The following is a 57671-nucleotide window of genomic DNA, read 5'->3' on the forward strand; positions in this document are numbered from 1 at the left end:
GGCTTTGAGGGGGGGGGGGGCGGCAGAGCGGGAGGGTTTGACGGTGGAGTGTCTGCTCCTGTCAATCGAGCGTCGCCCGCGCGACGCATCGCGAGCTGCGCTCGCTCCTACGTTTGTTTCGGGCCAGTCGCGCGGGCAGCGCTCGATCTGCCAGACGCCACATAACCCACGACGAACAACACAAATCTGAATCCACGCCAAAAAAAAGGGCGACCCGAGGGTCGCCCTTTTTACCGATCAAACAGAACTCAGTTCTGCTTGGCCATTGCTTCGCGCAGCAGCGCAGCCATAGTGGTGTCGGCAGCCGCTTCCGGAGCGTTTTTCAGGCTCTGGATGGCTTCGCGCTCTTCAGCGTCGTCTTTCGATTTGATCGACAGGCTGATAACGCGGGACTTGCGGTCAACGCTGATGATCTTGGCTTCGATCTCTTCGCCTTCCTTCAGGACGTTACGCGCGTCTTCAACGCGGTCACGGCTGATTTCGGAAGCTTTCAGAGTAGCTTCGATGTCGTCGGCCAGGGTGACGATGGCGCCTTTGGCGTCAACTTCTTTCACGATGCCCTTGACGATAGCGCCCTTGTCATTGACAGCAACGAAGTTGGAGAACGGATCGTCTTCCAGCTGCTTGATGCCCAGGGAGATGCGCTCGCGCTCTGGGTCGACCGACAGGATGACGGTTTCCAGCTCGTCGCCCTTCTTGAAACGACGTACGGCTTCTTCGCCGGTTTCGTTCCAGGAGATGTCGGACAGGTGAACCAGGCCGTCGATGCCGCCGTCCAGACCAATGAAGATACCGAAGTCGGTGATCGACTTGATGGTACCGGTGATCTTGTCACCCTTGTTGAACTGGCCGGAGAAGTCTTCCCATGGGTTGGACTTGCACTGCTTGATGCCCAGGGAGATACGACGACGCTCTTCGTCGATGTCCAGAACCATGACTTCCACTTCGTCGCCAACCTGAACGACTTTCGACGGGTGGATGTTCTTGTTGGTCCAGTCCATTTCGGAAACGTGTACCAGACCTTCAACGCCTTCTTCCAGCTCAGCGAAGCAGCCGTAGTCGGTCAGGTTGGTAACGCGAGCCTGTACGCGAGTACCTTCTGGGTAACGGGCAGTGATAGCTACCCACGGATCTTCGCCCATCTGCTTCAGACCCAGCGAAACGCGGTTGCGCTCGCGGTCGAACTTCAGAACGCGTACGTCGACTTCGTCGCCAACGTTAACGATTTCCGATGGGTGCTTGATGCGCTTCCAAGCCATGTCGGTGATGTGCAGCAGGCCGTCGATACCGCCCAGGTCCACGAAGGCGCCGTAGTCGGTGAGGTTCTTGACGATACCCTTGACCTGTTGGCCTTCCTGCAGGGTTTCCAGCAGGGCTTCGCGCTCGGCGCTGTTCTCGGCTTCCAGCACGCTGCGACGGGAAACGACAACGTTGTTGCGCTTCTGGTCCAGCTTGATGACCTTGAATTCCAGCTCTTTGCCTTCCAGGTGGGTGGTGTCGCGCACTGGGCGGACATCAACCAGGGAGCCCGGCAGGAACGCACGGATGCCGTTAACGTCGACAGTGAAGCCGCCCTTAACCTTACCGTTGATAACGCCCTTGACCACTTCTTCGGCGGCGAAAGCTGCTTCCAGAACAATCCAGCACTCGGCGCGCTTGGCTTTTTCACGGGACAGCTTGGTTTCGCCAAAGCCGTCTTCGACCGCGTCCAGCGCAACGTGAACTTCGTCACCGACCTTGATGGTCAGCTCGCCAGCTTCGTTGTAGAACTGCTCGAGCGGGATGACGCCCTCGGACTTCAGGCCAGCGTGTACGGTAACCCAGTCGCCGTCGATGTCGACAACGATACCGGTGATGATGGCACCCGGCTGAAGATTGAGGGTTTTCAGGCTTTCTTCAAAGAGTTCTGCAAAGCTTTCGCTCATTTTAATTCCTGTAGATTCGGGCGAAACAGACGCCCATAGCCACATTCCAGACAATGTGGGTTTGTTTTAAGTAAAGGAAAGCCTGCAGGACGTTGACTGGTGCCCCTGCCTGCTTTCCTGGCTATCAGAGAAGGTCGCGCAGTGCGATCTCGCTCCTGATACGTTGCAACACCTGCTCGATGGACAACTCGGTAGAGTCCAACTGAATGGCATCGACCGCTGGCTTCAGCGGGGCCACTGCACGTTGGGTGTCGCGCTCATCACGCGCACGAATCTCATCCAGCAGACTCGACAGACTAACATCTTCGCCCTTGCCCTTCAACTGCAGGTAGCGGCGACGCGCCCGCTCCTCCGCGCTGGCGGTGAGGAAGACTTTCAACGGCGCGTCCGGGAACACCACGGTGCCCATGTCGCGGCCGTCGGCGATCAGGCCCGGCGCCTCGCGGAATTCGCGCTGGCGCACCAGCAGTGCATCACGCACGGCCGGCAGCGAAGCAACCATCGAGGCACCGGCACCGACGGTCTCGGTGCGGATGACGTTGCTGACGTCCTCGCCCTCGAGGATGATCTGTTGCAGCTTACCGGGCTCGGCGGCGATGAACTGCACATCCAGATGGGCGGCAAGCTTGGTCAGCAGCTCTTCGTTGGTCAGGTCGACGCCGTGGTTGCTGGCGTTGAACGCCAGCAGACGGTACAGCGCGCCAGAGTCCAGCAACCTCCAGCCCAGCTCGCGGGCCAGCAGCCCGGCGACCGTGCCCTTGCCCGAACCGCTTGGCCCGTCGATGGTGATTACCGGCGCCAGGGCACTCACGACTTGCCCTCTTCGGCCACGCGGATGCCCACTTCGGCACACAGCGCCAGGAAGTTGGGGAACGAGGTGGCAACGTTGGCGCAGTCGTGGATGCGGATCGGCGCGCTGGCGCGCAGCGAGGCCACACTGAAGGCCATGGCGATACGGTGGTCACCGTGACCATGCACTTCGCCGCCGCCCAACTGGCCGCCGTCGATGATGATGCCGTCCGGGGTCGGCTCGCACTTGATGCCAAGGGTGATCAGGCCGTCGGCCATGACCTGGATACGGTCGGATTCCTTCACCCGCAACTCTTCGGCACCACGCAGCACGGTACGCCCTTCGGCGCAGGCAGCGGCGACGAACAGCACCGGGAACTCGTCGATGGCCAGTGGCACCAGCTCTTCAGGGATCTCGATACCCTTCAGCTTGGCGCCGCGCACACGCAGGTCGGCCACCGGTTCGCCGCCGACTTCACGCTGGTTTTCCAGAGTGATGTCGCCGCCCATCAGGCGCAGGATGTCGATCACGCCGGTACGGGTCGGGTTGATGCCAACGTGCTCCAGCACCAGCTCGGAGCCTTCGGCGATGGACGCCGCCACCAAGAAGAACGCCGCCGAGGAAATGTCGGCCGGTACTTCGATACGGGTAGCAGTGAGCTTGCCGCCGGACTGCAGCGAGGCCACCGGGCCGTTGCTTTCGACGCTGTAGCCAAAGCCGCGCAGCATGCGCTCGGTGTGGTCACGGGTTGGTGCAGGCTCGGTGACGGTGGTCTTGCCTTCGGCGTACAGGCCGGCCAGCAGCAGGCAGGATTTGACCTGGGCACTGGCCATCGGCAGCGTGTAGGTCAGCGCCTTGAGCTTGTGGCCACCACGGATGGTCAGCGGCGGACGGCCTTCAGGGCCAGTTTCGACCACGGCACCCATTTCGCGCAGCGGGTTGGCCACGCGGTTCATCGGGCGCTTGGACAGCGAAGCGTCGCCGGTCATGGTCACGTCGAACGGCTGGCCGGCCAGCAGGCCCGACAGCAGGCGCATCGAGGTACCCGAGTTACCCACGTAAAGCGGCCCGGGTGGCGGCTTGAGGCCGTGCAGGCCGACGCCGTGAATGGTCACGCGACCGTGGTTCGGGCCTTCGATGACCACACCCATGTCACGGAATGCCTGCAGGGTCGCCAGCGCGTCCTCACCTTCGAGGAAGCCTTCGACCTCCGTGGTGCCTTCGGCCAGCGAGCCGAGCATGATCGAGCGGTGGGAAATCGACTTGTCGCCCGGTACGCGGATTCGCCCGGACAGGCGGCCACCCGGTTGGGCCAGGAAAATCAGATCGTTGGCGTTCATAGCGTCCACATAGGCCCGGCGGGCCAGGATTTTACTGAAATGCTCGCGGGCAACGCGTGCGCGGGTGAATACACCCAGCAGCTGGTGCCCGTCCCCTTCAGCGATCGCGTCGCGCAAGGCGTCGAGATCGCTGCGATATGTATCAAGCGTGCGCAGGACAGCGTCGCGGTTGGCGAGAAAGATGTCATGCCACATGGTCGGGTCGCTGCCAGCGATTCTCGTGAAATCGCGGAAGCCTCCCGCAGCGTACCGGAAGATTTCGAGGTTTTCATTGCGCTTGGCCAGTGAATCGACCAGGCCGAAGGCCAGCAGATGCGGCAAATGACTGGTGGCGGCAAGCACTTCGTCGTGGCGTTCGACCGACATGTGCTCCACATCGGCGCCCAGCTCGCGCCACAGGCGGTCGACCAGGGCCAGGGCGGCCGGGTCGGTTTCGGTCAGCGGCGTGAGGATGACCTTGTGCCGGCGGAACAGGGTGGCGTTGGAGGCCTCTACCCCGCTCTGCTCGGAGCCGGCGATGGGGTGGCCGGGGACGAAGCGCGGCAAGCGCTCCCCAAAGACGGCCCGCGCCTCACGCACGACGTTGCCCTTGGCGCTGCCGACGTCGGTGATGACGGCAGCGCCAAGGTCGAGCTTGGCCAGGCGGGCCAGGACTTTTTCCATGGCCAGGATCGGCACGGCCAACTGGATGACATCGGCACCGACACAGGCGGCGGCAAGGTCTTCTTCGCAGCGATCGACCACGCCCAGGGCCACGGCCTGCTTGCGCGAGGGGGCGTCCAGGTCGACACCGACCACTTCGCGGCACAGGCCGCTTTCACGCAGGCCCTTGGCGAACGAGCCACCGATCAGGCCGAGGCCGACCACGACCAGGCGGTTGATGATTGGCGCGGGTTTGGTTGTTACTGCTTTTACCACTGGTGCGAACCCTGTTCAGAAATCTAGACAGCCTGTGAGGGCCATTGGGGCTGCCTTGCAGCCCATCGCGGCACAAGGCCGCTCCTACAGGGGCCAGTACAGTTTCGAGGCCTGCACAATACCTTTAGGAGCGGCCTCGTGTCGCGATGGGCCGCACAGCGGCCCCGGCAATCTTCGATCAAAGCACCGCCTTCGGATACGAGCCCAGCACCTTCAGCGCCACAGCCTCCTGGCTGATCTGCTCGAGCACCGCCTTGATCAGCGGGTCGCGGTGGTGGCCGACGAAGTCGATGAAGAACACGTAGGTCCACTTGCCGCTACGCGACGGGCGGGTCTCGATGCGAGTCAGGTCGATGCCGTTCTGGTGGAACGGTACCAGCAGTTCGTGCAAGGCACCCGGCTTGTTGCTCATCGAAACGATGATCGAGGTCTTGTCGTCGCCGGTCGGCGGCACTTCCTGGTTACCGATCATCAGGAAGCGCGTGGAGTTGTCCGGGCGGTCTTCGATCTTCTCGGCCAGGCGAGTCAACCCGTACAGGTTGGCCGCCATGTCGCCGGCGATCGCCGCCGAATTCCACTCGCCCTTGACCCGCTTGGCGGCCTCGGCATTGCTAGACACGGCCACGCGCTCCACGTTCGGGTAGTGCGCGTCCAGCCACTTGCGGCACTGGGCCAGCGACTGGGCGTGGGAGTAGATGCGAGTGATGCTGTCGGTCTTGGTGTTCTCGCCCACCAGCAGGTGGTGGTGGATGCGCAGCTCGACCTCGCCGCAAATCACCATGTCGTGTTCAAGGAAGCTGTCCAGGGTGTGGCTGACAGCACCTTCGGTGGAGTTTTCCACCGGCACCACGCCGAAGTTGACGGCACCGGCCGCCACTTCGCGGAACACTTCGTCGATGGCCGCCATCGGCCGGCTGATCACCGCGTGGCCGAAGTGCTTCATGGCCGCAGCCTGGGTGAAGGTGCCTTCAGGGCCGAGGTAGGCGATTTTCAGCGGCTCTTCCAGGGCCAGGCACGACGACATGATTTCGCGGAACAGCCGCGCCATCTCTTCGTTGTCCAGCGGCCCCTTGTTGCGCTCCATCACGCGCTTGAGCACGGCGGCTTCACGCTCGGGGCGGTAGAACACCGGTTTTTCGCCTTCCGCCAGCGAGGCGGTCTTGACCTTGGCCACTTCCTGGGCGCACCGGGCGCGCTCGCTGATCAGCTCGAGGATCTTCTCGTCGAGGCTGTCGATGCGAACGCGCAACGCCTTCAGTTCGTGCTCGGACATCAGCCGTGCTCCTTCTCGAATTCGGCCATGTAGGCCACCAGGGCTTCGACCGCTTCAAGGCCCAGGGCGTTGTAGATGGAAGCGCGCATGCCGCCTACCGAACGGTGGCCCTTGAGGTTGAGCAGGCCACGGGCATCGGCGCCGGCGAGGAAGGCCTTGTCCAGGCGCTCGTCAGCCAGGCGGAACGGCACGTTCATCCACGAACGGGCGTTGTGGCTGATCGGGTTGGTGTAGAACTCGCTGCTGTCGATGAAGCCGTACAGGCGGTCTTTCTTGGCGCGGTTGCGCTGCTCCATGGCATCGACGCCACCCTGCTCTTTCAGCCACTCGAACACCAGGCCCGAGAGGTACCAGGAATAGGTGGCCGGGGTGTTGTACATCGAGCCGTTGTCGGCCGAGACCTTGTAGTCGAGCATGGTCGGGCAGCTGCTGCGGGCGCGGCCCAGCAGGTCTTCGCGCACGATCACCACCACCAGGCCGCTCGGGCCGATGTTCTTCTGCGCGCCGGCGTAGATCAGGCCGTACTGCGACACATCGATCGGGCGCGAGAGGATGTCGGACGACATGTCGACCACCAGTGGCACGTCACCGGTTTCCGGCACCCAGTCGAACTGCAGGCCACCAATGGTCTCGTTGGACGCATAGTGCACGTAGGCAGCGTTCTTGGTCAGCTTCCACTCGTTCTGGCCCGGGATGGCCAGGTAGTCGTAAGGCTTGGCGCTGGCGGCGACGTTGACGTTGCCGAAGCGGCGCCCTTCCTCGATGGCCTTTTTCGACCAGATGCCGGTCTCGATGTAGTCGGCCGTACCGTTTTCCGGCAGCAGGTTCAGCGGGATTTCGGCGAACTGCTGGCTGGCGCCGCCCTGCAGGAACAGCACCTTGTAGTTGGAGGGGACGGACAGCAGGTCACGCAGGTCCTGCTCGGCCTTTTCGGCGATGGCCACGTAATCGTCGCTACGATGGCTCATTTCCATCACCGACAAGCCCTTGCCACGCCAATCCAGCATCTCGGCCTGGGCGCGCTGCAGAACAGCGTCAGGAAGCGCGGCAGGGCCTGCGCAGAAGTTAAAGGCTCGTTTGCTCACATCCACTCTCGCTCTGCCAAATGGTACAAATTCGTTTCTTGCAGGCCTCGCATCGCTCTTGTAGGAGCAGCCTTGTGCTGCGAATGGGACGCGTAGCGGCCCCGGCTATCCATGCGTTGACGCTGAAATTCCGGGGCCGCTTCGCGTCCCATTCGCAGCACAAGGCTGCTCCTACAAAAACAGCATGCCCCTTCAGGGCCAGCCATTGCCTGCTGTAATCAGTCAAACGGGGCGACCTTGGTCGCCCCGTTCGGGTTTTACGCTTGCTTACTCCTGCGGGGCCTCTTCGGCGCCAGCAGCTTCTTCGTTGTCTGGCACTTCAGCCTCGACGCCCTCTTCACCCGCCTCGATCACATCATCGAGTTCGTCCTCGGAAGGCTCCTGGATACGCTCCAGGCCCACCAGTGTCTCGTCGGTAGCCAGCTTGATCAAGGTCACGCCCTGAGTGTTGCGGCCCAGGCTGGACACCTCGCCAACGCGGGTACGCACCAGCGTGCCCTGGTCGGAGATCAGCATGATCTCCTCACCTTCCTGCACCTGGATGGCACCGATCAGCAGACCGTTGCGCCCCTTGGTGCCCATGGCGATCACACCCTGGCCACCACGGCCGCGACGCGGGAACTTGGACAGCGGAGTGCGCTTGCCGAAGCCACGCTCGGAGGCGGTGAGGATCTGCGCGCCGGATTCCGGGATCAGCATGGAAATGATCTGCTGGCCCTTGCCCAGCTTCATGCCGCGCACGCCACGGGCGTTACGGCCCATCTCGCGCACCACGCTTTCAGCGAAGCGGATCACCTTGCCGGCGTCGGAGAACATCATGACCTCCTTGGCGCCGTCGGTGATGGCCGCGGCGATCAGGGTGTCACCTTCCTTCAGCTTCAGGGCGATCAGGCCGTTGGAGCGCGGACGGGCGAACTGCACCAGCGGGGTCTTCTTCACGGTACCCGAAGCGGTGGCCATGAAGATGTAGGCGCCGGTCGGCTCGGCCACCCATTCAGGGGTGTCGCCGTCTTCCTCGTCCACTTCCTCGGCCTCGACCACTTCGCCTTCGAGCACGGTGTCTTCCGCGTCCTCCAGCTCTTCGTCGGCGTCAGCGTTCTGCTGCAGGGCCTCGAGGTCGATCTGCAGCATGGCGGTGATGCGCTCACCTTCCTCCAGCGGCAACAGGTTGACCAGCGGGCGGCCGCGGGCGGCGCGGGACGCTTCAGGGATGTCGTAGGTCTTCAGCCAGTACACCTTGCCCTTGCTGGAGAACAGCAGCAGGGTGGCATGGCTGTTGGCAACCAGCAGGTGCTCGACGTAGTCCTCGTCCTTCACCCCGGTAGCCGACTTGCCTTTGCCGCCACGGCGCTGGGCCTGGTAGGCGGACAGCGGCTGGGTCTTGGCGTAGCCGCCGTGGGAGATGGTCACCACACGCTCTTCTTCCGGGATCATGTCGCCGTAGTTGAGGTCGTGGCGCGCATCGAGAATTTCGGTACGACGGGCATCGCCATATTCGGCGCGGATGGCTTCCAGCTCTTCGCGGATCACTTCCATCAGGCGCTCGGCGCTGCTGAGGATGCGGATCAGCTCGCCGATCTGCTCGAGGATTTCCTGGTACTCGGCCAGCAGCTTCTCGTGCTCCAGGCCGGTCAGGCGGTGCAGGCGCAGGTCGAGAATAGCCTGGGCCTGTTCCGGCGACAGGTAGTACTTGCCTTCACGCAGGCCGTACTGCTCCGGCAGGTCCTCGGGGCGGCAGGAATCGGCGCCGGCGCGCTCGACCATGACCTGCACGGCACTGGATTCCCAGGCAGTGGAGATCAGGGCTTCCTTGGCCTCGGACGGGGTCGGCGAGGCCTTGATCAGGGCGATGACCGGGTCGATGTTGGACAGCGCGACCGCCTGGCCTTCGAGGATATGGCCGCGTTCGCGGGCCTTGCGCAGCTCGAACACGGTACGGCGGGTCACCACTTCACGGCGGTGACGGACGAACGCTTCGAGCAGGTCCTTGAGGTTGAGCAGGCGCGGACGGCCGTCGACCAGGGCCACCACGTTGATACCGAATACGCTCTGCAGCTGGGTTTGCTGGTAGAGGTTGTTGAGCACCACCTCCGGCACTTCGCCGCGACGCAGCTCGATGACGATGCGCATGCCGTCCTTGTCGGACTCGTCGCGCAGCTCGGTGATGCCTTCGATCTTCTTCTCTTTGACCAGCTCGGCGATCTTTTCGATCAGACGAGCCTTGTTCAGCTGGTACGGCAGCTCGGTAACCACGATCTGCTGGCGACCACCGACCTTGTCGATGTCTTCGATCTCGGAACGGGCGCGCATGTAGATGCGGCCACGGCCGGTGCGATAGGCCTCGATGATGCCCTGGCGACCATTGATAAGGCCGGCAGTCGGGAAGTCGGGGCCAGGGATGTGCTGCATCAGCTCATCGATGGTGACTTCGGGGTTGTCGATGAGTGCCAGGCAGCCATCGATGACCTCGCCGAGGTTGTGCGGCGGGATGTTGGTCGCCATGCCCACGGCGATACCGCTGGAACCGTTGACCAGCAGGTTGGGAATACGGGTCGGCATGACCGCCGGGATCTGCTCGGTGCCGTCGTAGTTGGGCACCCAGTCGACGGTCTCCTTGTGCAGGTCGGCCAGCAGCTCGTGGGCCAGCTTGGCCATGCGCACTTCGGTGTATCGCATGGCTGCGGCGTTGTCGCCGTCCACCGAACCGAAGTTGCCCTGGCCGTCGACCAGCAGGTAGCGCAGCGAGAACGGCTGGGCCATACGCACGATGGTGTCGTAGACCGCGGTGTCGCCGTGCGGGTGGTACTTACCGATCACGTCACCGACCACACGGGCGGATTTCTTGTACGGCTTGTTCCAGTCGTTGCCCAGTTCGCTCATCGCATAGAGAACGCGACGATGCACGGGCTTCAAGCCGTCACGCGCATCGGGCAGCGCTCGCCCGACAATCACGCTCATCGCGTAGTCGAGGTAAGACTGTCTCAGTTCGTCTTCGATATTGACCGGGAGGATTTCTTTGGCCAGTTCGCCCATGAGAAGCCTGATTCCTTTTTCTGGTGAAACTTCGCAGCTCCATCAAGGGCCGAACGAAGCTCGCCGCCGCAGCGCATAAGGGTGCGACGACTTACGACAAATCAATGAGTTGTGCCATGGATCTGCGCAATGAAGGCCGCCGTGGTGGGCGGTCTTGGAAACTGCCGGATGTTATCACAAAGGCAGGGGCGGTGGGGAGATGTGGCAGGTGGCCTCACACGAGGGTAAATCTGGATTTTTTATAGCCTGTGCCGGCCTCTTCGCGGGTAAACCCGCTCCCACAGGTACACCACCGCCCTCAGGCCTTGTGCTATCCCTGTGGGAGCGGGTTTACCCGCGAAGAGGCCGGCACAGGCACTACGAATATCAGTGCAGCCGCTTGCGGCAGATCAATTGCGCCAGCTTGGCGGCATCCGGCCGCTCGACGATGCCGCGCTCGGTCACGATCACGTCGATCAGGTCGGCAGGGGTCACGTCGAATACCGGGTTGAACACCTCGACATCCGGCGCCACGCGGGTGCCGCCAATGTCCAGCAACTCGTCGGCAGCGCGCTCTTCCAGCGGGATGTCCTCGCCCGTGGCCAGGTTCAGGTCGATGCTGGTGCTCGGCGCCACCACCATGAACCGTACGCCGTGATGCATGGCGCTGACCGCCAGCTGATAGGTGCCGATCTTGCTGGCCACATCGCCGTTGGCGGCGATGCAGTCCGCGCCCACCACCACCCAGGTGATGCCCTTGCTCTTCATCAGGTGGGCCAGCGCCGAGTCGGCGCACAGGGTCACCGGGATGCCTTCCTTGGCCAGTTCCCAGGCGGTCAGGCGCGAGCCATGCAGCCAGGGGCGGGTCTCGCCGGCGTATACACGCTCGACCATGCCCTCCAGGTAACCGGCACGGATCACCCCCAGCGCGGTACCGAAACCACCACAGGCCAGAGCACCGGCGTTGCCATAGGTGAGCAGGGTCTGGGCGTTGCCCTGGTGGCGACGAATCAGCTCGATACCGTACTGGGCCATGGTCAGGTTGGCCTCGCGATCGCTCTCGTGGATGGCCACCGCTTCGGCCTCCAGTGCCGCCAGCACATCTTCGTCCTGACGCAGGCGCTGCAGGCGCTCACGCATGCGGTTCAGCGCCCAGAACAGGTTGGCGGCGGTAGGGCGCGCTTCAGCCAGGACAAGGAAGTCTTCCTCCAGGTCCATTTCCCAGTCGCCGCCCTCGGCCAGCCGATCCTCAAGGGCCAGCACCAGGCCATAGGCCGCGGCAATGCCGATGGCCGAGGCGCCGCGCACGGCCATGTCGCGGATCGCCGCTGCAACCTGCGCGACATTGTCGCAGGCCAGCCAGCGCTCTTCCGACGGCAGCAGGCGCTGGTCGAGCAGGTGCAGGACGCCGCCCTGCCAGCGGATCCCGGTCACCTTCTCCGCCGCCAAAAGTCGCTCGCGCATCGCCTCTCCCCGTCGTTCGGATATCAAAAGCCGGCGATTATAGCGACCCTCGGGGCCGAGCGCTCGGGTATACTCCGGCGCAATTTTGCGAAGTTTCAGAGGACTGTTCTAATGAGCAACGTCGACCGCGCCGAAATCGCCAAGTTCGAAGCGCTGGCCCACCGCTGGTGGGACCGCGAAAGCGAGTTCAAGCCGCTGCACGAAATCAACCCGCTGCGCGTCAACTGGATCGACGAGCGCGTCAGCCTCGCCGGCAAGAAGGTGCTGGACGTGGGTTGCGGCGGCGGCATCCTCAGCGAGGCGATGGCCCTGCGCGGCGCCACGGTCACCGGCATCGACATGGGCGAGGCGCCACTGGCCGTGGCCCAGTTGCACCAGCTGGAGTCGGGCGTGCAGGTGGAATACCGGCAGATCACCGCCGAAGCTCTGGCCGAGGAAATGCCCGAACAGTTCGACGTGGTCACCTGCCTGGAAATGCTCGAGCACGTGCCCGACCCGTCTTCGGTCATCCGCGCCTGCTACCGCATGGTCAAGCCTGGCGGCCAGGTGTTCTTCTCCACCATCAACCGCAACCCCAAGGCCTACCTGCTGGCCATCGTCGGCGCCGAGTACATCCTGAAGATGCTGCCGCGCGGCACCCACGACTTCAAGAAGTTCATCCGCCCGTCCGAGCTGGGCGCCTGGAGCCGCGTTGCCGGCCTTCAGGTGAAGGACATCATCGGCCTGACCTACAACCCACTGACCAAGCACTACAAGCTCAGCAGCGACGTCGACGTCAACTACATGGTCCAGACCCTGCGCGAGGAATAAACATGAGTTTGCGAGCAGTACTCTTCGACATGGACGGCACCTTGCTCGACACGGCGCCGGACTTCATCGCCATCTGCCAGGCCATGCTCGCCGAGCGCGGCCTGCCGGCCGTCGATGACAAGGTGATCCGCGACGTGATCTCCGGCGGTGCCCGCGCGATGGTCGCCGCGACCTTCGCCATCAGCCCGGAGGCCGAGGGCTTCGAAGCCCTGCGCCTTGAGTTCCTCGAGCGCTACCAGCGCGACTGCGCGGTGCACAGCAAGCTGTTCGACGGCATGGCCGAGCTGCTGGCCGACATCGAGAAAGGCAACCTGCTGTGGGGTGTGGTCACCAACAAACCGGTGCGCTTTGCCGAGCCGATCATGCAGCAACTGGGCCTGGCCGAGCGTTCGGCGCTGCTGATCTGCCCGGACCACGTCAAGAACAGCAAGCCCGACCCCGAGCCGCTGATCCTCGCCTGCAAGACCCTCGGCCTGGACCCGGCCAGCGTACTGTTCGTCGGCGACGACCTGCGCGACATCGAGTCTGGCCGCGACGCCGGTACTCGCACGGCGGCAGTGCGCTACGGCTATATTCATCCAGAGGACAACCCCAACAACTGGGGCGCCGATGTGGTGGTGGACCACCCGCTGGAACTGCGCAAGGTGATCGACAGCGCGCTGTGCGGCTGCTGAACCCCGTCTAGACCGAGGCACAGCCCCTGTGGGAGCGGGTTCACCCGCTCCCACAGGGGCTGTGCCGCGCCAACGAACTCGAAGGACCTACCATGTTCGACTACACCGCCCGCCCCGACCTGCTGCAAGGCCGGGTCATCCTGGTTACCGGTGCCGGCCGCGGCATCGGCGCCGCTGCCGCCAAGGCCTACGCTGCGCTTGGCGCCACCGTGCTGCTGCTGGGCAAGACCGAGGCCAACCTCAACGAGGTCTACGACCAGATCGAAGCCGCCGGGCACCCGCAACCGGTAGTGATCCCGTTCAATCTGGAAACCGCCCTGCCCCACCAGTACGACGAACTGGCGGTAATGATCGAAGACCAGTTCGGCCGCCTCGACGGCCTGCTGAACAACGCTTCGATCATCGGCCCACGTACGCCGCTGGAGCAGCTGTCGGGTGACAACTTCATGCGCGTCATGCACATCAACGTCAATGCCACCTTCATGCTCACCAGCACCCTGCTGCCGCTGCTGAAGCTGTCGGAAGACGCTTCGGTGGTGTTCACCAGCAGCAGCGTCGGGCGCAAGGGCCGGGCCTACTGGGGCGCCTATGGCGTGTCCAAGTTCGCCACCGAGGGCCTGATGCAAACCCTGGCCGATGAACTGGAAGGCGTGGCACCAGTGCGCTCCAACAGCATCAACCCCGGTGCCACGCGCACGGCGATGCGGGCACAGGCCTACCCTAGCGAAAACCCGCAGAACAACCCGCTGCCGGAAGAGATCATGCCGGTGTACCTGTACCTGATGGGGCCGGACAGCAAAGGGGTGAATGGGCAGGCGTTCAACGCCCAGTAAGGCTTTTGCCTGTACCGGCCCTTTCGCGGGTGAACCCGCTCCCACAGGGTTATTCACCGCCCATGAGGGCAGCGCAGTACTTGTGGGAGCGGGTTTACCCGCGAAGAGGCCGGGACAGGAAAGCGATCAGCCCGCTGCCAACACCGGGCGCATGCGCCCTTGCTGGCGCCCTTCCAGCTGCATGCACCGTTCCAGGAACAGGTACATGCAGTCGTAGCTCTTGCAAATCGCCTTGCGCAGTTCATTGCGCAGCCCCAGGGTCGGGTTCTCGCCAGCCAGCGTACAGATGATCTCCAGCGCCTCCCACGGGTGCGCGTCGTCATACTGGGCATGCATCTTCAGCCACTTCATCGCCCGCTTGCGCTGATCCTCCGGGAAGCCCAGCGCATAGGTGTCGGTGGAGCACACCACCGCCGACCATTCACCGGTCGCACCTTCGATGGCGTAGTTGGTCGCCGCCATGGAAATGGCCAGGTTCTCGGTGGCGCACACGCGCCAGCACCAGTCGTTCAGGCCGTTCAGTTCAGGCGGCACTTCCTGGGCCTGCAGCTCGTGCAGGTGCACGCCATGCGCCTGGCACCAGTTCACCCAGTAGTCGGCGTGGTTGAGCTCGACACGGATGTTGCGCATCAGCCAGCGCCGCGCCATGTCTTCGCCCTGGTGACGGCCATAGCGGGTCTTGGTCAGGTTGTGAGCCATGTAGAGCGAAAACTGCTCCACCACCGGCCAGCCACCGATCAGGTACTGGCGAATGGTCGATTGCTTCAACTGGCCATCGCGCAGGCGCGCGTAGAACTCATGCTCGACTACCCGGCGCTTGCTCTCGCGGCAGTCTTCAATCAGTTGCTGGGCCCATTGGGGGTAGCTGGCGGGATCCATCAAAGGCCCGATACGAACGAATGCGTCAATCACTTTCAGCTCCTTGATCCTTGTGATTTCTAGCTAGCGAAACGTGCCAGGTGCCCGCTGCAACAGAGGCCGGGCGGCGATCCGTTGGCGCTGCAGACTGTCACAGGTGAACACCTGGGGGCGTTCGATGAGGTAGCCCTGGGCGTAATCCACGCCAATTTCCTGCAAGGCCTGCTCGATCAAGGGTGTTTCGACGAATTCGGCAATGGTGCGCTTGCCCATTACGTGACCGATGTGGTTGATGACCTCGACCATGGCCCGGTTGACCGGGTCGTCGAGCATGTCCTTGACGAAACTACCGTCGATCTTCAGGTAATCCACGGGCAAATGCTTGAGATAGGCGAACGACGACATGCCAGCGCAGAAATCATCGAGCGAGAAGCGACAACCCAGCCCCTTCAACTCGTTGATGAAGCGGATGGCGCTGCCAAGGTTGGCTATGGCGCTGGTTTCGGTGATTTCGAAACAGATCATCCGCGGCGGAATGGCGTATTCGACGAACAGGCGTTGCAGGTATTCGAGGAACTTGTCATCGCCAATGCTCGACCCCGACAGGTTGATCGCACAGATCGACAGCGGCCCCTCGCGCCCTTCGTCCAGGCACTGGCGGATGACCAGGAACACATTGCGCACCACCCAGCGGTCCAGCGCGGTCATCAGGCCGTAGCGCTCGGCCGCCGGGATGAAACTGCTGGGCAGGATGGTACGCCCGCTTTCGTCGTGCAGGCGCAGCAGGATCTCGATATGGCCGGGGCCTTCGAAGGTTTTCAGCGGGGCGATTTCCTGGGCGTACAGGCAGAAGCGGTTTTCTTCCAGGGCCACGTGCAAGCGCTGGATCCAGGCCATTTCACCAAAGCGCATGGACAGCTCGCTGTCGTCGGCATGGTACACCTGCACGCGGTTGCGGCCCTTTTCCTTGGCCATGTAGCAAGCCATGTCGGCGGCGCGCAGCGAGGTTTCGAGGGTGCCGGGGGACTGGGCCATGTGCACCAGGCCGACACTGACGGTGGTGACGAACGGCCGCCCTTTCCACACGAAATGCAGGCTCTGCACCAGCTGGCGCAGCTGCTCGGCAATGCGCTCGGCCTGGTCGGGCGGGCAGTTTTCCAGCAGCACGCCAAATTCGTCACCACCCAGCCGGGCCAGGGTATCGCCCTCGCGCAGGCCGGACTGCAGCACGGCGCAGATGTGCCGCAGCAGCTCGTCGCCGGCGGCATGCCCGCAGGTATCGTTGACCAGCTTGAACTGGTCGAGGTCCAGGAACATCAGCGAATGCCGCCCGGCCTGGCGCGCCAGGTCATTGAGCGCCTGCTCCAGGCGGTATTCGAACTCGCGGCGGTTGGCCAGGCCGGTCAGGGCGTCATGAGTCGCCTGCCAGGACAGGTTGGCGATGTACTGGCGCTCCTGTGTCATGTCGTGCAGCACCAGCACGATACCGCTGACCTGGCCGTCATTGACGATCGGCGAGCCGACCAGGTTGACCGACACAGTACTGCCGTCCAGGCGCTGGATCAGCCGGGCATGCTCGGCGCCACCCTTGAGGCTGCCGCTGAGCACCTGCTCGACCAGGCTGCGGCCGTCTTCCTCTGCCTGCTCGTCCACCAGGCTGAACAGCGCCGACAACGGCAGGCCCTGGGCTTGGCCGGCCTGCCAGTGGGTCAGTTGTTCGGCGGCCGGGTTCATGTAGCCGATACTGCCCTCCACATCGGTGGTAATCACCGCATCGCCAATGGCCTGCAGGGTAATCTGCGCCCGCTCCTTTTCTTCTTGCAGGGCGCTGGCAAAGGCCTGGCGCTGGGCCAGCAGCTTGCTGGAGCGGCGCCAGGCAATGGCAATCAGGAACATCGCGGTCAGCAGGTTGGTGATAAGCAGCACCCGCAGCAGCATGCGCGAGCCTTCGCCCAAGGCATCGCTGAACGCCTTGGCGGCCGGGGTTACCCCTTCGTTGATGGTGACGATGCGCGCCTTCCAGTCGCTTATTGTGCGGGCGTCGACCGAGCCAGCGGCGAAGCTGCTGCGCATTTCCACGGCCAGCATATCCAGCTTGCCCAGGTAGTCGTCGCCGATGTCCCAGTAGTCGATGGCCGTCTGCATGTAGCTTACGTTGCGAAAGTTACGGTAGAACCAGATGATCCGCTCGACATCGTCGGGGTGGTTACCGCCTTGCAGCACGGCCTGGCGCGCGGCATCCAGGTCGGGGCTGGGCTGGTCCATCACTTCGCGCAGTTGGTGATCGCCCTGGGGCACGGTGATGGCCTGGCGATAGCGCTGATAGGTGCTGTCGTCGCGGGTTTCGGCGTACAGGTTGAGGTAGTAGATGGCGTCTTTCTGCGCCTTGGACCACAGGCTTTCACCCGCGACGTAGGCACGCACGGCCGAGAGCGTATAAAGGCTCAGGCTGCCCAAGGCTACCTGGAAGACCACAACGGCGATGAAGGGCCAGGTGATGCCGAGCAACTTTGGCGCTTCTAGAGTGCGATGTCCCTTCATGGAGTCCCTGTCACAGAGCAGATAAGGCGCAAATCAACCCAGACAAAGCACAGCGTAGGCCATTTGCCATCCTCGCGGTTGGGTTTTTTATGACAGGAAACCCGGGGGTTTTCGCATGGCCTTCCCGGCCCTATCGCCGGCAAGCCAGCTCCCACAGGTACCCCACAACGCTCAGGCCTGTGGTAATCCTGTGGGAGCTGGCTTGCCGGCGATAGGGCCCGCACAGGCAGCCACAAATTCAGCTCTGCTGCAGGTGCCCGTAAAGCTTGGCATACAACCCACCCTCGGCAATCAGCTGCTGGTGGTCGCCATCCTCGGCCACATGCCCGCCGTCGAACACCAGCACCCGGTCGGCCTGTTTCACCGCCGACAGGCGGTGGGCGATGATCAGTGTGGTGCGGCCGCTGAGGAAGCGCGCCAGGGCTTGGTGCAGGTTGTATTCGGTGGCGGCATCCAGGGCCGAGGTGGCTTCGTCGAGGATCACCACCTTGGGTTCGGCCAGCACCATGCGGGCAATGGCCAGGCGCTGGCGCTGGCCACCGGACAAGCGCACGCCGGAGCGCCCCACCACACTGTCCAGGCCCTGCGGCAAGGCGGCGATGGTGGCATCCAGCTGGGCGATGCGCAGTGCCTGCCAGCAGGCCTCGTCGCTGCAGTCACGGCCCATGGTCAGGTTGGCGCGCACGGTGTCGTTGAACAGCGAAGGGTGCTGCAACACCACCGCGACGTTTTCACGCAGGGTTTCCAGGCCGATTTCCTGCAGGCTGGCACCGCCAAAGCGGATGGTGCCGGCCTGGGCGCTGTAAAGCCCCAGCAACAGCTGCACCAGGGTGCTCTTGCCGCCACCGCTGGCGCCGACTATCGCCACCTTCTCGCCCGGGGCGATGGACAGGTCGAGGTGCTCGAGCACCGGCTCGTCGGCATAGGCAAAGCGCAGGTCGCGCACTTCGATACCTACCGTCTCGCGGCCGGCGAACGGGTTGCTGGCCGCCGGGTACTGCGGCTCGTCGGCACGTGCCAGCAGCTCGTTGAGGCGGCTCAATGCGCCGCCGGCGGCGTAGTAGGCGTATTGCAGGTTGAGCAGTTGCTCCACCGGGCCGATCATGAACCACAGGTAGCTGAATACCGCCAGCATCTGGCCGATCGACAGGTCGGAGAACAGCACGGTGAGCATGGCCGCGGCGCGGAAGATATCGATGCCGAACTGGAACAGCAGGCCACTGGCGCGGCCGCTGGCATCGCTTTTCCACTGCGAGTCCACGGCATAGTCCCGCACTTCGCGGGCGCGCAGGCCAAGGCGACCGAGGAAGTAGCCCTGGCGGTTACCGGCGCGAATTTCCTGAATGGCGTCGAGGGTTTCCGCCAGCGCCTGGGTAAAGCGTGCGGTGCTGTCGTTCTCGAGCTTTTTCAGGTGCTTGACGCGCTTGCCCAACTGCACGGTGAAATAGATCACCAGCGGGTTGAACAGCAATATCAGCATGGCCAGCTGCCAGTGCATCCAGATCAGGATGGCCGCCGTGCCGGTCAGGGTCAGCATGGCCACCAGGAAGCGGCTCAGGGTTTCGCCGACGAACTTGTCGAGGGTGTCCAGGTCGGTGACCAGATGGGTGGTTACCGTGCCGCTGCCCAGGCTTTCGTATTCCTTCAGCGAGATGCGCTTGAGCCGCTCGATCAGGCGAATGCGCAGGCGATAGACGATGTCCTTGGCCAGGCCGGCGAACAGCTTGGCCTGGATCACGTTGAACGCCAGCGCGGCCAGGCGCAGGCACAGGGTCAGCAGCAACATCAGGCCTATGTAGCCCGCCGCCACCTGCCAGTTGGACGGCAGCAGGTGGTTCATCCACTTCAGCGCGGCATCGCCATGGCCCAGCAGCACTTCGTCCACCAGCAGCGGCAGCAACAGCGGGATGGGCACGCTGCAGCAGGCCGCCAATACGGCGATGAAGTTGGCGGACCAGAGGTTTTTCTTGTGATGCAGGGCCAGGCGGCGGATTTCCGCCCAGCTCAGTCGATCAGCCGCAGTGTGGGGCTTGCCCGGCACCGGGTCGGGTGACCCAGGCACATCAAGCACAGGCGGCCTGCTGCAGCCAGCGGCCGAGCAAGGGTTGCAGGCGCTCCAGCGGCTGATAGCCGTTGGTCAGCAGGGCCAGTTGGCCATTGCGTTCGGCCAGCAAGGTCGGGAAACCGGCGATGCCCAGGTCCTGGGCCCAGCTGAAATCGGCTGCTGTGGCGGCGCGGCTGTCGGCACAGGCGAAGGCCTCGGCGAACACGGTGCGGTCGAAGCCTGCCTGTTCGGCCAGGTCGACCAGATGCGGCGCAATGGTCACGTCCACGCCCTGCTCGTAGAACGAACGCTGGATCAGCGCCAGCAGCGGCCAGACGCGTTCGGCGTCCAATTCGCGGGCGGTGACCAGGGCACGGCAGGCCGGCTCGGTGTCGTAGACGAAGCCGTCGGGCATGGCCCCCTCGAAGCGGAACGGCTGGCCGGTGGCGTCGGCCACCGCCTGCCAGTGTTCAAGGATGTACTTGCGGGTAGAGATGTCCAGGGCACTGCCGCCGGTACGCAGCCCGCCTGGCACCAGGCGGGTGGGCACGCCTGCGTCACGCGCCTGGGCGATCAGGGCCGCTGCCACGGGTGCGAAACCCCAGCACCAGGAGCACATCGGGTCCATCACATAGATCAGGCGTGCAGACATGCATCAAGCCTCGGCTTTGTAGTTGTAACCGATCGGGTGCGGCAGGTTGCGGGCCTTGGCCAGCTCGATCTGCTTCTGCCGGTCGATGGCGCTACGCCGGGTCTTCTCGCTCAGGGTGTCCCAGCAGTGCGGGCAGCTGACCCCTGGCGAATAGTGCTCGGACGCGCGCTCCTCTGCGTTGATCGGGTGGCGGCAGGCGTGGCACTGGTCGTACTCGCCTTCGCTCAGGTCATGGCGCACCGTGACGCGGTTGTCGAAGACGAAGCAGTCGCCGTCCCACAGGCTTTCTTCCTGAGGCACTTCCTCGAAGTATTTCAGGATGCCGCCCTTAAGATGATAGACCTCCTCGAAGCCTTCACCGAGCATGTAGCTGGAGGCTTTTTCGCAACGGATACCGCCGGTACAGAACATGGCAACCTTCTTGTGCTTGCTGGGGTCGAAGTTGGCCTTGATGTAGTCGGGGAACTCGCGGAAGGTTTCGGTCTTCGGGTCGATGGCGCCCTTGAAGGTACCGATGGCCACTTCGTAGTCGTTGCGGGTGTCGATCAGCAGCACTTCCGGGTCGCTGATCAGCGCGTTCCAGTCCTTGGGCTCGACGTAGGTGCCGACCGCCTGGTTCGGGTCCACGCCCGGTACGCCGAGGGTTACGATCTCTTTCTTGAGCTTGACCTTGGTGCGGTAGAACGGCTGTTCGTCGCAGTACGATTCCTTGTGGTCGACATCGGCCAGGCGTGGGTCGTTGCGCAGCCAGGCCAGCAGGCCGTCGATGCCTTCGCGGGTGGCCGACACGGTGCCGTTGATGCCCTCGTGGGCCAGCAGCAGGGTGCCCTTGACGTTGTTGTCGAGCATGGTCTTGAGCAGCGGCTCGCGCAGCTCGACGTAGTCTTCCAGGGTGACGAACTTGTACAGCGCCGCGACGACGATGGGTTGGGACATGAAGCAGGATCTCCAGTGGTTGCCCTCGTAAGGGGCGGACCGGGTTTGACAGTGTGACAAAAAAGCGGGGGCGCTTTGCGCCCCATTCGCGGCACAAGGCCGCTCCTACAGGGGAATGCACCAGCCGACGGGCTGCGCTATCCCTGTAGGAGCGGCCTTGTGCCGCGAATGGGCCGCAAAGCGGCCCCCGGATTTTGCAGGATTCTACCAGAACAACAGCAAGGTTTCAGTGCCCGCCGCCCGCGCACACCGGCGAGGCCGGTGCAACGCCGACCTTGGCCCACTCTTCGGCGGTGTAGGTGTGGATGGCCAGGGCATGGATCTCGCCCATCAGCTCACCCATGGTGGCGTACACCTTCTGGTGGCGCTTGACGCTGTTCAACCCGGCAAACTGCTCGCTGACGATCACTGCCTTGTAGTGGGTCTCCTGACCACGACTGTGCATGTGGCTTTCATTGAGCACTTGCAGGTGTTGCGGCGCCAGGGCGGCCAACTGCTGTTCGATACGCTGTTGCATGGTCATCGCGGCGTACTCACTTCTTCGCCGGGGCGGCGGCCTTGCCAGCGTTCGGGTCCAGTTCCTTGGTCATGTCGTCCAGCAGCTTGTTCACCACCGGTACCGCTGGCTCCAGGCTCTGCTGGGTCAGCTGGGCCGACTGCTGGGTGACCTTGGGCATTTCGCGCAGCACTTTCTTGCCCAGCGGCGATTCGTAGAACTTGACCAGGTCCTTGAGCTCCTGCTCGGTGAAGGTCTGGGTGTACAGGTCGACCATCTTCGGCTTCAGCTTGTTCCAGCCGATGGCGTTGTCCAGCGCGGCGTTGGCCTTGGCCTGGTAGCTTTCCAGCACCGGCTGCTTGGTGGCCGGGGCCTTGGTCTGGGCGAAACGTTGGGCGAACATCTGCTGGACCTGCATGTACACCGGGGTGCCCAGCTTGTCGGCGTTGGCCAGGGTCAGGAATTTCTCGGCAGCAGCGTTGTGGCTGGCGGTGGCAGCGAGTACCTGGCCGCTGGCGCAAGCCAGGGCAACGGCGGCACAAAGGACACGGAGACGGGTCATTGCATTTCCTTCAGAAGAGAGGGAGGCGGGTACCTCAGAGTAGAGCATTCTGCGCCGTGGTGGCGATGTGCTCAAGTGGCACGACGAGCGACTGAACCGCTCGGTCGAATCAGGGCCTAAACTGCGATTTCGAACTACAAGGGAGTGAGTACAGAATGAGCCGTATCGAGACAGACAGCCTGGGCCCGGTCGAAGTTCCTGAGGACGCCTACTGGGGTGCGCAGACCCAGCGTTCGCTGATCAACTTCGCCATTGGCAAGGAACGCATGCCCATCGCGGTGCTGCATGCCCTGGCGCTGATCAAGAAGGCCGCGGCACGCGTCAACGACCGTAACGGCGACTTGCCGGCCGACATCGCCCGGCTGGTCGAACAGGCCGCCGACGAAGTGCTGGACGGCGAGCATGACGACCAGTTCCCGCTGGTGGTCTGGCAGACCGGCAGCGGCACCCAGAGCAACATGAACGTCAACGAAGTGATCGCCGGTCGGGCCAATGAACTGGCCGGCAAGGGCCGTGGCGGCAAGGCGCCCGTGCACCCCAACGACCACGTCAACCGCTCGCAGAGCTCCAACGACTGCTTCCCCACCGCCATGCATATCGCTGCGGCGCAGGCGGTGCACGACAAGCTGCTGCCGGCCATCGCAGAGCTGTCCTCGGGGCTGGCCGAGCTGTCGGCACGCCACCACAAGCTGGTAAAGACCGGCCGTACGCACATGATGGACGCCACGCCGATCACCTTCGGCCAGGAGGTCTCGGCCTTCGTCGCGCAGCTCGACTACGCCCAGCGCGCCATCCGCGCCACCCTGCCGGCAGTGTGCGAACTGGCCCAGGGCGGCACCGCCGTGGGTACCGGGCTCAACGCCCCGCATGGTTTTGCCGAAGCCATCGCCGCCGAGCTGGCGGCGCTGTCCGGCTTGCCGTTCGTCACTGCGCCGAACAAGTTCGCTGCCCTCGCCGGCCACGAGCCACTGACCAGCCTGGCCGGCGCCCTGAAGACCCTGGCCGTGGCCCTGATGAAAATCGCCAATGACCTGCGCCTGCTGGGTTCCGGCCCGCGCGCCGGGTTGGCCGAGGTACGCCTGCCGGCCAACGAGCCGGGCAGCTCGATCATGCCAGGCAAGGTCAACCCTACCCAGTGCGAGGCGCTGTCGATGCTGGCCTGTCAGGTGCTGGGCAACGACGCGGCGATCGGCTTTGCCGCCAGCCAGGGGCATTTGCAACTGAACGTGTTCAAGCCGGTGATCATCCACAACTTGCTGCAGTCGATCGAATTGCTGGCTGACGGCTGCCGCAACTTCCAGCAGCACTGCGTGGCGGGCATCGAGCCGGATGCCGAGCAGATGGCGGCGCACCTGGAACGGGGGCTGATGCTGGTGACGGCGTTGAACCCGCATATTGGCTATGACAAGGCAGCGGAAATTGCCAAGAAGGCCTATGGCGAAGGCAAGACCTTGCGCGAGGCGGCACTGGAGTTGAAGTACCTGACCAATGAGCAGTTCGACCAGTGGGTGAGGCCGGAGAACATGCTGGCTCCGGGGGGTAAGGGCTGAGTCGTGCACTGCCTTTACCGGCCCTTTCGCGGGTGAACCCGCTCCCACAGGATTACCACAAGGCTGAATATTGTGGGATCCCTGTGGGAGCGGGTTCACCCGCGAAGAGGCCGGTACAGGCGATCATTGAGCCTGGGCCAACCGCGCCCTGCGGGCGCGCCACCCGGCCACCAGCGAAGGCCCCAGCGCCACCAGCGCCGAGCCCAGCACCACGGTCACCGCCCCCACATAGCCCAGGGCATTGATGTCCTCGGCGTGCACATAATCAGGCCACACCAACGCCGCCAGTGCCACCGCGACAAAGGTCACCAGCGGGGTCAGCGCCAGCGTGGCACTCACCCGCGACGCCTCCCAGTGCGCCAGCGCCTCGGCGAACGCGCCATAGGCCACCAGGGTGTTCAGGCAACAGGCCAGCAACAGCCAGCCTTGCACCGGGGTCAGCTGCAACGCCTCCAACGGGTGGGCCCAGGGTGTCAGCAGCGCGGCGCAACTGAGGTAGATCACCATCATTACCTGCTGCGAATGCCACACCGTCAGCAACTGCTTCTGGCTGAGCGCATAGAACACCCAGACGCTGGTGGCCAACAGGATGGTCAGCACGCCGGTGGTATAGGTGCCGAGCGAGGTCAGCAGCTCTTCCAGGCGCTGGTTGAAAAACAGCCCGAACCCCGCCAGCAGGATCAGCAGACCCACGCCCTGCCCCAGGCTGAAGCGCTCGCGGAACACGAACACGCTGGCCACCAGCAACAGCACCGGGCCGATCTGCACGACCAGTTGGGCGGTGCCCGGGCTGAGCAGGTTCAGGCCGATCAGGTACAGCACGTAGTTGCCCATCAGGCCAAGCACGGCCATTACCACCAGGCCTTTGCCCTTGGGCGTCAGCTTGCTGAAGGAAGGCAGCCTGCGCTTGGCGGCCAGCCAGGCGAACAGCAGGCCGCCGGAGACCAGCAGGCGGTACCAGGTGACGGTGACCGGGTCGACCACTTGCAGCACCTGCTTGAGCTTGATCGGCAGGATGCCCCAGAGCAACGCCGTCAAAAGTGCCAGGAAAAGGCCATAGCCCCAGCGGCCGGTAATGGTGTGCATAAAATCCTCGATCGAGCCCGTGGTGGGGGTGGTTGAATTCTACGGGCTTGAAAGGCGGGGACGGTGGCGGGTGCCGGGAAAAGAATTCATCAGGTCATTCTTCTGCGGCATGGCTTGGCAGTTGTGCTGCCTGTTCTGGCCCTTTCGCGGGCACGCCCGCTCCCACTGGGACCCCACAAGATTCAGAGTGTGTGCAAATCCTGTGGGAGCGGGCGTGCCAGCGAAGAGGCCAGAACAGGCAACCAACAAGCCTGGCTATTTCTTGTCCCTGGCAAACGCCGCCTCAAGCGCCTGGTTGATGGTGCGCAACACCTTCACCCGCGCCCAGCGCTTGTCGTTGGCCTCCACCAGCGTCCACGGCGCAATTTCGGTGCTGGTGCGGTCGACCATGTCGCCCACCGCCTGGACATAGTCGTCCCACTTGTCGCGGTTGCGCCAGTCATCCTCGGTGATCTTGTAACGCTTGAACGGGATCTGCTCGCGCTCTTCGAAACGCTCCAGCTGGGTCTGCTGGTCGATCGCCAACCAGAACTTGACCACCACCGTGCCGGCATTCACCAGCTGTTCCTCGAAATCGTTGATCTCGCTGTAGGCACGCATCCAGTCCGCCGGGCTGCAGAAGCCTTCCACACGCTCCACCAGCACCCGGCCATACCAGGAACGGTCGAAGATGGTGAACTTGCCTCGCGCCGGAATGTGCCGCCAGAACCGCCAAAGGTATGGCTGCGCGCGTTCTTCCTCAGTGGGTGCGGCAATTGGCACGATGCGGTACTGGCGCGGATCCAGCGCTGCCGCCACGCGGCGGATCGCCCCTCCTTTGCCGGCAGCGTCGTTGCCTTCGAACACCGCCACCAAGGCATGCCGGCGCATGTGCTTGTGACGCAGCAGGCCTGCCAGGCGGGCCTGTTCGGTGACCAGTTGCTCCTGGTAGTCGGCCTTGTCCAGGCGCAGGGTCATGTCCAGCGCGCCGAGCAGGCTAAGCTGGTCGATGCTGCGGCCCAGCGGTGCAACGTTGCCCCGGTGCTTGTCCTTGGGGTTGCTGGCCAGTGCCGCCTGCAGGCTTTCCAGCAGGATGCGCCCTACCGCCAGGCTGCGGTAGTTCGGGTCGACGCCTTCGATGATATGCCACGGTGCATAGTCGCGGCTGGTGCGGCGCAGAACGCGCTCACCAAAGCGCACGAAACGGTCGTAGGTTTCCGACTGCTGCCAGTCCAGCGGGCTGATTTTCCAGCTGTGCAGCGGGTCGTCCTTGAGCGATTTCAGCCGCGCCTTCATCTGCTTCTTGGACAAGTGGAACCAGAACTTGATGATCAGCGCCCCCTCGTCGCACAGCATCTCCTCCAGCCGTTCGGCGCCGGTGATGGCCTGGTCGAGCACGGCATCCTTGAACACCCCGTGCACCCGCCCCTGCAGCATCTGGCTGTACCAGTTGCCGAAGAACACGCCCATCCGCCCCTTGGGTGGCAGGGCCCGCCAGTAGCGCCAGGCCGGCGGGCGGGCCAGCTCTTCGTCGGTCTGCTGGTCGAAGGTGAGCACATCGATCATGCGCGGGTCCATCCACTCGTTCAGCAGTTTGACCGTCTCGCCCTTGCCGGCGCCTTCGATACCGTTGATCAGCACGATCACCGGGAAGCGCGCCTGCTGCTTGAGTTCGTACTGGGCTTCGAGCAGGGCCTCGCGCAAAGCGGGTACCTCGGCGTCGTAAGCCTCCTTGTCGATGCTGTGGCCGATTTCTGCGGATTCGAACATGCACTGGCTCCTTCAATGGATAAGCAAGACTAGCGGATTTGAAGGCTTGTGCAGTACCTGTGGGAGCTGGCTTGCCGGCGATAGGGCCGGCACAGCCAGCGCAAAATCCTCAGATGGCATAAAATCCGCCCATCCGCTGCAACCGAGCCAACCATGTCCACCCTCCTCCAGCACGCCCAGATCGACTGGGACGACCAGGGCCGCCCCCATTCGCGGCAATACGACGACGTCTATTTCGCAGTCAACGAAGGCATCGAAGAAACCAGGCACGTGTTTCTCGGGCAAACCCGTCTGGCCGAGCGCTTTGCCAACCTCGCCCCGCACGCCTGCGTGGTGATCGGCGAAACCGGGTTCGGCACCGGCATGAATTTCTACTGCGCCTGGCAACTGTTCGAGCAGCACGCCCATGCCGAGGCCCGCCTGCATTTCGTCAGCGTCGAAAAATACCCCCTCGGTCGCGACGACCTGGCCCGTGCCATACGCCTGTGGCCGGAACTGGCGGCCTACAGCCAGCCCCTGCTGGAGCAGTACGTGGCGGTGCACCCTGGCTTCCAGCAGTTCACCTTCGACAACGGCCGGGTCACCCTCACCCTGCTGATAGGCGACGTACTGGAGCAGCTGCCGCAACTCGATGCGCAGATCGATGTGTGGTTCCTCGACGGCTTCGCGCCGGCCAAGAACCCCGACATGTGGACCCCGGAGCTGTTCGCGCAACTGGCACGGCTGTCACACCCGGGCACGGTGCTAGGCACTTTCACCACCACCGGCTGGGTACGCCGCAGCCTGGTCGATGCCGGCTTCGCCATGAAGAAGGTGCCGGGCATCGGCAAGAAATGGGAAGTGATGAGCGGCGCCTATGTCGGCCCTGTACCCAGCCCCGGTGCGCCATGGTATGCGCGCCCGGCTGCCGTTGCGGGGCCGCGTGAAGCGCTGGTGATAGGCGCCGGGCTCGCCGGCAGCACCACCGCCGCCAGCCTGGCACGGCGTGGCTGGCAGGTTACCGTGCTGGAACGCCACGACACGCCGGCTCGGGAAGCTTCGGGTAACCCGCAAGGGGTGCTGTACCTCAAGCTATCCGCCCATGGCACGGCGTTGTCGCAGATGATCCTCGCCGGTTTCGGCTACACCCGGCGCCAGCTGCAGCGCCTGCAACGTGGCCACGACTGGGATGCCTGCGGCGTGCTGCAACTGGCCTTCGACAACAAGGAAGCCGAACGCCAGGGCAAACTGGCTGGCGCCTTCGAACATGGCCTGCTGCACTCGCTGGAACGTGCAGAAGCCGAAGCCATCGCAGGTGTGGCCTTGCCGGCTGGCGGGCTGTTCTATCCCGAAGGTGGCTGGGTGCACCCGCCGGCGCTGTGCCAGCAGCAGTTGCAGCACCCGGGTATTCGCCTACTGACGCACCAGGAGGTGCTCGAGCTGCGCAAGGTCGACGGGCAGTGGCAAGCCTGGGCTGGCGAACGTTTGCTGGCCAGCGCGCCGGTGGTGGTGCTGGCCGGTGCCGCCGACATACTGCGCTTCGAACCATGCGCGCAGCTGCCGCTCAAGCGCATCCGCGGGCAGATCACCCGCCTGCCGGCCACCCCCAGCAGCCGCGCGCTGCGCACCGTGGTGTGTGCGGAAGGCTATGTAGCGCCGCCGCGCGGCGATGAACACACCTTGGGCGCGAGCTTCGACTTCCACAGCACAGACCTGGCGCCGACGGTAGCCGAGCACCAGGGCAACCTGGCATTGCTGGACGAGATTTCGGTCGACCTTGCCCAGCGCCTGGGCGCCGCCGAACTGGACCCCGGGCAGTTGGAAGGCCGTGCAGCGTTCCGTTGCACCAGCCCGGATTACCTGCCGATCGTCGGGCCGGTGGCGGATGCGCAGGCGTTCGCCCAGGCCTATGCAGTGCTGGGCCGGGATGCGCGGCAGGTGCCGGACGTGGCCTGCCCCTGGCTGGATGGGTTGTATGTGAACAGCGGGCACGGCTCGCGCGGGTTGATCACGGCGCCGTTGAGCGGCGAACTGGTGGCGGCGTGGGTGTGCGGGGAACCGCTGCCGTTGCCACGGGCGGTGGCGGAGGCGTGCCACCCGAATCGGTTTGCCTTGCGCAGGTTGATTCGCGGGAAGTGATCGGGCCGGGGGCTGCTGCGCAGCCCAATCGCCGGCAAGCCAGCTCCCACAGGGACCGCGCAAGGCCCCAGGCCAGTGGTGAACCTGTGGGAGCGGGCGAGCCCGCGAAGGGCTGCGCAGCAGCCCCATATAACAGATCGATCTAAAACTCTCGCAAACCACATGGGTCAGTTCCTTAAGGTGCCCTAATCCGGGGCACCCCCTCCCCAACGGAAAAACCGGTAAGGACCTATGTGCGGATTAGCAGGAGAGTTGCGTTTTACACCCATCGACCAAGCCCCTCGCCCAGCCGACCTGGCTGCGGTAGAGCGCATAACCCACCACCTGGCGCCCCGCGGCCCGGATGCCTGGGGCTTCCATAGCCAAGGCCCGATCGCCCTCGGCCACCGGCGCCTGAAAATCATGGACCTGTCCGACGGCTCTGCCCAGCCGATGGTGGACAACACCCTGGGCCTGTCGCTGGCCTTCAACGGCGCCATCTACAACTTCCCCGAACTGCGCCAGGAGCTGCAAGCCCTGGGCTACAGCTTCTGGTCCGACGGCGACACCGAGGTGTTGCTGAAGGGCTACCACGCCTGGGGCGCGGCCCTGCTGCCCAAGCTCAATGGCATGTTCGCCCTGGCCATCTGGGAACGCGACAACCAGCGCCTGTTCCTCGCCCGCGACCGCCTGGGCGTAAAGCCCTTGTACCTGTCGCGCAACGGCGAGCGCCTGCGCTTCGCCTCGACCCTGCCAGCGCTGCTCAAGGGTGGTGACATCGACCCGATGCTCGACCCGGTGGCACTCAACCACTACCTGAATTTCCACGCCGTGGTGCCGGCGCCACGCACCCTGCTGGCCAACGTGCAAAAGCTGGAACCCGGTACCTGGATGCGCATCGATCGTCATGGCGAAGTGGAACGCCAGACCTGGTGGCAGCTGCACTACGGCGCCAACCCCGATGAACGTGAGCTGGACCTGGAAGGCTGGACCACCCGCGTGCTCGACGCCACCCGCGACGCAGTGGCCATTCGCCAACGGGCAGCAGTGGACGTAGGTGTACTGCTGTCTGGCGGAGTCGATTCCAGCCTGCTGGTCGGCTTGCTGCGCGAAGTGGGCGTGGATGACCTGTCGACCTTCTCCATCGGTTTCGAGGATGCCGGTGGCGAACGCGGCGACGAGTTCCAGTACTCCGACCTGATCGCCAAGCACTACGGCACCCGTCACCACCAGCTGCGCATTGCCGAGCACGAAATCATCGACCAGTTGCCAGCCGCCTTCCGCGCCATGAGCGAACCCATGGTCAGCCATGACTGCATCGCCTTCTACCTGCTGTCGCGGGAAGTGGCCAGGCACTGCAAGGGCGTGCAAAGCGGCCAGGGCGCCGACGAGCTGTTCGCCGGCTACCACTGGTACCCGCAGGTGGACGGCGCAGAGGATGCCTTTGCCGCCTACCGCGAAGCCTTCTTCGATCGCAGCCACGCCGAGTACCGCGACACCGTGCAGGCACCCTGGCTGCTGGAAAGCGACGCAGCGGGCGACTTCGTCCGTGAACATTTCGCCCGCCCTGGCGCCCCCGATGCGGTAGACAAGGCGCTGCGCCTGGACAGCACGGTGATGCTGGTCGACGACCCGGTCAAACGGGTCGACAACATGACCATGGCCTGGGGCCTGGAGGCGCGCACGCCATTCCTCGACTACCGCCTGGTGGAGCTTTCGGCACGCATTCCGGCACGCTTCAAGCTGCCCGACGGCGGCAAGCAGGTGCTCAAGCAGGCGGCGCGGCGGGTGATCCCGCACGAAGTGATCGACCGCAAGAAGGGCTACTTCCCGGTGCCGGGCCTGAAGCATCTGGAAGGCGCCACCCTCGGCTGGGTACGTGAACTGCTGACCGACCCCAGCCAGGACCGCGGGCTGTTCAACCCGGCCATGCTCGACCGCCTGCTGAGCAACCCGCACGGCCAGCTGACACCGCTACGCGGCTCCAAGCTGTGGCAGCTGGCGGCGCTGAACCTGTGGCTGAGCGAACAAGGAATCTGACCGATGAAAGCCCATGAAATCGCTTACGGTCAGCGCCTGCTGCGCGGCCAGGCGCCGTCCTACGAGCGCCTGCAGGCGCGCCTGGCCGGCGACGGCAGCCAGCCCCACGACCAGCCGCGCGCCGTACATTGCGGCTGGGGCCGGCTGCTGATTGGCCACACCTACCCCAACCCGGCCGACCTGGCCGCCGACCTGCTGGAAGAACGCCCCGGCGAGCGCGATATCGCCCTGTATGTGGCCGCGCCGCAGCAGCTGCTGGCCCAGGCCCCGCAGCAACTGTTCCTTGACCCGTCCGACACCCTGCGCCTGTGGTTCACCGACTACCGCCCGGCGCAGCGGGTGTTCCGCGGCTTTCGTGTGCGCCGGGCGCAAAACCCGGGCGACTGGCAGGCGATAAACACCCTGTACCAGGCGCGCGGCATGTTGCCGGTGGACGCCGAGCTGCTTACGCCACTGCACCTGGGCGGCCCGGCGTACTGGCTGGCCGAGGACGAAGACAGCGGCGCGGTGATCGGCAGCGTCATGGGCCTGAACCACGCCAAGGCGTTCGACGACCCCGAGCACGGCAGCAGCCTCTGGTGCCTGGCGGTAGACCCGCACTGCACCCGCCCCGGCGTGGGCGAGGTGCTGGTGCGCCATCTGATCGAACACTTCATGAGCCGCGGCCTGGCCTACCTGGACCTGTCGGTGCTGCACGACAACCGCCAGGCCAAGCGCCTTTACCAGAAGCTGGGTTTTCGCAACCTGCCGACCTTCGCGGTCAAGCGCAAGAACGGCATCAACGAACAGCTGTTTCTGGGGCCGGGGCCTCAAGCCGACCTCAACCCCTACGCACGCATCATCGTCGACGAAGCGCTGCGTCGAGGCATCGAGGTACAAGTCGACGATGCCGCCGGCGGCCTGTTCACCCTCAGCCTGGGCGGGCGCCGCATTCGCTGCCGTGAGTCGCTCAGCGACCTGACCAGCGCCGTGACCATGACCCTGTGTCAGGACAAGCGCCTTACCCAACATGCCTTGCACAATGCCGGGTTGCAGGTGCCGGCGCAGCAGCTGGCCGGCAATGCCGACGACAACCTGGCGTTTCTCGAAGAGCATGGCGCGGTGGTGGTCAAGCCGGTCGATGGCGAGCAAGGCCAGGGAGTGGCGGTGAACCTCACCTGCATCGACGACATCACCCAAGCCGTGGCGCATGCCCGCCAGTTCGACAGCCGCGTGTTGCTGGAAAGCTTCCATGCCGGGCATGACCTGCGCATCGTGGTGATCGGCTACGAAGTGGTGGCGGCAGCCATCCGTCACCCAGCGCAAGTGCTGGGCGATGGCAAGCACAGCATCCGCGAGCTGATCGATGCCCAGAGCCGTCGGCGCCAGGCCGCAACCGGTGGCGAAAGCCGCATTCCACTGGACGACGAAACCGAGCGCACCCTGCGCGCGGCGGGCTTTGGCTACGACGACGTGTTGCCCGCCGGCCAGCGCCTGGCCGTGCGACGCACCGCCAACCTGCACACCGGCGGCACCCTGGAAGACGTGACCGAACGCCTGCACCCGGTGCTGGCCGAAGCCGCCGTGCGCGCTGCACGGGCGCTGGAGATCCCGGTGGTGGGGCTGGACTTCATGGTGCGTGATGCCGGGCAACCGGAGTACGTGATCATCGAGGCCAACGAGCGTGCCGGCTTGGCCAACCATGAACCGCAACCGACCGCCGAGCGTTTTATCGATCTGCTGTTTCCGCATAGCCGGCCTTTGGCGTAAAGGCTGATGGCCTCTTCGCGGGCTCGCCCGCTCCCACAGGTCCAGCACAGCCCTCGAGACTTGTGGGGTTCCTGTAGGAGCGGGCGTGCCCGCGAAGAGGCCGGCACAGGAGTAAAGGAGTTCCCCAACCATGTCCGACCGACATCCCGAACCCGATCTCGACTATCTCAAGCGCGTGCTGCTGGAGATGCTCGCCATCCCCAGCCCCACCGGTTTCACCGACACCATTGTGCGCTACGTGGCCGAGCGCCTGGACGAACTGGGCATCCCTTTCGAGCTGACCCGCCGCGGCACCATCCGCGCCACCCTGAAGGGCCGCCAGACCTCGCCCGACCGCGCCGTGTCCGCTCACCTGGACACCATCGGCGCCAGCGTGCGCCAGTTGCAGGACAACGGCCGCCTGGCCCTGGCGCCAGTCGGTTGCTGGTCCAGCCGCTTCGCCGAAGGCAGCCGGGTCAGCGTGTTCACCGACACCGGCGTATACCGGGGCAGCGTGCTGCCGCTGATGGCCAGCGGGCATGCTTTCAACACCGCCATCGACCAGATGCCGGTCAGCTGGGAGCACGTTGAGGTACGCCTGGACGCCTACTGCGCCACCCGCGCCGACTGCGAGGCGCTGGGTGTAAGCATCGGTGATTTCGTTGCCTTCGACCCGCTGCCCGAATTCACCGAAAGCGGCCACATCAGCGCCCGCCACCTGGACGACAAGGCCGGCGTGGCAGCGCTGCTGGCGGCGCTGAAAGCCGTGGTGGAAAGCGGCCGCCAACCGTTGATCGACTGCCACCCGCTGTTCACCATCACCGAAGAGACCGGCTCGGGAGCGGCTGGCGCCCTGCCCTGGGACGTCAGCGAGTTCGTCGGCATCGACATCGCCCCGGTGGCGCCCGGGCAGGCCTCCAGCGAACATGCAGTGAGCGTGGCCATGCAGGACTCGTCGGGGCCTTACGACTACCACCTGTCCCGGCACCTGCTGAAACTGGCCGGCGACCACGACCTGCCGGTGCGGCGCGATCTGTTCCGCTACTACTTCAGCGATGCCCATTCGGCAGTGACGGCGGGGCACGATATTCGTACCGCGCTGGTAGCCTTTGGTTGCGATGCCACCCATGGCTACGAGCGAACACACATCGACAGCCTGGCGGCGTTGAGCCACTTGTTGTCGGCGTACCTGCTGAGCCCGCCGGTGTTTGCCAGTGATTCGCAGCCGGCCAATGCATCGTTGGAGCGCTTCAGCCACCAGCTGGAACATGATGCACAGATGGAGAGCGATACGCGGGTGCCGGCGGTTGATAGCCTGGTTGGCAACAAAGGCTGAGGGCCCTGGGGGCTGCTTTGCAGCCCAATCGCCGGCAAGCCAGCTCCCACAGGATAACCACAGGCCCAGGCTTTGTGCTGTCCCTGTGGGAGCTGGCTTGCCGGCGATTGGGCCGCAACGCGGCCCCAAAATCCCGAATGTTTCGCGTAGCATGCCCCCACCAAGACCCTAGGCAACGCCACCATGCTGATCCCCTACGACCAACTGCAAGCCGAAACCCTGACCCGCCTGATCGAGGACTTCGTCACCCGCGACGGTACCGACAACGGCGACGACACCCCGCTGGAAACCCGCGTGCTGCGGGTGCGCCAGGCATTGGCCAAGGGCCAGGCGTTCATCCTTTTCGACCCGGAAAGCCAGCAGTGCCAGTTGCTGGCCAAGCATGATGTGCCCCGCGAGCTGCTCGACCAACAGATCTGACCTCTTCGCGGGCGTGCCCGCGAAGAGGCCGGCACAGGCAACATCAAACCCTGCGGGCCTTGGCCTGCTGCCCTTCCTTGATGCGCTTGTACACCTCGGCCCGATGCACCGGCACTTGCCGCGGTGCATCCACGCCAAAGCGCACCATCCCGTCCCGCGTTTCCACGACCATGATCCGAATGTCATCACCAATCACGATGATCTCTCCCACTTCGCGCCCTATTACCAGCATGCTCCGTTCCTCCAGCGAAAGGGAAAACCGGAGCCTGCCTTGACGGCATAGGGCTACTCAATAGTTCTACCGTGATTCAGAAGCACCCTACATCTGCCGGTAACTTTCCTTACAGACGAATCATCGCGACTGAGCCTTGGCCCGCATTTTCACCGCCATCTCAGCCATCTCGTCATACAGCCGCTCAGGTGCCTGACGCTTCAGTTGCCAGGCCTGGCGCCCGGCCTCATGGGGCAGGATCAGGAACTCACCAGCGGCAACCTGCCGGTGGATGTATTCGGCGATGTCCGCCGCATTGATCGGCGAGCCTTCAAGCAGCTTGCCAACCTGGGCTTTCATCGCCGGGTTCGGCCCGCGGAACGAGTCCAGCAGGTTGGTCTGGAAGAAAGACGGGCACACCACGTGCACCGCCACTTCCAGTTCGCGTAGCTCGACCAGCAGGCTTTCCGACAGGGCCAGTACGCCGGCCTTGGCCACGTTGTAGTTGCTCATGCCCGGCCCCTGCATCAGCGCAGCCATCGAGGCGATGTTGATGATTCGCCCCTTGCTGCGCTCCAGCAGCGGCAGAAAGGCCTTGCAGCCCTTGACCACACCCATCAGGTTGACCGCGATCTGCCAGTCCCAGTCCTCCAGCGACAGTTCGGCGAAGAACCCGCCCGAAGCGACGCCAGCGTTGTTGACGACCACATCGATACCACCGAACTGCTCGGTGCAGGCCTGGGCCAGGGCGGTGAGCTGGCTGTAGTCGCGCACGTCGCAACGCTGGGCAAAGCCTTCGCCGCCAGCTGCGCGGGCCAGCTCCAGGGTTTCGCGCAGGCCGGCTTCGTTGACATCGGCCAGCGCCAGGCGCCAGCCCTCACGCGCCCAGCGCAGGGCGATCTCGCGACCGAGGCCGGACCCGGCGCCGGTAATCATGATGCGTTTTTGCATGGTGGCTGGCCTTGTTCTGATGGGTTGTGCAACCAGTCTAATCAAGGCCTGGTGGGCAGGCAGGGTTCATCAGGGTAGTGAATGGAGGGGCATGATTGTGTGGTTAGCCTGCACCGGCCTCTTCGCAGCACAAGGCTGCTCCTACAGGGACCGCACACACCTGTAGGAGCAGCCTTGTGCTGCGAAGAGGCCGGTACAAGCCCTACACAAATGGAATCTTTGACACTCACCACCAGTCCTTATTTACAAGAGGCCAGCAGTCCGAGGCCCTTGACCCTCAACCACGCAAGGACTCCGTCATGACAACGATTCTCATCATCATCCTGATCCTTCTGCTGATTGGTGGCTTACCGGTCTTCCCGCACTCGCGCAGCTGGGGCTATGGCCCGTCCGGCATCATCGGCGTGGTGCTGGTAGTTCTGCTGGTTTTGTTGCTGCTAGGCATGATCTAGCGGCGAAAACACAAAAAAACCGCGCCGAAGCGCGGTTTTTCATTGCCGGAAGGATCAGTGCGAAACAGCACCCGAAGCGCCCAGGCCAGTCTGCGAACGCACGAACTGCGGGAAGAACAGCGCACGTTCGTCTTCGGCAGCCTTGGACTTGTCGGTGACCGAGAAGAACCAGATACCGACGAAGGCGATCAGCATCGAGAACAGCGCCGGGTACTCGTACGGGTAGATCGGCTTCTCGTGGCCGAGGATCTGCACCCAGATGGTCGGGCCGAGGATCATCAGCGTCACCGCGCTCACCAGGCCCAGCCAGCCGCCGATCATCGCACCGCGGGTGGTCAGCTTCTTCCAGTACATCGAGAGCAGCAGTACCGGGAAGTTGCAGCTGGCCGCGATGGAGAACGCCAGGCCGACCATGAAGGCGATGTTCTGCTTCTCGAACAGGATACCCAGGCCGATCGCCAGTACGCCCAGGGCGACGGTGGTGATCTTCGACACGCGGATCTCGTCCTTGTCGTTGGCCTTGCCCTTGCGCCATACACTGGCGTACAGGTCGTGGGACACCGCCGAGGCACCGGCCAGGGTCAGGCCGGCAACCACCGCCAGGATGGTGGCGAAGGCAACGGCCGAGATGAAGCCGAGGAACACGCTGCCACCCACGGCGTTGGCCAGGTGCACCGCTGCCATGTTGTTGCCACCCAGCAGGGCGCCAGCGGCGTCCTTGAAGTCCGGGTTGGTGCTGACCAGCAGGATGGCGCCAAAGCCGATAATGAAGGTGAGGATGTAGAAGTAGCCGATGAAGCCGGTGGCGTACAGCACGCTCTTGCGCGCTTCCTTGGCGTCACTGACGGTGAAGAAGCGCATCAGGATGTGCGGCAGGCCGGCGGTACCGAACATCAACGCCAGGCCCAGCGAGAATGCCGAGATCGGGTCCTTGACCAGGCCGCCCGGGCTCATGATCGCCTCGCCCTTGGCGTGCACCTTGATTGCCTCGGAGAACAGGGTGTTGAAGTCGAAGCCCACGTGCTTCATCACCATCAGCGCCATGAAGCTGGCACCGGACAGCAGCAACACGGCCTTGATGATCTGTACCCAGGTAGTGGCCAGCATGCCGCCGAACAGTACATACAGGCACATCAGGATACCCACCAGGATCACCGCCACGTGGTAGTCCAGGCCGAACAGCAGCTCGATCAGCTTGCCGGCACCGACCATCTGCGCGATCAGGTAGAACGCCACCACCACCAGCGAACCGGAGGCCGACAGGGTGCGGATCTCCTTCTGCCCGAGGCGGTACGAGGCCACGTCGGCGAAGGTGTACTTGCCCAGGTTGCGCAGGCGTTCGGCGATCAGGAAGAGGATGATCGGCCAGCCGACCAGGAAGCCGATCGAATAGATCAGGCCGTCGTAGCCAGAGGTGAACACGAGTGCGGAAATACCCAGGAACGAGGCGGCCGACATGTAGTCACCGGCAATCGCCAGGCCGTTCTGGAAGCCGGTGATCTTGCCCCCGGCGGCGTAGTAGTCCGACGCCGACTTGTTGCGCTTGGAGGCCCAGTAGGTGATACCGAGGGTGAAGGCGACGAAGGCCACGAACATGGCGATCGCGGAGACGTTCAGCGGTTGCTTCTGCACCTCGCCGGTCAGGGCATCGGCGGCCCACACGGCGGGTGCGAAGGCTCCGCAGGCCAGTACGGCCAGGGCTTTGGCGTGGCGAATCATTGTTGCGCCTCCTTCAGGATGGCCTTGTTCAGCTCATCGAATTCGCCGTTGGCGCGGCGTACGTAGATGGCGGTCAGGACGAATGCCGAAACGATCAGGCCGACGCCCAGGGGGATGCCCCAGGTAATCGACGACTCAGGGCTGAGCTTGGTGCCCAGGATCTGAGGACCGTAGGCGATCAGGAGGATGAAGGCGCAGTACAGGCCGAGCATGATCGCCGAGAGAATCCAGGCGAACCGTTCGCGTTTGGTGACCAGCTCCTTGAAGCGGGGGCTGTTTTGTATCGAGAGGTAAATGCTGTCGTTCATTGTTTTTGTCCTAGCAGCACAGATAGGGGTGGAACCCACGACCCTTACTTTATGCGGCTATCGGACGCCAACCAGACGACCTTAGTCTTAGATGCAACGGTGTTTTACGGATCACGCAACAAAACAGCTGCACATATCCCTGTAGGAGCAGCCTTGTGCTGCGAAGAGGCCGGTACAGGCTGCCCGAATCTTCGCAGCTTGCACCGGCCTCTTCGCAGCACAAGGCTGCTCCTACAACGGAACGGGTTGTTACTTGCCAGTCCACTCCTTCACGCGATCAGGGTGCTTGGCCACCCAGTCCTTGGCCGCCGCTTCAGGCTTGGCGCCTTCCTGGATAGCCAGCATCACTTCGCCAATCTCGTCCTTCGACTGCCAGTTGAACTTCTTCAGGAACTCCGCCACTTCCGGGGCCTTGGTCGCCAGTTCCTTGCTGCCGATGCTGTTCACGGTTTCCGCGGCGCCATACACGCCTTTCGGGTCTTCGAGGAACTTCAGTTTCCACTTGGCGAACATCCAGTGCGGTACCCAGCCGGTCACCGCAATCGACTGCTGCTTGGCATAGGCACGGCCCAGTTCTGCTGTCATCGCCGCGCCGGAACTGGCCTGCAGCTTGTAACCGGTCAGGTCGTAGTCCTTGATGGCCTGGTCGGTCTTGAGCATTACGCCGGAGCCGGCGTCGATGCCGACGATCTTCTGCTTGAAGGTGTCATCGGTCTTGAGGTCGGCGATGCTCACCGCCTTGACGTACTCAGGGACGATCAGGCCAATCTTGGCGTCCTTGAAGTTCGGGCCGTAGTCGACCACGTTGTCCTTGTTCTTGGCCCAGTACTCGCCATGGGTCACCGGCAACCAGGCCGACAACATGGCATCGAGCTTGCCGGTGGCCACGCCCTGCCACATGATCCCGGTGGCCACGGCCTGCAACTTCACGTCGTAGCCGAGCTTCTGCTTGATCACTTCGGCAGCCACGTTGGTGGTCGCCACGCTGTCAGCCCAACCATCCACGTAACCAATGCTGACTTCTTTGGCCATTGCCTGTGCCGCGCCCATGGCCAGTACCATGGCGGTGCCCACACCCAGCAAACGTCGCATTCTTGTATTAGCAGCCATCAAAGCATCCCCTCGTCAGGTCTCGGAATTTGCATCATCGTCCTGCAACAATAGTCGACCTGCTCCAGCTACGACCTATATCCGCCCCATATGCGACAGCACTATGCCATTAGCGCCATCGGCCTATGCCGCCCTGCGCGATCCTTGCATGCCAAAAGTTTGGCGCCGGGCTACTATCTACCCTTTTGCGCCTGACGATGGACCGCCCGATGCCCAGTTCTACCCGCCTGCTGCTGCCGTTGTCCCTGCTTGCCTGCCTGCTCGCCCTGCTCGGGCTCGGAGGGCTCTGGTACGGGCTTGGCAAGCCGGTGCAACTGCCGGATGCGGCCAGCCCGACGCACAAGCTGCAATGCGCCTCGTATACCCCGTTCGACAAGGACCAGTCGCCCTACGACCAGCCGTTGCGCCTGCGCCCGGCCCGCATGGATGCCGACCTGGCGTTGCTGGCCGAGCGTTTCCAGTGCATCCGCACCTATTCCCAGACCGGTCTTGAAGCAATCCCGGCGCTGGCACGCAAGCATGGCCTGAAGGTGATGCTGGGTGCCTGGGTCAACGCCCACCCGGCCGACACCGAGAAAGAAATCGAGCTACTGATCGCCGCCGCCAATGCCAACCCCGACGTGGTCAGCGCGGTGATCGTCGGCAACGAGACGCTGCTACGCAAGGAGGTGACCGGCGCACACCTGGCCACGCTGATCGCCCGGGTGAAAAGCCAGGTCAAGGTGCCGGTAACCTACGCCGATGTGTGGGAATTCTGGTTGCAGCACCCGCAGGTAGCGCCTGCGGTGGACTTCCTGACTATCCACTTGCTGCCTTACTGGGAAGACGACCCGCGGGGCATCGACGAAGCCCTGGCCCACGTCGCCGATGTGCGCCGGGTGTTCGGCACGCGCTTCGCGCCGAAGGACATTCTGATCGGTGAAACCGGCTGGCCCAGCGAAGGCCGCCAGCGCGAAACCGCACAGCCCAGCCGGGTCAACGAGGCGCGCTTCATTCGCGGGTTCGTGGCCATGGCCGAAAGCAACGGCTGGCACTACAACCTGATCGAGGCGTTCGACCAGCCATGGAAGCGCGCCAATGAGGGGGCGGTCGGTGGTTACTGGGGGCTTTACGATGCCGACCGGCAGGACAAGGGCATACTCGAAGGACCGGTGAGCAACCTGCCTTACTGGCCGCAGTGGTTGCTGGCCAGTGCTGTGCTAATGGTGCTGATGCTGATGCTTGCCGGGCGCCCGGCCACCCCGGCGGCGGCCATGCTGCTGCCGTTGCTGGCAGCGTTTGGGGCAGGCTGCCTGGGGCTTTGGGGCGAGCTGATGCGCACCCATGCGCGCTTTGCCGGGGAGTGGCTGTGGGCGGTGCTTCTGGCAGGGCTGAACCTGCTGGTGCTGGCCCATGCCGTGCTGGCCCTGGCACGGCGCGCGGGCTGGCGCGAGCGCCTGTACGCCTGGTTGCAGGCGCGGGCCGGCTGGCTATTGCTGGCGGCGGGTTTTGCCGCGGCGGTGAGCATGCTGGCGATGGTGTTCGACCCACGCTACCGCAGCTTCCCCAGCGCAGCGTTGGCGTTGCCGGCGCTGGTGTTTGCAGTGTGGCCGGTGCGGGCGCGGCGTGCGGAGGTGGCGTTACTGGCGTTCATCGTCGGTACCGGGGTGGCGCCGCAGTTGTTTGTGGAAGGGTTGGAGAACCAACAGGCCTGGGGATGGGCAGTGGTCAGTGTGCTGATGACCGCGGCCTTGTGGCGGAGCTTGCGGCTGCGCCCGGCCTGATATCCTTGGGACCGCTTCGCGCTCCATCGCAGGCAAGCCAGCTCCCACAGGAGTTATGCTACCTATGGAATCGGCGCGGTCCCTGTGGGAGCTGGCTTGTCTGCGATGGGCCGCAAAGCGGCCCCTTTCAGCCTTGATCCGGCGACCTGACCAACCGCAACCCCGCCAGCACCAGCGCGAACACGGCAATGCTGGCGGTATACAGCACCAGTGCCGGCACCGCGAACACCAACGCCACCACCGCCAGCCACCAGCCGCCACGGCCGGCAATGACCTGCGCCAGCAGCGCCAGCCCCAGTCCGCCCCAGGCCATCACCTGGTGATGAATGCCCAACCCCAGCAACGACCGCACCTCACACTGCCAGTACGCCGCCGGCGCCGTGCACAGCCCCACCCACTGCCCATCCTCCATCAGCCCATAGCGCACGCCATAACTGGCAGCAAGCCAGAGCCCCAGAAACAGCACAAGCAGCGCAGCCGGCAGCGAACGAGACATCCAGCTCTCCAATAGCGGTAATCGAAAGCATCCATGATCGCTTATGCCCAGTTGTAAGGCAAAATCACATCCCTGCAGCTATGTTGCAGATAACAAGCACACCAAAGACCACCGCACCTGGCAACTTTGCCCGGCCCGTTGTGGTCCTAGCCTGCACACTGCTCGACCTTGCGTTCTTTTGGGGGATTACATGCTTCGATCTTTGCGCCTCGCTGCCTTGCTCGGTGGCCTGCTCATGGCTGTGGCCGCTTCGGCGCGGGATATCGACGCCGCGAGCTATGGTTTTCCCTTGACCAACCCGTTCGAGGCAACCATCGCCACCACGCCACCGGACCAGCGCCCCACCCTGCCCGAAGATGACGAAATCAACCAGTCCGACTACAGCCTCAACCTGCGCCCGGACCGTGAATTCACTCTGCCGGACAATTTCTGGGCGGTGAAAAAGCTCAAGTACCGCCTTGCCCGCCAGGACCGCGAGGCGCCGCTGATCTTCATCATCGCCGGCACCGGTGCGCCCTACACCAGCAGCATCAACGAATACCTGAAGAAGCTGTTCTACCAGGCCGGCTTCCACGTGGTGCAGCTGTCGTCACCAACCAGTTACGACTTCATGAGCGCCGCCTCGCGCTTCGCCACCCCAGGCGTCAGCCAGGAGGATGCCGAAGACATGTACCGGGTGATGCAGGCCGTGCGCGCCCAGCACCCGCGCCTGCCGATCAGCGAGTTCTACCTCACCGGCTACAGCCTGGGCGCACTCGACGCTGCCTTTGTCAGCCACCTGGACGAAACCCGCCGCAGCTTCAACTTCAAGCGCGTACTGCTGCTGAACCCGCCGGTCAACCTGTACACCTCGATCAACAATCTGGACAAGCTGGTGCAGACCCAGGTCAAGGGCATCGACCGCAGCACCACCTTCTACGAGCTGATGTTGGCCAAGCTGACCCGCTACTTCCAGGAAAAGGGCTACATCGACCTCAATGAGGCCTTGCTGTACGACTTCCAGCAGTCGCGCCAGCACCTGTCCAACGAGCAGATGGCCATGCTGATCGGCACCTCGTTCCGCTTCTCGGCGGCCGACATTGCCTTTACCTCCGACCTGATCAACCGCCGCGGCCTGATCATTCCGCCGAAGTTCCCGATCACCGAGGGCAGCAGCCTCACGCCATTCTTCAAGCGTGCCCTGCAGTGCGACTTCGACTGCTACATGACCGAGCAGGTCATCCCCATGTGGCGCGCCCGTACCGACGGCAACAGCATCCTGCAACTGGTCAACCAGGTCAGCCTGTATGCACTTGAAGATTACCTGAGCAGCAGCGACAAGATCGCCGTGATGCACAACGCCGACGACGTCATCCTCGGCCCTGGCGACATCGGCTTCCTGCGCAAGGTGTTCGGTGAGCGTCTGACCCTTTACCCCCATGGCGGCCATTGCGGCAACCTCAATTACCGCGTCAACAGTGACGCCATGCTGGAGTTCTTCCGTGGTTAACAAACTCCTCTTCGCCACTGCCCTGTTCGCCGCCGGCCACGCCCTGGCTGCCGAAACCGCCCCCCGGGCCAGCGTGGTCGAGGCCGACCCGCAAGTCACCGAAGCGCCACTGGCGCCCGAGACCGATGGTTTCCTCGACCCGCTGCGTGAGCTGAAATTCAACCCGGGGCTGGACCAGCGCGAGTTCGAGCGCTCCACCCTGCAAGCGCTGAACGTGTACGACCCGCTGGAGTCGATCAACCGGCGCGTCTATCACTTCAACTACCGTCTGGACCAATGGGTGCTGCTGCCGATGGTAAGCGGCTACCAGTACGTCACCCCGCGCTTCGTGCGCACCGGGGTGACCAACTTCTTCAACAACCTGGGCGACGTGCCGAACCTGTTCAACAGCGTGTTGCAGCTCAAGGCCAAGCGCTCGGCCGAGATCACCGCGCGGCTCATGTTCAACACCATCATCGGCGTGGGTGGGCTCTGGGACCCGGCCACCAAGATGGGCCTGCCGCGGCAAAGTGAAGACTTTGGCCAGACCTTGGGCTTCTATGGCGTACCGGACGGGCCGTACCTGATGCTGCCGGTGCTGGGGCCTTCGAACCTGCGCGATACCACCGGGCTGGTGGTGGACTATGCAGGCGAACAGGCGATCAACTACCTGAACGTGGCCGAAGCCAGCAGCGACCACCCGGAAATCTCCGTGCTACGCGTGGTGGACAAGCGCTACAGCACCAAATTCCGCTATGGCCAGCTCAACTCGCCGTTCGAGTACGAGAAGGTGCGGTACGTTTATACCCAGGCGCGCAAGTTGCAGATAGCCGAGTAGGCCGGCCAGGCCTCTTCGCAGCACAAGGCTGCTCCTACAAGGCGACGCGCTACTCGGTAGGAGCAGCCTTGTGCTGCGAAGAGGCCGACACAAGCAATATCAAATCCCCAGGAACTGACAAAGCTCCCGTTTCTTGGCCAAGGCATCCTTTCGCCCCAGCTCTATCAGCTCGCTGCAGTAACTGGCCTCGAACAGCAAATAGCTCAACACCCCCGCCCCGCTGGTACGCGTCGCCCCCGGCCCACGCAGGAACATGCGCAACGCCGCCGGCAACTCGCGCCGATGTCGCGCGGCAATCTCGTCCAGCGGCTGGCTGGGCGCCACCACCAGCACGTCGATCGGCGCAAGGCCCAGGCGCCGGGCGTCCAGGTGCGCCGGCAACAGGTGGCTCAGGTGGTTGAGGCGCTGCAGCAGCTCGATGTCGTCTTCCAGGCTGTCAATGAACGTACTGTTGAGCATATGCCCGCCGATCTGCGCAAGGCTCGGCTGCTGCCCGCTGAACACCCGCTGGGTCGGCAGCGGTGGCGCCGGCCGCTGCGGGTTACCGCTGACACCAACCACCAGTACCCGGCTGGCGCCCAGGTGCAGGGCCGGGCTGATCGGTGCCGACTGGCGCACCGCACCATCGCCGAAATATTCATCACCCAGCCGCACCGGGGCGAACAGCAACGGGATGGCCGCGCTGGCCAGCAGATGATCGATGGTCAATGGCGTGGGCATGCCGATACGGCGATGGCGCAACCAGGCTTCGATGGTGCCGCGGCCCTGGTAGAAGGTCACCGCCTGGCCGGACTCGTAGCCAAACGCGGTCACCGCGACGGCGCGCAGTTGCTCGGCGGCCAGGGAGTGGGCGATACCGTCCAGGTTCAGGTGCGCCTGCAGCAAGCCGCGCAATGGGCTGCTGTCCAGGAGCGCCACTGGCGCCGGGCCACCCACGCCCAGCAGGTTGTGGGCGACGAAGCGGCTGGCCTGGCGGACCACACCGGGCCAGTCGCTGCGGATGACCAGGTGGCTGCGGAAGTTCTGCCAGAAGGCGGTGAGCCGTTGTACGGCGTCGCTGAAATGGGTGGCGCCGCTGGCCAGGGTGACGGCGTTGATGGCCCCGGCGGAGGTGCCCACGATGACCGGGAACGGGTTGTGCGCGCCGGCGGGCAGCAACTCGGCAATGCCGGCCAGCACGCCCACCTGGTAGGCGGCGCGGGCGCCGCCGCCAGAAAGGATAAGACCGGTTACCGGGGGTGGGGCCATTGGAGTCCTTCCTGGGGTTGGTGGGCTGTCAGTGCAGGCCCTTTCGCGGGTAAACCCGCTCCTACAGGTTCTTCACCGGCCTTGAAGGCTGTGCAATACCTGTGGGAGCGGGTTCACCCGCGAAAGGGCCGGCACAGGCAAAACAAAATTCAGCGCTTTTTCTTGTCATACAGCCGCGGCTCCCCTTCGGGTCGCGACTTGAAACGGCGATGCGCCCACAGGTACTGCTCGGGGCATTCGCGCAACACGCTTTCCACCCACTGGTTGATTCGCAGGCAGTCAGCCTCTTCGCTCTCCCCGGGGAAATCCGCCAGCGGCGGGTGGATCACCAGGCGATAGCCGCTGCCGTCCTCCAGGCGCTTCTGGGTGAACGGTATCACTTGCGCCTTGCCCAACCGGGCAAACTTGGTGGTAGCGGTCACCGTCGCCGCCGGGATGCCGAACAGCGGCACGAACAGGCTCTGCTTGGCGCCGTAGTCCTGGTCGGGTGCGTACCAGATCGCCCGGCCCGAACGCAGCAGCTTGAGCATACCGCGCACGTCCTCGCGCTCCACCGCCAGCGAGTCGAGGTTATGCCGCTCGCGGCCGCTGCGCTGGATGAAGTCGAACAGCGGGTTGCCGTGCTCGCGGTACATGCCATCGATGGTGTGATGCTGGCCCAGCAGTGCGGCGCCGATCTCCAGGGTGGTGAAGTGCACCGCCATCAGAATGGCCCCCTGCCCCGCCTGCTGGGCGGCCTGCAGGTGCTCCAGCCCCTCGACATGGGCCAGGCGCGCCAACCGGGCCTTGGGCCACCACCAGCTCATGGCCATTTCGAAGAAGGCGATACCGGTGGAGGCGAAGTTGGCCTTGAGCAGGCGCTGCCGTTCGTCGACCGACAGCTCCGGGAAGCACAGCTCCAGGTTGCGCGCGGCAATGCGCCGCCGCTCACCGGCAAAGCGGTACATCACCGCTCCCAGCGCGGCACCGACTTTCAACAGGACCCGGTACGGCAACTGGACCACCAGCCACAGCAGGCCCAGGCCCAGCCACAGGCCCCAGAAACGTGGGTGAAGGAAATAGGGACGAAAACGCGGGCGTTCCATTGAAGCTTCCGGAAAGACAAAGGCCGCGCATTCTACAACGGATCAGCGCATGTTGCGGGCAACCGGTCTTATCGTTATAAGTCAGGGCACTTTTTTCGCAACAAGCCGTCTATGCAGACCATGAGCCCAAACCACACACCCGACACCGCCTCCGTGTTCCAGCTCAAGGGCAGCATGCTCGCCATTACAGTGCTGGAATTGGCGCGCAATGACCTTGAAGCCCTCGACCGCCAACTGGCGGCCAAAGTCGCCCAGGCACCGAACTTCTTCAGCAACACGCCACTGGTGCTGGCGCTGGACAAGCTGCCGGCCGACGAGGGGGCAATCGACCTGCCCGGCTTGATGCGGATCTGCCGCCACCACGGCCTGCGTACCCTGGCCATCCGTGCCAACCGCATCGAGGACATCGCCGCCGCCATCGCCATCGACCTGCCGGTGCTGCCGCCATCCGGCGCGCGCGAGCGGCCGCTGGAGCCCGAACCCGAGGTGAAGAAGCCAGAGCCAGCCCCTGTCCCGCCACCAATCCTCGAACCCGAGGTGCGCCCGACCCGCATCATCACTGCGCCAGTACGTGGCGGCCAGCAGATCTACGCCCAGGGCGGTGACCTGGTGGTGACCGCTTCGGTCAGCCCGGGGGCGGAACTTCTGGCCGATGGCAACATCCATGTGTACGGCGCCATGCGCGGCCGCGCCCTGGCCGGCATCAAAGGCAATACCAAGGCACGTATCTTCTGTCAGCAGATGACCGCCGAAATGGTCTCCATCGCCGGCCAGTACAAGGTCTGCGAGGACCTGCGCCGCGACCCGCTGTGGGGTACCGGCGTGCAAGTCAGCCTGTCTGGCGACGTGTTGAACATCACCCGTCTTTAACGGATACTTGCCAGCATTTTTAGTGCAACTTTTCTTACCGTTGCCATTTATTTGTATTTTTGCAGGGACGTGTGTCCCGATTATTTTAGGGGTGAAACACCTTGGCCAAGATTATCGTGGTTACTTCCGGCAAGGGGGGTGTGGGCAAGACCACCACCAGCGCCGCCATTGGTACCGGCCTCGCACTGCGTGGCCACAAGACCGTCATCGTCGACTTCGACGTGGGCCTGCGTAACCTCGACCTGATCATGGGCTGCGAACGCCGCGTGGTGTACGACTTCGTCAACGTGGTCAACGGCGAAGCCAACCTGCAACAGGCCCTGATCAAGGACAAGCGCCTCGAGAACCTGTACGTGCTGGCCGCCAGCCAGACCCGTGACAAGGACGCGCTGACCCAGGAAGGCGTGGAAAAGGTCCTGATGGAGCTGAAGAAAGACTTCGACTTCGTCATCTGCGACTCGCCGGCCGGTATCGAGAAAGGCGCACACCTGGCCATGTACTTTGCCGACGAAGCCGTCGTGGTCACCAACCCCGAGGTATCCTCGGTACGAGACTCCGACCGTATGCTGGGCATCCTGTCGAGCAAGTCGCGCCGCTCCGAGAACGGCGAAGAGCCGATCAAGGAACACCTGCTGATCACCCGCTACCACCCGGAGCGCGTGGAAAAGGGCGAAATGCTGAGCATCGCCGACGTCGAAGAGATCCTGGCGATCAAGCTCAAGGGTGTGATCCCCGAGAGCCAGGCAGTGCTCAAGGCTTCCAACCAGGGTATCCCGGTCATCCTCGACGACCAGAGCGATGCCGGCCAGGCCTATAGCGATACCGTCGACCGTCTGCTGGGCAAAGAAAAGCCCCTGCGGTTCATCGAAGTGCCGAAGCAAGGATTCTTCGCGCGCCTGTTTGGAGGCAAGTAAACCATGAACCTTTTTGACTTCTTTCGTGGCAGACAGAAACAGACCAGCGCGTCGGTAGCGAAAGAGCGTCTACAGATCATCGTGGCGCACGAGCGCGGCCAACGCAGCGAACCGGACTACCTGCCAGCGCTGCAGAAAGAACTGCTGGAAGTGATCCGCAAATATGTGAACATCGGCAACGATGATGTGCATATCGAGCTGGAAAACCAGGGTAGCTGCTCGATTCTGGAGCTGAACATCACCTTGCCGGATCGCTGATTTCGCGACCAGGCCTGGATCATTGGGGCTGCTTTGCAGCCCATCGCCGGCAAGCCAGCTCCCACAGGGTTCGCGCTGTACCTGTGGGAGCTGGCTTGCCGGCGATGGGCCGCAAAGCGGCCCCAGTGTTTTCCCCGATATAACCGAGACCAAGCAATGCCGTTGTCCAACATCCAGATCCTGCACGAAGACGCCGCCATCCTGGTGATCAACAAACCGACCCTGCTGCTGTCGGTACCCGGCCGCGCCGAGGACAACAAGGACTGCCTGATCACTCGCCTGCAGGAAAACGGCTACCCCGACGCGCTGATCGTGCACCGCCTGGACTGGGAAACTTCCGGCATCATCCTGCTGGCCCGGGATGCCGACAGCCATCGTGAGCTGTCGCGCCAGTTCCACGACCGCGAAACCGAAAAGGCCTACACCGCGCTATGCTGGGGCCAGCCGGCGCTGGACAGCGGCAGCATCGACCTGCCGCTGCGCTACGACCCGCCGACCAAGCCACGGCATGTGGTGGACCACGAGCAGGGCAAGCATGCGCTGACCTTCTGGCGCATCGTCGAGCGCTGCGGTGATTACTGCCGGGTAGAGCTGACACCGATTACCGGGCGTTCGCACCAGTTGCGCGTGCACATGCTGTCGATCGGGCACCCGCTGCTGGGCGACCGGCTGTATGCCAACCCCGAAGCACTGGCTGCCCATGAGCGGTTGTGCCTGCATGCCTCGATGCTGAGCTTTACCCACCCGGTGTCCGGGGAGCGGTTGAAGTTCGAGTGCCCTGCGCCTTTCTGATTTGTGAGTGGCTGTACCGGCCTCTTCGCGGCTGAAGCCGCTCCCACAGGGACCGCACAGCTGTCAGGTTTTTGCGATCCCTGTGGGAGCGGGCGAGCCCGCGAAGAGGCAGACACAATTTGTCGACCTAATACGCTAAACTCGCGCCACTGCTGTCTGGAGTGAGCTATGCGCGACGCACTGAATTCTGGCCTTATCGACTTCCTCAAGGCCTCCCCCACGCCCTTCCACGCCACCGCCAGCCTGGCCCAGCGCCTGGAAGCTGCCGGCTACCAGCGCCTGGACGAGCGCGACAGCTGGGCCACGGTACCTGGCGGCCGCTACTACGTCACCCGTAACGACTCGTCGATCATCGCCATCAAGCTGGGCAAGCAGGCACCGTTGCTGAACGGTATCCGCATGGTCGGCGCCCACACCGACAGCCCGTGCCTGCGGGTCAAGCCGCAGCCCGAGCTGCAGCGCCAGGGCTTCCTGCAGCTGGGCGTCGAAGTGTATGGCGGCGCCCTGCTGGCGCCATGGTTCGACCGCGACCTGTCGCTGGCCGGCCGGGTCACCTACCGCCGTGACGGCAAGGTCGAAAGCCAGCTGATCGACTTCAAGCTGCCGATCGCGGTCATCCCCAACCTGGCAATCCATCTCAACCGCACCGCCAACGAAGGCTGGACCATCAACCCGCAGAACGAGCTGCCGCCGATCCTGGCCCAGGTGGCGGGTGACGAGCGCATCGACTTCCGCGCCCTGCTCACCGAGCAACTGGCCCGCGAGCACGAGCTGATTGCCGACGTGGTGCTGGATTACGAGCTGAGCTTCTACGACACCCAAAACGCCGCGCTGGTCGGCCTGAACGGCGACTTCATCGCCGGCGCGCGCCTGGACAACCTGTTGTCGTGCTATGCCGGCCTGCAGGCACTGCTGGCCGCCGACAGCGACGAGACCTGCGTACTGGTGTGCAACGACCATGAAGAAGTCGGCAGCTGCTCGGCCTGTGGCGCCGACGGGCCGATGCTGGAGCAGACCCTGCAACGCCTGCTGCCGGATGGCGACGCCTACGTGCGCACCATCCAGCGCTCGCTGATGGTGTCGGCCGACAACGCCCACGGCGTGCACCCCAACTACGCCGACAAGCACGACGGCAACCACGGGCCCAAGCTCAACGCCGGGCCGGTAATCAAGGTGAACAACAACCAGCGCTACGCTACCAACAGCGAAACCGCCGGGTTCTTCCGTCACCTGTGCATGGCCGAGGAAGTGCCGGTGCAGAGCTTCGTGGTACGCAGCGACATGGGCTGTGGTTCGACCATCGGGCCGATTGCCGCCAGCCACCTGGGCGTGCGTACGGTGGATATCGGCTTGCCGACCTTTGCCATGCATTCGATTCGCGAACTGTGCGGCAGCCATGACCTGGCGCACCTGGTGAAGGTGCTGAGCGCCTTCTACCGTTGCCGCGAGTTGCCTTGAGATCCTGAAGACCACCCCCGCCCTTTGCAGGAGCAGCCTTGCGCTGCGAAGAGGCCGGTACAACCAGCAGGATGCTTGGGGTGTACTGGCCTCTTCGCAGCGCAAGGCTGCTCCTACAGAGAGCGTCGTTGCCTGGTTCAGTGCTCAAGGTCAATCCCGCTTCGCCCGCTACCCGCTATGCTTGTTATATGGCCCCACTGCAAAAGGATTGCTGTCCATGTCCCCGTTCCTGTCCCTGTTCGTGCCGGTGTTTCTGTTCCTGTTGCTGCTGACCATCGGTTTCAGCCTGCGCGAGCGCAATATCGGCGTTGTGATGATGTGGGTCGGCACACTGGGTATCTTCGGCCTCACCTGCTGGAAAATCCTGGAGCAACTGCCGTCGTGAACCTCTACACTCGGTCAATCGTTTGACCTGAGGTAGTTTTGCCAGTGCCTGCTCTCCTGCGTTGCCTGTTCCTGCTGCTGTTCCTGTTTGTCACCCCGTTACAGGCTGCGGGCCTGCCAGGCCTGCTGGGTGGCAGCGCGCCCGCGCAGCCAGAAGCCAGCGAACCGCTGGGCAAGTCGCTGGACGAGGTGATCAAGAACCTGGAAAACGACCAGCAGCGGGCCAAACTCCTGGCCGACCTGAAAAAGCTGCGCGACGCCACCAGGCAATCGCAACCCACCGTCGAACAGGGCGTGCTCGGCCTGATCGGCGGCGCCCTGCATGACTTCGAAAAGCAGTTCAGCGGCGATGCCAGCCCGTTCCATCGCTGGGCCGCGGAAATCGAACAGGCCCAGGCCGAACTGACCGAGTTGATGGTGCCGGTGCACCAGTGGCCGGCCATTCTGTTTGGCTTTGCCGCCGTCATCGCCGTCTGGAGCGTGCTGGCCTACGCCTTCAACTGGGTCGGGCATCGGGTACGCCTGCGTTTTGGCCTGAGCGAGGAACTGCCGCAGCACCCGCGCACCTGGGACCTGGTGCGCTTTGCCCTGCGCAAGCTGGGCCCGTGGCTGGTGGCGCTGGTGTTCACCGTTTACCTGAGCTTCGTGCTGCCGCCGTCGCTGGGCAAGTCGCTGGCCATGGTGCTGGCCTACGCACTGGTGGTCGGCACCTGTTTCTCGGCCATCTGCGTGATTGCCTTCTCGCTGCTCGACGGCCCCCACCGCCACCGCGCCCTGTACATCCTGCGCCACCAGGCCTTCCGCCCGCTGTGGCTGATCGGCAGCTTCGCCGCGTTTGGCGAAGCGATGAGCGACCCGCGCCTGATGGTCGCCCTCGGTACCCACCTGGCCCACGCCCTGGCCACCCTGGCCAACGTGATTGCGGCGCTGTGCACCGGGCTGTTCATCCTGCGCTTCCGTCGCCCGATCGCCCACCTGATCCGCAACCAGCCGCTGTCACGGCGCCTGACCCGGCGCACCCTCAGTGACACCATCGAGATCCTCGGCAGCTTCTGGTTCGTGCCGGCACTGATCCTGGTGGCGATTTCGCTGTTCGCTACCTTTATCTCGGCCGGCGACACCAGCACCGCCCTGCGCCAGTCGCTGATGTGCACGGTGCTGGTGGTGGTGTGCATGGTGCTCAACGGCCTGGTGCGCCGCCACGCCGCCAACCCCAAGCGCGCCAGCAAGCGCCAGGCGGTGTACGCCGAACGCCTGCGCAACTTCGGCTACCTGCTGGTGCACCTGTTCATCTGGCTGGTGTTCATCGAACTGGGGCTGCGTGTGTGGGGCCTGTCGATGATCAGCTTCGCCGAAGGCGACGGTCACGACATAAGCGTGCGCCTGCTGGGCCTGGCCGGCACGCTGATCGTCGCCTGGCTGGTGTGGATCCTTGCCGACACCGCCGTGCACCACGCCCTGGTGCGCTCGCGCCGGGGCCTGGCCAACGCCCGCGCGCAAACCATGATGCCGTTGATCCGCAACGTGATGTTCGTGGTCATCTTCATCATCGCGGTGATCGTCGCCCTGGCCAACATGGGCATGAACGTCACCCCGCTGCTGGCGGGTGCCGGTGTGATCGGCCTGGCCATCGGCTTTGGTGCCCAGTCGCTGGTGGCCGACCTGATCACCGGCTTGTTCATCATCATCGAGGACTCGCTGGCCATCGACGACTACGTGGATGTGGGCGGCCACCTGGGCACGGTGGAGGGGCTGACCATCCGTACCGTGCGCCTGCGTGACATCGACGGCATCGTGCATACCATCCCGTTCAGCGAGATCAAGAGCATCAAGAACTACTCGCGCGAGTTCGGCTACGCGATCTTCCGCGTGGCGATCCCGCACAGCATGAACATCGACCAGGCCATCACGCTGATTCGCGAAGTGGGGCAGAAGCTGCGCAACGACCCGCTGATGCGCCGCAACATCTGGTCGCCGCTGGAGCTGCAGGGGGTGGAGAGCTTCGAGTCGGGGTCGGCGATCTTGCGGGCGCGGTTCAAGACTGCGCCTATCAAGCAGTGGGAGGTTTCGCGGGCGTTCAACCTGGCGTTGAAGCGGCAGTTGGATGAGGCGGGGCTGGACCTGGCGACGCCGCGATTGTCGGTGCAGGTGGTCACGGCGGCTGGTGGCACGATGGCGGATGGCAACGCCGTATCGAACTAGGGCCGCTTCGCGCCCCATCGCGACACAAGGCCGCTCCTACAGGAGTACGCGTTTCCCTGTAGGAGCGGCCTTGTGTCGCGATGGGCTGCAAAGCAGCCCCAAAAAACCATGGTCAACCCGCCTGGGCGCGGATGCGGATGGCATCATGCCGCCAATACTCCAGGTCGCAGTCGATCAGGTGCCCATGCTGGTCACTGTTGACCCGGGTGATATGCAACCCGGGGCTTCCCGCCGACACCTTCAAGGCACTGGCCGCCTCCACCGGCAACGCCGTCGGCAAGATCTCGAAGCACACCTGCCCATACTGGATACCGTACACCCGCCCATAAATCTCGGTCAGCGACTGGGCCAGGTCCTGTTCGAGAATCTCCGGGAAGTACCGGGGGTTGAGGTAGTGCTCGGCATACAGCACCGCCCGCCCATCGATCCGCCGCAACCGGCAGATACGTACCACGCTGGACAACGCCGGCAGTTGCAAGCGCGCACAGATGGCCGCCGACGCCGGCTGCAGCCGAGCCGACAAGAGTTCGGTACTGGGCACCCGCCCCTGGTCGCGGACCATGGCATGGAAGTGGCTGCGCTCGATCAGGTCGTAGGTCAGCCGCTCGGGCGCGACGAACCAGCCGCGACGCTCTTCGCGGTAGATCAGCCCCTGGGCTTCCAGCTGCACCAGCGCCTCACGCAGGGTAATGCGCGTGGTATCGAACACCTCGCTGAGCTTGCGCTCGGCCGGCAGCTTGCCGCCCGGCGCCAGCAGGCCGTGCTCTATCTGTTCCTGCAGGGCGTGACAGATGGCTGTTACCGCACGCGGTGGCATCGGCTGCATCAAAGGTTACCTATCTGGACTAGTCCAGCCCCAGAACAGGGCACTTGGAGAATAGTGCAAGCCTAGGCAGGGCTGATGAACATCCTGTGACAAGGCTTTGGCCAAACACTGCCAGAAACGCGCCAAGCCAGCAGAACCGGGGCGGTTCCGTGGTCTACGCTGTAGCTTCAGGGCCTTCACCGGCCCTTCCCTACATCAAACTGTCACGCAAGCAGCCTACCTTGGCTCAAGGTTTGCTGACCTAGACCAACGGTCACCAGACAACGGCTTCACTCATAACAACCATCGCTAAAGGCACCCACCAAGGAGCTTCGGATGAAAAAGTTGTTCATGGCGTCACTGCTCGGTTCGGCCATCGCCCTGTGTACCACGGCCATGGCCGCCGATACCGACCTCAAGGCCCTGGAAGACGCCGCCCGCAAGGAAGGCAACGTCAACAGCGTGGGCATGCCCGATGCCTGGGCCAACTGGAAAGGCACCTGGGAAGACCTGGCCAGCAAGTACGGCCTGAAGCACAGCGACACCGACATGAGCTCGGCCCAGGAAATCGCCAAGTTCGAAGCCGAGAAGGACAACGCCAGCGCCGACATCGGCGACGTGGGTGCCGCCTTCGGACCGATCGCCGTGAGCAAGGGCGTGAGCCAGCCGTACAAGCCGAGCACCTGGGACCAGGTGCCGACGTGGGCCAAGGACAAGGACGGCCACTGGGCGCTGGCCTATACCGGCACCATCGCCTTCATCATCAACAAGGACCTGGTCAAGGAAGGCGAGCGGCCAACGACCTGGCACGACCTGGAAAAAGGCAAGTACAAGGTTGCCATCGGTGACGTCGGCACCGCAGCCCAGGCCGCCAACGGCGTGCTGGCAGCGGCTATCGCCTACAAGGGTGACGAGACCAACCTGGCACCGGGCCTGCAACTGTTCACCAAACTGGCCCAGCAGAAGCGCCTGTCGCTGGCCAACCCGACCATCCAGACCCTGGAGAAGGGCGAGGTGGAAGTGGGCGTGGTGTGGGACTTCAACGGCCTGAGCTACCGTGAACAGATCGACCCCAAGCGTTTCGAAGTGCTGATCCCGTCGGATGGCTCGGTGATCTCCGGCTATACCACCATCATCAACAAGTACGCCAAGCACCCGAATGCGGCCAAGCTGACACGTGAATACATCTTCAGCGATGCCGGGCAGATCAACCTGGCCAAAGGGCATGCGCGGCCGATCCGTGCCGAGCACCTGAAGCTGCCGGACGATGTGCAGGCCAAGTTGCTGCCCAACGAACAGTACAAGGCTGCGCAGCCGATCAAGAATGCCGAAGCCTGGGAGGCGAGCTCGAAGAAACTGCCGCAGATGTGGCAGGAGCAGGTGATCATCGAGATGGAGTAAGGGGCTAGCTTTTGTAGCGCCTGATCCGGCCCTTTCGCGGGCATGCCCGCTCCCACAGGTACAGCACAAGCCTGAAAGGCAGTGATCAACCTGTGGGAGCGGGCGAGCCCGCGAAGAAGCCAACGCGGTTTATGACTGGAGCCACCATGCAACACAACGTCATCCTGGTCCTGCTCGACGGCCTCAACTACCAGGTCGCGCATCACGCCATGGGCCACCTGCACGCCTACGTCGAGGCCGACCGTGCCGCGCTGTACCGCGTGGAATGCGAACTGCCGTCGCTGTCGCGGCCGCTGTACGAGTGCATCCTCACCGGTGTACCGCCGATCGACAGCGGCATCGTGCACAACAACGTCAACCGTCTGTCCAACCAGCGCAGCGTGTTCCACTACGCCCGCGAGGCCAACCTGGGCACTGCGGCTGCGGCCTATCACTGGATGAGCGAGCTGTACAACCGCTCGCCATTCGACCCGCAGCGCGACCGCCATACCCACGCACCGAAGCTGCCGATCCAGCACGGGCTGTTCTACTGGGACGACCGTTACCCCGATTCGCACCTGCTGGCCGATGGCGAATACCTGCGCCGCCGCCACGCCCCCAATTTCCTGCTGGTGCACCCGATGAGCATCGACGATGTCGGCCACCACCACGGTCTGGACAGCAGCCAGTACCGCAACGCCGCACGCAGCGCCGACATCCTGCTGGCAGACTACCTGCCAGGCTGGCTCGAAGAGGGCTACCAGGTACTGGTTACCGCCGACCACGGCATGAACAACGACCGCTCGCACAATGGCCTGCTGACCGAGGAGCGCGAAGTGCCGCTGTTCGTCTTCGGCGATGCCTTCAGCCTCGATCCTGCGGCCAAACCGCTGCAGACCGAGTTGTGCGGGACCATCTGCGAGCTGCTCGGCGCGCCGCATGACAAGACCGTCTGCCGGGAGCTGCTGAAGTGACCACACCCAAGAGCAGCAACACCCGTGGCCGCTACCTGGCCCTGCTCTGCCTGCTACCGTTCGCCGTGTTCTTCGTCATCTTTCAGATCGCCCCGCTGGCCTGGGTGGCGATCAACAGCCTGCAATCGGAAGCGGGTTGGGGCGTGGACAACTTCAGCAAGGTATTCGCCTCGAAGTTCTACCTGCAGGCCCTGCAACGCAGCCTGGAAATCAGCTTCTGGTCAAGCCTGTTCGGCATCGTCATCGCCACCCTGGGCGCCTACTCGCTGCGCCAGGTGGACTCGAAGCTGCGCGACTTCGTCAGCGCCTTCGCCAACATGACCAGCAATTTCGCCGGGGTGCCGCTGGCCTTCGCCTTCATCATCCTGCTCGGTTTCAACGGCGCGCTGACCTTGCTGCTGAAGCAGGTCGGCCTGCTGGAGGACTTCAGCATCTATTCCAAGAGCGGGCTGATCCTGGTGTACACCTACTTCCAGATCCCGCTTGGCGTGTTGCTGCTGTACCCCGCGTTCGACGCACTGCGCGAAGACTGGCGCGAGTCGGCCGCACTGCTGGGGGCCAGCCACTGGCAATTCTGGCGGCACATCGGCCTGCCGGTGCTGACCCCGGCACTGCTGGGCACTTTCGTCATCCTGTTGGCCAACGCCCTCGGTGCCTACGCCACCGTGTACGCGCTGACAACCGGCAACTTCAACGTACTGCCGATCCGCATCGCCGGCCTGGTGGCCGGTGACATCAGCCTCGATCCCAACCTGGCCAGCGCCCTGGCGATGGTACTGGTGGGGCTGATGACGCTGGTCACGGTGGTGCACCAATGGCTGCTGAAAAGGAGCTACCATGCGCGCTGACGCCCGTTCCGGCGGCTGGTACCACCGCGCCGTGGTCTACCTGCTGTTCCTCATCCTGCTGCTGCCGCTGGCCGGCACCCTGCTCTACTCGCTGGCCACCAGCTGGTCGGCCAGCCTGCTGCCCAGCGGCCTGACCTTCAAGTGGTACATCGCGCTGTGGAGTGAGCCGCGCTTCCTGGCCGCCTTCGGCCAGTCGCTGCTGGTGTGCGTGGGCGCGCTGCTGCTGTCGGTGGTACTGATCCTGCCGCTGCTGTTCGTGGTGCACTACCACTTCCCGAGGCTCGATGCGCTGATGAACATCCTCATCCTGCTGCCGTTCGCGGTGCCGCCGGTGGTGTCGTCGGTGGGGCTGTTGCAGCTGTATGGCAGCGGGCCCATGGCCATGGTCGGTACACCGTGGATTCTGATCGGCTGCTATTTCACCATCGCCTTGCCGTTCATGTACCGGGCCATAACCAACAACCTGCAGGCGATCAACCTGCGCGACCTGATGGACGCCGCCCAGCTGCTGGGCGCCAGCACCTGGCAGGCGGCGCTGCTGGTGGTGCTGCCGAACCTGCGCAAGGGCCTGATGGTGGCACTGCTACTGTCGTTCTCGTTCCTGTTCGGCGAGTTCGTGTTCGCCAACCTGCTGGTCGGCACCCGCTACGAGACCCTGCAGGTGTACCTGAACAACATGCGCAACAGCAGCGGCCACTTCAACAGCGCGCTGGTGATCTCGTACTTCGCCTTCGTGCTGGTACTGACCTGGGTCGCCAACCGCCTGAACAAGGACAAGACCTGACATGAGCTTCGTCAGCGTACAGAAACTGCAAAAAAGCTACGCCGGCAGCCCGGTGTTCGAGAACATCGACTGCCATATCGAACGCGGTGAGTTCGTCACCCTGCTTGGCCCGTCCGGTTGCGGCAAGTCCACGC

Annotated in this window: 50 protein-coding genes (1 of these 50 only partly in view); 25 read left to right on the top strand and 25 right to left on the bottom strand. The window is 64.0% G+C overall.

All coding sequences use genetic code 11. From position 1 onward, the window contains the following. Positions 1–248: 248 nt before the first annotated feature. The 7 genes from rpsA to mtnA all read right to left on the bottom strand — a co-directional run bounded on the left by rpsA (position 249) and on the right by mtnA (position 11807). A complete protein-coding gene (gene rpsA / locus CAG18_RS23050) occupies positions 249–1925 on the bottom strand; it encodes a 30S ribosomal protein S1 (RefSeq protein ID WP_003252673.1) in 1677 nt (558 codons plus the stop codon). Between the two features lie 124 nt (positions 1926–2049). Next, positions 2050–2736 (bottom strand): (d)CMP kinase, encoded by a 687-nt coding sequence (gene cmk / locus CAG18_RS23055; protein WP_003260862.1) that lies wholly within the window; start codon positions 2734–2736, stop codon positions 2050–2052. After that, the gene (locus tag CAG18_RS23060; RefSeq protein ID WP_256573438.1) at positions 2733–4940 is read right to left on the bottom strand and encodes a bifunctional prephenate dehydrogenase/3-phosphoshikimate 1-carboxyvinyltransferase; all 2208 of its coding nucleotides are present in this window, start codon (positions 4938–4940) and stop codon (positions 2733–2735) included. Before CAG18_RS23060 ends, cmk begins: the two co-directional genes overlap by 4 nt. A gap of 211 nt (positions 4941–5151) precedes the next feature. Then, positions 5152–6246, bottom strand: coding sequence for a prephenate dehydratase (gene pheA, locus CAG18_RS23065; RefSeq protein ID WP_013971453.1), 1095 nt, complete (start codon positions 6244–6246; stop codon positions 5152–5154). Beyond that, the gene (gene serC / locus CAG18_RS23070) at positions 6246–7331 is read right to left on the bottom strand and encodes a 3-phosphoserine/phosphohydroxythreonine transaminase (RefSeq protein ID WP_015269304.1); all 1086 of its coding nucleotides are present in this window, start codon (positions 7329–7331) and stop codon (positions 6246–6248) included. The genes pheA and serC overlap by 1 nt, the downstream gene beginning before the upstream one ends. 267 nt (positions 7332–7598) lie before the next feature. Next, complete coding sequence (gene gyrA / locus CAG18_RS23075) at positions 7599–10364, bottom strand: DNA gyrase subunit A (RefSeq protein WP_085721640.1); 2766 nt, start codon at positions 10362–10364, stop codon at positions 7599–7601. A gap of 366 nt (positions 10365–10730) precedes the next feature. Further along, positions 10731–11807, bottom strand: a complete 1077-nt coding sequence (mtnA, locus tag CAG18_RS23080; protein WP_085721641.1) for an S-methyl-5-thioribose-1-phosphate isomerase — start codon at positions 11805–11807, stop codon at positions 10731–10733. 111 nt (positions 11808–11918) lie between these two features. Between mtnA and ubiG the strand changes: the two genes are divergently transcribed. From ubiG to CAG18_RS23095, 3 genes are all read left to right on the top strand, one after another. Then, positions 11919–12617, top strand: a complete 699-nt coding sequence (gene ubiG, locus CAG18_RS23085) for a bifunctional 2-polyprenyl-6-hydroxyphenol methylase/3-demethylubiquinol 3-O-methyltransferase UbiG (protein WP_003260863.1) — start codon at positions 11919–11921, stop codon at positions 12615–12617. 2 nt (positions 12618–12619) lie between these two features. Beyond that, positions 12620–13291, top strand: coding sequence for an N-acetylmuramic acid 6-phosphate phosphatase MupP (gene mupP / locus CAG18_RS23090; RefSeq protein WP_024086445.1), 672 nt, complete (start codon positions 12620–12622; stop codon positions 13289–13291). A gap of 92 nt (positions 13292–13383) precedes the next feature. Further along, positions 13384–14124 (top strand): YciK family oxidoreductase, encoded by a 741-nt coding sequence (locus CAG18_RS23095; protein WP_015269300.1) that lies wholly within the window; start codon positions 13384–13386, stop codon positions 14122–14124. 126 nt (positions 14125–14250) lie between these two features. Here CAG18_RS23095 and CAG18_RS23100 read toward each other — a convergent pair whose 3' ends face one another. The 7 genes from CAG18_RS23100 to CAG18_RS23130 all read right to left on the bottom strand — a co-directional run bounded on the left by CAG18_RS23100 (position 14251) and on the right by CAG18_RS23130 (position 22213). Next, positions 14251–15036, bottom strand: coding sequence for a TenA family transcriptional regulator (locus CAG18_RS23100; protein WP_015269299.1), 786 nt, complete (start codon positions 15034–15036; stop codon positions 14251–14253). A gap of 30 nt (positions 15037–15066) precedes the next feature. Continuing rightward, positions 15067–17523 carry an EAL domain-containing protein gene (locus CAG18_RS23105; protein ID WP_085721642.1) on the bottom strand — a complete coding sequence of 819 codons (2457 nt, stop codon included), beginning with the start codon at positions 17521–17523 and terminating at the stop codon, positions 15067–15069. Between the two features lie 238 nt (positions 17524–17761). Beyond that, the gene (locus CAG18_RS23110) at positions 17762–19594 is read right to left on the bottom strand and encodes an ABC transporter ATP-binding protein (protein WP_085721643.1); all 1833 of its coding nucleotides are present in this window, start codon (positions 19592–19594) and stop codon (positions 17762–17764) included. Beyond that, positions 19587–20219, bottom strand: coding sequence for a DsbA family protein (locus CAG18_RS23115; protein ID WP_085721644.1), 633 nt, complete (start codon positions 20217–20219; stop codon positions 19587–19589). Before CAG18_RS23115 ends, CAG18_RS23110 begins: the two co-directional genes overlap by 8 nt. Positions 20220–20222: 3 nt before the next feature. Next, complete coding sequence (locus CAG18_RS23120; protein ID WP_013971443.1) at positions 20223–21155, bottom strand: rhodanese-related sulfurtransferase; 933 nt, start codon at positions 21153–21155, stop codon at positions 20223–20225. A gap of 226 nt (positions 21156–21381) precedes the next feature. Beyond that, positions 21382–21678: a BolA family transcriptional regulator gene (locus CAG18_RS23125; RefSeq protein ID WP_003252644.1), complete on the bottom strand. Its 297-nt coding sequence runs from the start codon at positions 21676–21678 to the stop codon at positions 21382–21384. 10 nt (positions 21679–21688) lie between these two features. Beyond that, positions 21689–22213: a DUF2059 domain-containing protein gene (locus CAG18_RS23130; RefSeq protein ID WP_003259051.1), complete on the bottom strand. Its 525-nt coding sequence runs from the start codon at positions 22211–22213 to the stop codon at positions 21689–21691. Between the two features lie 155 nt (positions 22214–22368). Here CAG18_RS23130 and CAG18_RS23135 point away from each other — a divergent pair, with 155 nt between their 5' ends. Further along, entirely contained in the window at positions 22369–23763 is a 1395-nt protein-coding gene (locus tag CAG18_RS23135) for a class II fumarate hydratase (protein ID WP_085721645.1), read from the top strand. Positions 23764–23886: 123 nt separating this feature from the next. Here the strand turns inward: CAG18_RS23135 and CAG18_RS23140 are convergent, their stop codons facing one another. Then, complete coding sequence (locus CAG18_RS23140) at positions 23887–24849, bottom strand: DMT family transporter (RefSeq protein WP_085721646.1); 963 nt, start codon at positions 24847–24849, stop codon at positions 23887–23889. A 255-nt stretch (positions 24850–25104) separates the two neighbouring features. Further along, positions 25105–26598, bottom strand: coding sequence for a polyphosphate:AMP phosphotransferase (gene pap, locus CAG18_RS23145; RefSeq protein ID WP_085721647.1), 1494 nt, complete (start codon positions 26596–26598; stop codon positions 25105–25107). Positions 26599–26751: 153 nt separating this feature from the next. Here pap and mnmC point away from each other — a divergent pair, with 153 nt between their 5' ends. From mnmC to CAG18_RS23170, 5 genes are all read left to right on the top strand, one after another. After that, positions 26752–28716 (top strand): bifunctional tRNA (5-methylaminomethyl-2-thiouridine)(34)-methyltransferase MnmD/FAD-dependent 5-carboxymethylaminomethyl-2-thiouridine(34) oxidoreductase MnmC, encoded by a 1965-nt coding sequence (gene mnmC / locus CAG18_RS23150; protein WP_085721648.1) that lies wholly within the window; start codon positions 26752–26754, stop codon positions 28714–28716. A 231-nt stretch (positions 28717–28947) separates the two neighbouring features. Further along, positions 28948–30735, top strand: a complete 1788-nt coding sequence (locus CAG18_RS23155) for an N-acetylglutaminylglutamine amidotransferase (RefSeq protein ID WP_013971438.1) — start codon at positions 28948–28950, stop codon at positions 30733–30735. A gap of 3 nt (positions 30736–30738) precedes the next feature. Next, positions 30739–32484 (top strand): N-acetylglutaminylglutamine synthetase, encoded by a 1746-nt coding sequence (ngg, locus tag CAG18_RS23160; protein WP_054573481.1) that lies wholly within the window; start codon positions 30739–30741, stop codon positions 32482–32484. 130 nt (positions 32485–32614) lie between these two features. Then, positions 32615–33799 carry an osmoprotectant NAGGN system M42 family peptidase gene (locus CAG18_RS23165; RefSeq protein WP_085721649.1) on the top strand — a complete coding sequence of 395 codons (1185 nt, stop codon included), beginning with the start codon at positions 32615–32617 and terminating at the stop codon, positions 33797–33799. Between the two features lie 183 nt (positions 33800–33982). After that, positions 33983–34219, top strand: coding sequence for a YheU family protein (locus CAG18_RS23170; RefSeq protein WP_015269288.1), 237 nt, complete (start codon positions 33983–33985; stop codon positions 34217–34219). 43 nt (positions 34220–34262) lie between these two features. On the opposite strand, the gene csrA is transcribed toward CAG18_RS23170, so the two are convergent. Both csrA and CAG18_RS23180 read right to left on the bottom strand, forming a co-directional pair. Beyond that, positions 34263–34451: a carbon storage regulator CsrA gene (gene csrA, locus CAG18_RS23175; RefSeq protein WP_003259056.1), complete on the bottom strand. Its 189-nt coding sequence runs from the start codon at positions 34449–34451 to the stop codon at positions 34263–34265. A 120-nt stretch (positions 34452–34571) separates the two neighbouring features. Continuing rightward, positions 34572–35381 carry an SDR family oxidoreductase gene (locus CAG18_RS23180; protein WP_085721650.1) on the bottom strand — a complete coding sequence of 270 codons (810 nt, stop codon included), beginning with the start codon at positions 35379–35381 and terminating at the stop codon, positions 34572–34574. Between the two features lie 299 nt (positions 35382–35680). On the opposite strand from CAG18_RS23180, the gene CAG18_RS23185 reads away from it, so the two are divergent. Continuing rightward, a complete protein-coding gene (locus CAG18_RS23185) occupies positions 35681–35833 on the top strand; it encodes a DUF3309 family protein (protein WP_013971433.1) in 153 nt (50 codons plus the stop codon). 54 nt (positions 35834–35887) lie between these two features. Here CAG18_RS23185 and CAG18_RS23190 read toward each other — a convergent pair whose 3' ends face one another. The 3 genes from CAG18_RS23190 to CAG18_RS23200 form a co-directional block, all read right to left on the bottom strand. Continuing rightward, positions 35888–37552 (bottom strand): cation acetate symporter, encoded by a 1665-nt coding sequence (locus CAG18_RS23190; protein WP_013971432.1) that lies wholly within the window; start codon positions 37550–37552, stop codon positions 35888–35890. After that, complete coding sequence (locus CAG18_RS23195) at positions 37549–37860, bottom strand: DUF485 domain-containing protein (protein WP_003260090.1); 312 nt, start codon at positions 37858–37860, stop codon at positions 37549–37551. Before CAG18_RS23195 ends, CAG18_RS23190 begins: the two co-directional genes overlap by 4 nt. A 249-nt stretch (positions 37861–38109) precedes the next feature. After that, the gene (locus CAG18_RS23200; RefSeq protein WP_085721651.1) at positions 38110–38970 is read right to left on the bottom strand and encodes a glycine betaine ABC transporter substrate-binding protein; all 861 of its coding nucleotides are present in this window, start codon (positions 38968–38970) and stop codon (positions 38110–38112) included. Positions 38971–39167: 197 nt separating this feature from the next. Between CAG18_RS23200 and CAG18_RS23205 the strand changes: the two genes are divergently transcribed. Continuing rightward, positions 39168–40733 carry a beta (1-6) glucans synthase gene (locus CAG18_RS23205; RefSeq protein ID WP_085721652.1) on the top strand — a complete coding sequence of 522 codons (1566 nt, stop codon included), beginning with the start codon at positions 39168–39170 and terminating at the stop codon, positions 40731–40733. Positions 40734–40860: 127 nt separating this feature from the next. On the opposite strand, the gene CAG18_RS23210 is transcribed toward CAG18_RS23205, so the two are convergent. Continuing rightward, positions 40861–41229, bottom strand: coding sequence for a hypothetical protein (locus CAG18_RS23210; RefSeq protein ID WP_054573877.1), 369 nt, complete (start codon positions 41227–41229; stop codon positions 40861–40863). A gap of 190 nt (positions 41230–41419) precedes the next feature. On the opposite strand from CAG18_RS23210, the gene CAG18_RS23215 reads away from it, so the two are divergent. Together CAG18_RS23215 and CAG18_RS23220 are read left to right on the top strand one after the other, a co-directional pair. Continuing rightward, positions 41420–42718 carry a hypothetical protein gene (locus tag CAG18_RS23215; protein ID WP_003260096.1) on the top strand — a complete coding sequence of 433 codons (1299 nt, stop codon included), beginning with the start codon at positions 41420–41422 and terminating at the stop codon, positions 42716–42718. 73 nt (positions 42719–42791) lie between these two features. Next, a complete protein-coding gene (locus CAG18_RS23220; protein ID WP_043936071.1) occupies positions 42792–43535 on the top strand; it encodes a VacJ family lipoprotein in 744 nt (247 codons plus the stop codon). A gap of 99 nt (positions 43536–43634) precedes the next feature. Here the strand turns inward: CAG18_RS23220 and CAG18_RS23225 are convergent, their stop codons facing one another. Together CAG18_RS23225 and CAG18_RS23230 are read right to left on the bottom strand one after the other, a co-directional pair. Beyond that, the gene (locus CAG18_RS23225; RefSeq protein WP_013971426.1) at positions 43635–44783 is read right to left on the bottom strand and encodes a patatin-like phospholipase family protein; all 1149 of its coding nucleotides are present in this window, start codon (positions 44781–44783) and stop codon (positions 43635–43637) included. A gap of 149 nt (positions 44784–44932) precedes the next feature. Further along, entirely contained in the window at positions 44933–45868 is a 936-nt protein-coding gene (locus CAG18_RS23230) for a lipid A biosynthesis lauroyl acyltransferase (protein WP_054573876.1), read from the bottom strand. Positions 45869–45979: 111 nt separating this feature from the next. Between CAG18_RS23230 and minC the strand changes: the two genes are divergently transcribed. The 7 genes from minC (at position 45980) to CAG18_RS23260 (ending at position 52746) form a co-directional block, all read left to right on the top strand. After that, complete coding sequence (minC, locus tag CAG18_RS23235) at positions 45980–46738, top strand: septum site-determining protein MinC (RefSeq protein ID WP_023660587.1); 759 nt, start codon at positions 45980–45982, stop codon at positions 46736–46738. 101 nt (positions 46739–46839) lie between these two features. Further along, positions 46840–47652: a septum site-determining protein MinD gene (gene minD / locus CAG18_RS23240; RefSeq protein WP_013971423.1), complete on the top strand. Its 813-nt coding sequence runs from the start codon at positions 46840–46842 to the stop codon at positions 47650–47652. A gap of 3 nt (positions 47653–47655) precedes the next feature. Then, on the top strand, positions 47656–47910 hold the full coding sequence (gene minE, locus CAG18_RS23245; protein ID WP_003252572.1) for a cell division topological specificity factor MinE: 255 nt from the start codon (positions 47656–47658) through the stop codon (positions 47908–47910). A gap of 156 nt (positions 47911–48066) precedes the next feature. Beyond that, entirely contained in the window at positions 48067–48702 is a 636-nt protein-coding gene (locus tag CAG18_RS23250) for an RluA family pseudouridine synthase (protein ID WP_011532730.1), read from the top strand. A 168-nt stretch (positions 48703–48870) separates the two neighbouring features. After that, on the top strand, positions 48871–50160 hold the full coding sequence (locus tag CAG18_RS23255; RefSeq protein ID WP_085721653.1) for a M18 family aminopeptidase: 1290 nt from the start codon (positions 48871–48873) through the stop codon (positions 50158–50160). A 217-nt stretch (positions 50161–50377) separates the two neighbouring features. Then, the gene (locus CAG18_RS27145) at positions 50378–50545 is read left to right on the top strand and encodes a hypothetical protein (RefSeq protein WP_003260099.1); all 168 of its coding nucleotides are present in this window, start codon (positions 50378–50380) and stop codon (positions 50543–50545) included. Positions 50546–50589: 44 nt separating this feature from the next. Further along, entirely contained in the window at positions 50590–52746 is a 2157-nt protein-coding gene (locus CAG18_RS23260; RefSeq protein WP_015269279.1) for a mechanosensitive ion channel family protein, read from the top strand. Positions 52747–52858: 112 nt separating this feature from the next. On the opposite strand, the gene phnR is transcribed toward CAG18_RS23260, so the two are convergent. Then, on the bottom strand, positions 52859–53572 hold the full coding sequence (phnR, locus tag CAG18_RS23265) for a phosphonate utilization transcriptional regulator PhnR (protein WP_054573875.1): 714 nt from the start codon (positions 53570–53572) through the stop codon (positions 52859–52861). A 315-nt stretch (positions 53573–53887) separates the two neighbouring features. Here phnR and CAG18_RS23270 point away from each other — a divergent pair, with 315 nt between their 5' ends. The 5 genes from CAG18_RS23270 to CAG18_RS23290 all read left to right on the top strand — a co-directional run. Next, positions 53888–54952, top strand: coding sequence for an ABC transporter substrate-binding protein (locus CAG18_RS23270; protein ID WP_024086428.1), 1065 nt, complete (start codon positions 53888–53890; stop codon positions 54950–54952). A gap of 146 nt (positions 54953–55098) precedes the next feature. Then, positions 55099–55905 carry an alkaline phosphatase family protein gene (locus CAG18_RS23275; RefSeq protein ID WP_013971416.1) on the top strand — a complete coding sequence of 269 codons (807 nt, stop codon included), beginning with the start codon at positions 55099–55101 and terminating at the stop codon, positions 55903–55905. Further along, positions 55902–56753: an ABC transporter permease subunit gene (locus CAG18_RS23280; RefSeq protein ID WP_039614575.1), complete on the top strand. Its 852-nt coding sequence runs from the start codon at positions 55902–55904 to the stop codon at positions 56751–56753. Before CAG18_RS23275 ends, CAG18_RS23280 begins: the two co-directional genes overlap by 4 nt. Then, positions 56743–57537, top strand: coding sequence for an ABC transporter permease (locus CAG18_RS23285; RefSeq protein ID WP_013971414.1), 795 nt, complete (start codon positions 56743–56745; stop codon positions 57535–57537). Before CAG18_RS23280 ends, CAG18_RS23285 begins: the two co-directional genes overlap by 11 nt. A 1-nt stretch (position 57538) precedes the next feature. Further along, on the top strand, positions 57539–57671 hold the 5' portion of the coding sequence (locus CAG18_RS23290) for an ABC transporter ATP-binding protein (protein ID WP_085721654.1). 857 nt of this gene lie beyond the right edge of the window; only the first 133 of its 990 coding nucleotides appear in the window; the start codon lies at positions 57539–57541; its stop codon lies beyond the right edge, outside the window.

This window comes from Pseudomonas sp. B22(2017), from assembly GCF_002113105.1.
In the GTDB taxonomy this organism is placed as follows: Bacteria; Pseudomonadota; Gammaproteobacteria; order Pseudomonadales; family Pseudomonadaceae; genus Aquipseudomonas; species Aquipseudomonas asiatica.

Bases quoted from the DNA above. Each gene is read 5' to 3' on its own strand.
- rpsA (WP_003252673.1), bottom strand. From the start codon at position 1,925: ATGAGCGAAAGCTTTGCAGAACTCTTTGAAGAAAGCCTGAAAACCCTC.
- pheA (WP_013971453.1), bottom strand. From the start codon at position 6,246: ATGTCCGAGCACGAACTGAAGGCGTTGCGCGTTCGCATCGACAGCCTC.
- gyrA (WP_085721640.1), bottom strand. From the start codon at position 10,364: ATGGGCGAACTGGCCAAAGAAATCCTCCCGGTCAATATCGAAGACGAA.
- mtnA (WP_085721641.1), bottom strand. From the start codon at position 11,807: ATGCGCGAGCGACTTTTGGCGGCGGAGAAGGTGACCGGGATCCGCTGG.
- ubiG (WP_003260863.1), top strand. From the start codon at position 11,919: ATGAGCAACGTCGACCGCGCCGAAATCGCCAAGTTCGAAGCGCTGGCC.
- mupP (WP_024086445.1), top strand. From the start codon at position 12,620: ATGAGTTTGCGAGCAGTACTCTTCGACATGGACGGCACCTTGCTCGAC.
- CAG18_RS23095 (WP_015269300.1), top strand. From the start codon at position 13,384: ATGTTCGACTACACCGCCCGCCCCGACCTGCTGCAAGGCCGGGTCATC.
- CAG18_RS23105 (WP_085721642.1), bottom strand. From the start codon at position 17,523: ATGAAGGGACATCGCACTCTAGAAGCGCCAAAGTTGCTCGGCATCACC.
- CAG18_RS23115 (WP_085721644.1), bottom strand. From the start codon at position 20,219: ATGTCTGCACGCCTGATCTATGTGATGGACCCGATGTGCTCCTGGTGC.
- CAG18_RS23120 (WP_013971443.1), bottom strand. From the start codon at position 21,155: ATGTCCCAACCCATCGTCGTCGCGGCGCTGTACAAGTTCGTCACCCTG.
- CAG18_RS23125 (WP_003252644.1), bottom strand. From the start codon at position 21,678: ATGACCATGCAACAGCGTATCGAACAGCAGTTGGCCGCCCTGGCGCCG.
- CAG18_RS23130 (WP_003259051.1), bottom strand. From the start codon at position 22,213: ATGACCCGTCTCCGTGTCCTTTGTGCCGCCGTTGCCCTGGCTTGCGCC.
- CAG18_RS23135 (WP_085721645.1), top strand. From the start codon at position 22,369: ATGAGCCGTATCGAGACAGACAGCCTGGGCCCGGTCGAAGTTCCTGAG.
- CAG18_RS23140 (WP_085721646.1), bottom strand. From the start codon at position 24,849: ATGCACACCATTACCGGCCGCTGGGGCTATGGCCTTTTCCTGGCACTT.
- pap (WP_085721647.1), bottom strand. From the start codon at position 26,598: ATGTTCGAATCCGCAGAAATCGGCCACAGCATCGACAAGGAGGCTTAC.
- mnmC (WP_085721648.1), top strand. From the start codon at position 26,752: ATGTCCACCCTCCTCCAGCACGCCCAGATCGACTGGGACGACCAGGGC.
- CAG18_RS23155 (WP_013971438.1), top strand. From the start codon at position 28,948: ATGTGCGGATTAGCAGGAGAGTTGCGTTTTACACCCATCGACCAAGCC.
- ngg (WP_054573481.1), top strand. From the start codon at position 30,739: ATGAAAGCCCATGAAATCGCTTACGGTCAGCGCCTGCTGCGCGGCCAG.
- CAG18_RS23165 (WP_085721649.1), top strand. From the start codon at position 32,615: ATGTCCGACCGACATCCCGAACCCGATCTCGACTATCTCAAGCGCGTG.
- CAG18_RS23170 (WP_015269288.1), top strand. From the start codon at position 33,983: ATGCTGATCCCCTACGACCAACTGCAAGCCGAAACCCTGACCCGCCTG.
- csrA (WP_003259056.1), bottom strand. From the start codon at position 34,451: ATGCTGGTAATAGGGCGCGAAGTGGGAGAGATCATCGTGATTGGTGAT.
- CAG18_RS23180 (WP_085721650.1), bottom strand. From the start codon at position 35,381: ATGCAAAAACGCATCATGATTACCGGCGCCGGGTCCGGCCTCGGTCGC.
- CAG18_RS23185 (WP_013971433.1), top strand. From the start codon at position 35,681: ATGACAACGATTCTCATCATCATCCTGATCCTTCTGCTGATTGGTGGC.
- CAG18_RS23190 (WP_013971432.1), bottom strand. From the start codon at position 37,552: ATGATTCGCCACGCCAAAGCCCTGGCCGTACTGGCCTGCGGAGCCTTC.
- CAG18_RS23195 (WP_003260090.1), bottom strand. From the start codon at position 37,860: ATGAACGACAGCATTTACCTCTCGATACAAAACAGCCCCCGCTTCAAG.
- CAG18_RS23200 (WP_085721651.1), bottom strand. From the start codon at position 38,970: ATGGCTGCTAATACAAGAATGCGACGTTTGCTGGGTGTGGGCACCGCC.
- CAG18_RS23205 (WP_085721652.1), top strand. From the start codon at position 39,168: ATGGACCGCCCGATGCCCAGTTCTACCCGCCTGCTGCTGCCGTTGTCC.
- CAG18_RS23210 (WP_054573877.1), bottom strand. From the start codon at position 41,229: ATGTCTCGTTCGCTGCCGGCTGCGCTGCTTGTGCTGTTTCTGGGGCTC.
- CAG18_RS23215 (WP_003260096.1), top strand. From the start codon at position 41,420: ATGCTTCGATCTTTGCGCCTCGCTGCCTTGCTCGGTGGCCTGCTCATG.
- CAG18_RS23225 (WP_013971426.1), bottom strand. From the start codon at position 44,783: ATGGCCCCACCCCCGGTAACCGGTCTTATCCTTTCTGGCGGCGGCGCC.
- CAG18_RS23230 (WP_054573876.1), bottom strand. From the start codon at position 45,868: ATGGAACGCCCGCGTTTTCGTCCCTATTTCCTTCACCCACGTTTCTGG.
- minC (WP_023660587.1), top strand. From the start codon at position 45,980: ATGCAGACCATGAGCCCAAACCACACACCCGACACCGCCTCCGTGTTC.
- minE (WP_003252572.1), top strand. From the start codon at position 47,656: ATGAACCTTTTTGACTTCTTTCGTGGCAGACAGAAACAGACCAGCGCG.
- CAG18_RS23250 (WP_011532730.1), top strand. From the start codon at position 48,067: ATGCCGTTGTCCAACATCCAGATCCTGCACGAAGACGCCGCCATCCTG.
- CAG18_RS23255 (WP_085721653.1), top strand. From the start codon at position 48,871: ATGCGCGACGCACTGAATTCTGGCCTTATCGACTTCCTCAAGGCCTCC.
- CAG18_RS27145 (WP_003260099.1), top strand. From the start codon at position 50,378: ATGTCCCCGTTCCTGTCCCTGTTCGTGCCGGTGTTTCTGTTCCTGTTG.
- phnR (WP_054573875.1), bottom strand. From the start codon at position 53,572: ATGCAGCCGATGCCACCGCGTGCGGTAACAGCCATCTGTCACGCCCTG.
- CAG18_RS23270 (WP_024086428.1), top strand. From the start codon at position 53,888: ATGAAAAAGTTGTTCATGGCGTCACTGCTCGGTTCGGCCATCGCCCTG.
- CAG18_RS23275 (WP_013971416.1), top strand. From the start codon at position 55,099: ATGCAACACAACGTCATCCTGGTCCTGCTCGACGGCCTCAACTACCAG.
- CAG18_RS23285 (WP_013971414.1), top strand. From the start codon at position 56,743: ATGCGCGCTGACGCCCGTTCCGGCGGCTGGTACCACCGCGCCGTGGTC.